Annotated in this window: 49 protein-coding genes and 1 pseudogene (2 of these 50 only partly in view); 14 read left to right on the top strand and 36 right to left on the bottom strand. The window is 70.3% G+C overall.

Features of this window, described 5'->3' with window-relative positions:
* Both ACWD02_RS34855 and ACWD02_RS34850 read left to right on the top strand, forming a co-directional pair.
* Positions 1–671 carry the 3' portion of an LLM class flavin-dependent oxidoreductase gene (locus tag ACWD02_RS34855; RefSeq protein ID WP_451218258.1) on the top strand. The gene continues 166 nt to the left of window position 1, outside the view, so only the last 671 of its 837 coding nucleotides appear in the window; the start codon falls outside the window, past its left edge; it ends in the stop codon at positions 669–671.
* A 191-nt stretch (positions 672–862) separates the two neighbouring features.
* Positions 863–1,342: a nucleoside deaminase gene (locus ACWD02_RS34850; protein WP_451218501.1), complete on the top strand. Its 480-nt coding sequence runs from the start codon at positions 863–865 to the stop codon at positions 1,340–1,342.
* A 135-nt stretch (positions 1,343–1,477) separates the two neighbouring features.
* Here ACWD02_RS34850 and ACWD02_RS34845 read toward each other — a convergent pair whose 3' ends face one another.
* The 8 genes and pseudogenes from ACWD02_RS34845 to ACWD02_RS34810 all read right to left on the bottom strand — a co-directional run bounded on the left by ACWD02_RS34845 (position 1,478) and on the right by ACWD02_RS34810 (position 12,929).
* Positions 1,478–1,930, bottom strand: coding sequence for a cupin domain-containing protein (locus tag ACWD02_RS34845; protein ID WP_451218256.1), 453 nt, complete (start codon positions 1,928–1,930; stop codon positions 1,478–1,480).
* Positions 1,931–2,001: 71 nt separating this feature from the next.
* The gene (locus tag ACWD02_RS34840) at positions 2,002–3,267 is read right to left on the bottom strand and encodes an MFS transporter (protein ID WP_451218254.1); all 1,266 of its coding nucleotides are present in this window, start codon (positions 3,265–3,267) and stop codon (positions 2,002–2,004) included.
* An 8-nt stretch (positions 3,268–3,275) separates the two neighbouring features.
* Positions 3,276–4,553, bottom strand: a complete 1,278-nt coding sequence (locus ACWD02_RS34835; protein WP_451218251.1) for an ATP-grasp domain-containing protein — start codon at positions 4,551–4,553, stop codon at positions 3,276–3,278.
* Positions 4,550–5,923 (bottom strand): ATP-grasp domain-containing protein, encoded by a 1,374-nt coding sequence (locus ACWD02_RS34830; protein ID WP_451218248.1) that lies wholly within the window; start codon positions 5,921–5,923, stop codon positions 4,550–4,552. The genes ACWD02_RS34835 and ACWD02_RS34830 overlap by 4 nt, the downstream gene beginning before the upstream one ends.
* Complete coding sequence (locus ACWD02_RS34825) at positions 5,920–7,143, bottom strand: pyridoxal-phosphate dependent enzyme (protein WP_451218498.1); 1,224 nt, start codon at positions 7,141–7,143, stop codon at positions 5,920–5,922. The genes ACWD02_RS34830 and ACWD02_RS34825 overlap by 4 nt, the downstream gene beginning before the upstream one ends.
* A gap of 114 nt (positions 7,144–7,257) precedes the next feature.
* Positions 7,258–8,142, bottom strand: a pseudogene (locus ACWD02_RS34820) (ATP-grasp domain-containing protein); the annotation flags it as partial.
* 82 nt (positions 8,143–8,224) lie between these two features.
* Complete coding sequence (gene epsC, locus ACWD02_RS34815) at positions 8,225–8,833, bottom strand: serine O-acetyltransferase EpsC (protein WP_451218245.1); 609 nt, start codon at positions 8,831–8,833, stop codon at positions 8,225–8,227.
* A 13-nt stretch (positions 8,834–8,846) separates the two neighbouring features.
* Complete coding sequence (locus tag ACWD02_RS34810; RefSeq protein ID WP_451218242.1) at positions 8,847–12,929, bottom strand: amino acid adenylation domain-containing protein; 4,083 nt, start codon at positions 12,927–12,929, stop codon at positions 8,847–8,849.
* 939 nt (positions 12,930–13,868) lie between these two features.
* On the opposite strand from ACWD02_RS34810, the gene ACWD02_RS34805 reads away from it, so the two are divergent.
* The gene (locus ACWD02_RS34805; RefSeq protein WP_451218239.1) at positions 13,869–14,570 is read left to right on the top strand and encodes a phosphatase PAP2 family protein; all 702 of its coding nucleotides are present in this window, start codon (positions 13,869–13,871) and stop codon (positions 14,568–14,570) included.
* Positions 14,571–14,597: 27 nt separating this feature from the next.
* On the opposite strand, the gene ACWD02_RS34800 is transcribed toward ACWD02_RS34805, so the two are convergent.
* The 21 genes from ACWD02_RS34800 to ACWD02_RS34700 form a co-directional block, all read right to left on the bottom strand.
* Complete coding sequence (locus ACWD02_RS34800; protein WP_451218237.1) at positions 14,598–15,932, bottom strand: glutamate-1-semialdehyde 2,1-aminomutase; 1,335 nt, start codon at positions 15,930–15,932, stop codon at positions 14,598–14,600.
* Between the two features lie 6 nt (positions 15,933–15,938).
* Positions 15,939–16,490 (bottom strand): dTDP-4-dehydrorhamnose 3,5-epimerase family protein, encoded by a 552-nt coding sequence (locus ACWD02_RS34795; RefSeq protein ID WP_451218234.1) that lies wholly within the window; start codon positions 16,488–16,490, stop codon positions 15,939–15,941.
* Positions 16,487–17,713 (bottom strand): polysaccharide pyruvyl transferase family protein, encoded by a 1,227-nt coding sequence (locus ACWD02_RS34790; protein ID WP_451218232.1) that lies wholly within the window; start codon positions 17,711–17,713, stop codon positions 16,487–16,489. The genes ACWD02_RS34795 and ACWD02_RS34790 overlap by 4 nt, the downstream gene beginning before the upstream one ends.
* Positions 17,710–18,657 (bottom strand): glycosyltransferase family 2 protein, encoded by a 948-nt coding sequence (locus ACWD02_RS34785; protein ID WP_451218229.1) that lies wholly within the window; start codon positions 18,655–18,657, stop codon positions 17,710–17,712. Before ACWD02_RS34785 ends, ACWD02_RS34790 begins: the two co-directional genes overlap by 4 nt.
* Positions 18,654–19,937 (bottom strand): hypothetical protein, encoded by a 1,284-nt coding sequence (locus ACWD02_RS34780; protein WP_451218226.1) that lies wholly within the window; start codon positions 19,935–19,937, stop codon positions 18,654–18,656. The genes ACWD02_RS34785 and ACWD02_RS34780 overlap by 4 nt, the downstream gene beginning before the upstream one ends.
* A 5-nt stretch (positions 19,938–19,942) precedes the next feature.
* The gene (locus tag ACWD02_RS34775; RefSeq protein WP_451218223.1) at positions 19,943–21,220 is read right to left on the bottom strand and encodes a DUF4910 domain-containing protein; all 1,278 of its coding nucleotides are present in this window, start codon (positions 21,218–21,220) and stop codon (positions 19,943–19,945) included.
* On the bottom strand, positions 21,217–22,242 hold the full coding sequence (locus ACWD02_RS34770; RefSeq protein ID WP_451218220.1) for an NAD-dependent epimerase/dehydratase family protein: 1,026 nt from the start codon (positions 22,240–22,242) through the stop codon (positions 21,217–21,219). The genes ACWD02_RS34775 and ACWD02_RS34770 overlap by 4 nt, the downstream gene beginning before the upstream one ends.
* Positions 22,243–22,245: 3 nt before the next feature.
* A complete protein-coding gene (locus tag ACWD02_RS34765) occupies positions 22,246–22,908 on the bottom strand; it encodes a PIG-L deacetylase family protein (protein WP_451218217.1) in 663 nt (220 codons plus the stop codon).
* Positions 22,905–23,699 carry a glucose-1-phosphate cytidylyltransferase gene (locus ACWD02_RS34760; RefSeq protein ID WP_451218214.1) on the bottom strand — a complete coding sequence of 265 codons (795 nt, stop codon included), beginning with the start codon at positions 23,697–23,699 and terminating at the stop codon, positions 22,905–22,907. The genes ACWD02_RS34765 and ACWD02_RS34760 overlap by 4 nt, the downstream gene beginning before the upstream one ends.
* Positions 23,696–24,952: a class I SAM-dependent methyltransferase gene (locus tag ACWD02_RS34755; RefSeq protein WP_451218211.1), complete on the bottom strand. Its 1,257-nt coding sequence runs from the start codon at positions 24,950–24,952 to the stop codon at positions 23,696–23,698. The genes ACWD02_RS34760 and ACWD02_RS34755 overlap by 4 nt, the downstream gene beginning before the upstream one ends.
* A complete protein-coding gene (locus tag ACWD02_RS34750; RefSeq protein WP_451218495.1) occupies positions 24,953–26,224 on the bottom strand; it encodes a glycosyltransferase family 4 protein in 1,272 nt (423 codons plus the stop codon).
* A 2-nt stretch (positions 26,225–26,226) separates the two neighbouring features.
* Positions 26,227–27,528 (bottom strand): O-antigen ligase domain-containing protein, encoded by a 1,302-nt coding sequence (locus tag ACWD02_RS34745; protein ID WP_451218208.1) that lies wholly within the window; start codon positions 27,526–27,528, stop codon positions 26,227–26,229.
* Position 27,529: 1 nt separating this feature from the next.
* Positions 27,530–29,068, bottom strand: coding sequence for a right-handed parallel beta-helix repeat-containing protein (locus ACWD02_RS34740; RefSeq protein ID WP_451218205.1), 1,539 nt, complete (start codon positions 29,066–29,068; stop codon positions 27,530–27,532).
* Positions 29,069–29,074: 6 nt separating this feature from the next.
* A complete protein-coding gene (locus ACWD02_RS34735) occupies positions 29,075–31,045 on the bottom strand; it encodes an alginate lyase family protein (RefSeq protein WP_451218202.1) in 1,971 nt (656 codons plus the stop codon).
* On the bottom strand, positions 31,045–33,234 hold the full coding sequence (locus ACWD02_RS34730) for a bi-domain-containing oxidoreductase (RefSeq protein ID WP_451218199.1): 2,190 nt from the start codon (positions 33,232–33,234) through the stop codon (positions 31,045–31,047). Before ACWD02_RS34730 ends, ACWD02_RS34735 begins: the two co-directional genes overlap by 1 nt.
* Positions 33,235–33,266: 32 nt before the next feature.
* Entirely contained in the window at positions 33,267–35,195 is a 1,929-nt protein-coding gene (asnB, locus tag ACWD02_RS34725; RefSeq protein WP_451218196.1) for an asparagine synthase (glutamine-hydrolyzing), read from the bottom strand.
* A gap of 3 nt (positions 35,196–35,198) precedes the next feature.
* Positions 35,199–36,734 carry a Wzz/FepE/Etk N-terminal domain-containing protein gene (locus ACWD02_RS34720; protein WP_451218193.1) on the bottom strand — a complete coding sequence of 512 codons (1,536 nt, stop codon included), beginning with the start codon at positions 36,732–36,734 and terminating at the stop codon, positions 35,199–35,201.
* Positions 36,731–38,101 carry a polysaccharide biosynthesis protein gene (locus tag ACWD02_RS34715; RefSeq protein ID WP_451218190.1) on the bottom strand — a complete coding sequence of 457 codons (1,371 nt, stop codon included), beginning with the start codon at positions 38,099–38,101 and terminating at the stop codon, positions 36,731–36,733. The genes ACWD02_RS34720 and ACWD02_RS34715 overlap by 4 nt, the downstream gene beginning before the upstream one ends.
* Complete coding sequence (locus ACWD02_RS34710; protein ID WP_451218187.1) at positions 38,098–39,375, bottom strand: glycosyltransferase family 4 protein; 1,278 nt, start codon at positions 39,373–39,375, stop codon at positions 38,098–38,100. Before ACWD02_RS34710 ends, ACWD02_RS34715 begins: the two co-directional genes overlap by 4 nt.
* The gene (locus ACWD02_RS34705) at positions 39,365–40,681 is read right to left on the bottom strand and encodes a nucleotide sugar dehydrogenase (protein WP_451218184.1); all 1,317 of its coding nucleotides are present in this window, start codon (positions 40,679–40,681) and stop codon (positions 39,365–39,367) included. The genes ACWD02_RS34710 and ACWD02_RS34705 overlap by 11 nt, the downstream gene beginning before the upstream one ends.
* A 91-nt stretch (positions 40,682–40,772) precedes the next feature.
* On the bottom strand, positions 40,773–42,251 hold the full coding sequence (locus tag ACWD02_RS34700) for a sugar transferase (RefSeq protein ID WP_451218181.1): 1,479 nt from the start codon (positions 42,249–42,251) through the stop codon (positions 40,773–40,775).
* Between the two features lie 975 nt (positions 42,252–43,226).
* Between ACWD02_RS34700 and ACWD02_RS34695 the strand changes: the two genes are divergently transcribed.
* Positions 43,227–44,102 (top strand): alpha/beta fold hydrolase, encoded by an 876-nt coding sequence (locus ACWD02_RS34695; RefSeq protein WP_451218178.1) that lies wholly within the window; start codon positions 43,227–43,229, stop codon positions 44,100–44,102.
* A 48-nt stretch (positions 44,103–44,150) separates the two neighbouring features.
* On the opposite strand, the gene ACWD02_RS34690 is transcribed toward ACWD02_RS34695, so the two are convergent.
* A complete protein-coding gene (locus ACWD02_RS34690; protein WP_451218175.1) occupies positions 44,151–44,876 on the bottom strand; it encodes a nucleotidyltransferase domain-containing protein in 726 nt (241 codons plus the stop codon).
* A 175-nt stretch (positions 44,877–45,051) separates the two neighbouring features.
* Here ACWD02_RS34690 and ACWD02_RS34685 point away from each other — a divergent pair, with 175 nt between their 5' ends.
* Both ACWD02_RS34685 and ACWD02_RS34680 read left to right on the top strand, forming a co-directional pair.
* Positions 45,052–46,257 carry a cytochrome P450 family protein gene (locus tag ACWD02_RS34685; RefSeq protein ID WP_451218172.1) on the top strand — a complete coding sequence of 402 codons (1,206 nt, stop codon included), beginning with the start codon at positions 45,052–45,054 and terminating at the stop codon, positions 46,255–46,257.
* A 93-nt stretch (positions 46,258–46,350) separates the two neighbouring features.
* Positions 46,351–46,548 (top strand): hypothetical protein, encoded by a 198-nt coding sequence (locus ACWD02_RS34680; protein ID WP_451218169.1) that lies wholly within the window; start codon positions 46,351–46,353, stop codon positions 46,546–46,548.
* Positions 46,549–46,602: 54 nt separating this feature from the next.
* Here the strand turns inward: ACWD02_RS34680 and ACWD02_RS34675 are convergent, their stop codons facing one another.
* Entirely contained in the window at positions 46,603–47,376 is a 774-nt protein-coding gene (locus ACWD02_RS34675; protein WP_451218166.1) for a hypothetical protein, read from the bottom strand.
* 415 nt (positions 47,377–47,791) lie between these two features.
* On the opposite strand from ACWD02_RS34675, the gene ACWD02_RS34670 reads away from it, so the two are divergent.
* Positions 47,792–48,526 (top strand): hypothetical protein, encoded by a 735-nt coding sequence (locus ACWD02_RS34670; protein ID WP_451218164.1) that lies wholly within the window; start codon positions 47,792–47,794, stop codon positions 48,524–48,526.
* Positions 48,527–48,529: 3 nt separating this feature from the next.
* On the opposite strand, the gene ACWD02_RS34665 is transcribed toward ACWD02_RS34670, so the two are convergent.
* Positions 48,530–49,156 (bottom strand): GyrI-like domain-containing protein, encoded by a 627-nt coding sequence (locus tag ACWD02_RS34665; protein WP_451218161.1) that lies wholly within the window; start codon positions 49,154–49,156, stop codon positions 48,530–48,532.
* Positions 49,157–49,226: 70 nt separating this feature from the next.
* The gene (locus ACWD02_RS34660; RefSeq protein WP_451218158.1) at positions 49,227–50,180 is read right to left on the bottom strand and encodes a YihY/virulence factor BrkB family protein; all 954 of its coding nucleotides are present in this window, start codon (positions 50,178–50,180) and stop codon (positions 49,227–49,229) included.
* A 327-nt stretch (positions 50,181–50,507) separates the two neighbouring features.
* Here ACWD02_RS34660 and ACWD02_RS34655 point away from each other — a divergent pair, with 327 nt between their 5' ends.
* Positions 50,508–51,122, top strand: coding sequence for a class I SAM-dependent methyltransferase (locus ACWD02_RS34655; protein WP_451218156.1), 615 nt, complete (start codon positions 50,508–50,510; stop codon positions 51,120–51,122).
* A gap of 30 nt (positions 51,123–51,152) precedes the next feature.
* On the opposite strand, the gene ACWD02_RS34650 is transcribed toward ACWD02_RS34655, so the two are convergent.
* The gene (locus ACWD02_RS34650; RefSeq protein ID WP_451218153.1) at positions 51,153–51,569 is read right to left on the bottom strand and encodes an FxLYD domain-containing protein; all 417 of its coding nucleotides are present in this window, start codon (positions 51,567–51,569) and stop codon (positions 51,153–51,155) included.
* A 292-nt stretch (positions 51,570–51,861) separates the two neighbouring features.
* Here ACWD02_RS34650 and ACWD02_RS34645 point away from each other — a divergent pair, with 292 nt between their 5' ends.
* Complete coding sequence (locus tag ACWD02_RS34645) at positions 51,862–52,425, top strand: dihydrofolate reductase family protein (RefSeq protein ID WP_451218150.1); 564 nt, start codon at positions 51,862–51,864, stop codon at positions 52,423–52,425.
* A gap of 88 nt (positions 52,426–52,513) precedes the next feature.
* A complete protein-coding gene (locus ACWD02_RS34640) occupies positions 52,514–52,933 on the top strand; it encodes a hypothetical protein (protein ID WP_451218147.1) in 420 nt (139 codons plus the stop codon).
* Here the strand turns inward: ACWD02_RS34640 and ACWD02_RS34635 are convergent.
* Complete coding sequence (locus ACWD02_RS34635; protein WP_451218144.1) at positions 52,912–53,694, bottom strand: helix-turn-helix domain-containing protein; 783 nt, start codon at positions 53,692–53,694, stop codon at positions 52,912–52,914. The genes ACWD02_RS34640 and ACWD02_RS34635 overlap by 22 nt on opposite strands.
* An 82-nt stretch (positions 53,695–53,776) precedes the next feature.
* Between ACWD02_RS34635 and ACWD02_RS34630 the strand changes: the two genes are divergently transcribed.
* A complete protein-coding gene (locus ACWD02_RS34630) occupies positions 53,777–54,367 on the top strand; it encodes an SMI1/KNR4 family protein (protein WP_451218142.1) in 591 nt (196 codons plus the stop codon).
* A 14-nt stretch (positions 54,368–54,381) separates the two neighbouring features.
* On the opposite strand, the gene ACWD02_RS34625 is transcribed toward ACWD02_RS34630, so the two are convergent.
* Positions 54,382–55,335: a LysR family transcriptional regulator gene (locus tag ACWD02_RS34625; protein WP_451218493.1), complete on the bottom strand. Its 954-nt coding sequence runs from the start codon at positions 55,333–55,335 to the stop codon at positions 54,382–54,384.
* Between the two features lie 104 nt (positions 55,336–55,439).
* Here ACWD02_RS34625 and ACWD02_RS34620 point away from each other — a divergent pair, with 104 nt between their 5' ends.
* The 3 genes from ACWD02_RS34620 to ACWD02_RS34610 all read left to right on the top strand — a co-directional run.
* On the top strand, positions 55,440–56,333 hold the full coding sequence (locus ACWD02_RS34620) for an NAD(P)H-binding protein (RefSeq protein ID WP_451218140.1): 894 nt from the start codon (positions 55,440–55,442) through the stop codon (positions 56,331–56,333).
* A 77-nt stretch (positions 56,334–56,410) separates the two neighbouring features.
* On the top strand, positions 56,411–56,776 hold the full coding sequence (locus tag ACWD02_RS34615; protein WP_451218138.1) for a darcynin family protein: 366 nt from the start codon (positions 56,411–56,413) through the stop codon (positions 56,774–56,776).
* A gap of 149 nt (positions 56,777–56,925) precedes the next feature.
* Positions 56,926–57,671: the 5' portion of an FG-GAP and VCBS repeat-containing protein gene (locus ACWD02_RS34610; protein ID WP_451218135.1), read on the top strand. 730 nt of this gene lie beyond the right edge of the window; 746 of the gene's 1,476 nt are visible here — the first part of the coding sequence; it begins with the start codon at positions 56,926–56,928; its stop codon lies off the right edge, out of view.

The raw sequence follows: 57,671 nt of genomic DNA, 5'->3' as shown, positions 1-57,671 counted from the left end.
AGCCGTTCACCACGCTCGCCTGGATGGCCGGGATCACGGACGGGATCACCCTGGGCACGACCGTCCTCATCACCCCCTACCGGCATCCGCTGCTGGTCGCCCGCATGGCTGCCAACCTGCAGCAACTCAGCGGTGGCCGACTGATCCTGGGTGTCGGGGTCGGCTGGGCCCGAGGGGAGTTCCAGGCCCTCGGTGTGCCCTTCGAACGGCGTGGCGCGCTGACCGACGAACATCTGCACACGCTGCGCACCGCATGGGAGAACGACGCCGACTACCGATGCGGGCAGATTCCGCTGTGGATCGGCGGAAACAGCGACGCGGGCATGCGACGGGCCGTGCGTTTCGGTGCTCCCTGGCATCCGCTGGGGTTCACGATGCCCTGGTTCAGGGAGGCGCTGCCTCGGCTGAAGGGGATTTCCGCCCGACTCGGTCTGCCCGTGCCGGGTCTGGCGCCGCGGATTCGGCTCAACCTCACGGAGCGACCGGTCGACCACCCGGATCGCCGGGCCGGGGAAGGGACCCTCGAGCAGTTTCTGCAGGACGTCGAGGAACTGCGTTTGGCCGGCGCCGAGAACATCCTGCTCGACCCCTACCAAGGCGATCCGAACGAGACCCTGCGGCCCGAGGCGGCCTGGCAGGCGCTGGCCGTCGTGGCCGCACACCGGACGTAGCGGGCATCCCTCCGGCACCTCGGCCGAGACGACGGACGCGGAAGACCGTCGGATGCGGAGGACCGCCGGACGCAGACGACCGTCGGGCACAGAAGACCGACGGACACAGAGACGGAGCAGCAGTGGCACCTCATGACCACGACCTTTCCGGGACCGACACCCCTCCCGCCACCACCGTCACCCGGGCCGATCTGCCCTATCTGCGTCGCTGTATCGAACTGGCGACGGAGGCGCTGGAGGCCGGTGACTGGCCGTTCGGGTCCGTGCTCGTCGACGCGGACGGGAAGATCAGGGCCGAGGACCGCAACCGCGAGTCCACGACCAAGGACCCGACGGCGCACCCGGAGATCGCGCTCGCCCGGTGGGCCGCGGCCCACCTGACCCCCGAGGAGCGGGCCACGGCGACCGTCTACACCTCGGGGGAGCACTGCCCGATGTGCGCGGCCGCCCACGGGTGGGTCGGCCTTGGCCGCATCGTGTACGCGAGCTCGTCCCGGCAGGCCCGGGAGTGGAAGGCCGAGTGGGGTGTGCCCATCACCTCGCCCTTGAGCCCGCTGACCATCCAGGACGTCGTACCCGGCCTGGAGGTGGCCGGTCCGGAGCCCGAACTGGCCGAGCAGGTCCGCGAGTTGCAGTGGCGCTTCCGTACGGGCAAGAACGCGGAGGGCTGAGGACGGGGCAGCCGGCCTGCGGGCCGGCAGTCGCGGGGCCCGGCAGCGTGGTGCGCTGCCGGGCCCCGGCTTGCTCCCGTCGGTCCGCGGATCGGGCCGTGCGGCGTCACAGCATGTGCGTCGCGGCACGTGGCGTCAGACCATGAACTGGTCGTACTTCGCCATGTGTTCCCGCAGCTCCTCCATGCTGGGGTTGCGCCCGTCGGCCGTCAGGCGGCCAAGCCCACGGAAGTAGTCCTCGCGGTCGTAGATCGGGTAGAACATGATCAGCAGGGTGGCGTCCTCGGTGCCCCGGTTCGTGAAGCCGTGCGGCTCCCCCTTGGGGACGTAGGCGAACGCGCCCGGCTCACCGACCACCTTGCGGTCGCCGATGGTGAACTCGATCTCGCCCTTGACCACGTAGAACATCTCGGTGGACTGCTTGTGGATGTGCGGGGACGCGCCCTTGGCCTCCGGAGCCATGTGATGCTCGAAGAAGCCGAACTCCCCGTTGGAGTCGGGCGTGGTGAGCTTGAGATACGTCCTCTTCGTGTCTCGGATGTCGACGTATTCGCCTTCACCGGCGGGGACGTACAGCGGAACAGACATTTTTCCCTCCAGGGATGATGTTCGAGGTGACGAGTGGTGGAACCGCACACCGCAGCGGTGCGCGGGAGTGATCACGTGGCTTCGGCCAGGGCCGGGTCCTGCCGCGGCCGGCGGTTCGCCTGTGCCTGCGCCCAGCGGCCGATGACCGGCGCCGCGAGCCCACAGACGGCGAACAGCGCGGCCAGCACGACCCACCCGGTGGTGCCGGTGGTGATGACCAGGCCGATCAGGAGCGGTGCCGCGATCTGCTGGACGGCCACGCTCAGCCAGAAGACCGACAGATAGACGCCCTCCTGGCCGGGTGCCGCGAGCAGATACGACCCGCCCCAGCCCCCGGCGGACTGGAACAGCTCGCCCGCGGTCAGCGCGACCATGGCGAGCAGCAGCACGCCGACGGCCAGGACGACGGACGGCTTGGGTGCCGCGACGAGCAGCAGGCAGCACGCCGCGAGGGCCAGGCCGGCCCGCACCAGCGCCCGTGCCGAACCGGCGATGGTCTCGGTGCCCCGGCTGGCGCGTACCTGCAGGGTCACGGCGAGCACGGTGTTGACCGCCACCAGGGGCGAGATCACCGCGGCAGGGACGTCGGTGTGCTCGACGATCCACAGGGGGATGCCGATGCTCAGCAGGGTCATGTGCATGGTGAGCACCGCGTTGATCCCGGTGAACGACAGGAACGGCTTGTCGCGCAGCGCGTCGACCGAGAAGCGGCGGCGCAGGCTCTTGGCCGGCGTGCTGAGCAGCGGCAACCGGTGGGCCAGGTGGGCGAGTACGGCGAAGGAGACGGCGTTGAGCAGCAGGATCGCCGCGTAGCCGGCCCGGGTGTCGATCAGCAGGCCGACACCGCCGAGCAGGGCGCCGACGGTGAAGCCGACGTTGCGCAGGGACCGCAGGACCGCGACCACCTTGACCCGGTCGTCGGTGGCCGTCACCTGCCCGACCAGGGCCTGTTCCATCGGTGCCGCCGCCTTGTCGGTCAGGCCGAGCAGGCACACCACCGCAAGGAACTGCCACAGGTTCTGGACGAACGGGTAGAGCACGAAGCAGGCGCAGCGCCACAGGCTCACCCCGATCAGTACCTTCTTCGGGCCGATCCGGTCGGCCACGATGCCGATCGGTACCGCCGTGGCCAGGGCGATGGCGGCGGACAGGGTCAGGCCGAGGCTGAGTTCGCCCACCGACAGACCGACGGAGCGGGTGATGAACGGGACGGAGACGGCCAGGAAGGCGCCGGTGCCGACGGCGTCGATCATCGCCATCACGGACAGGCGTAGGCCGACCGGCCCGCCGGGGACGGACCTCGGCCATCCGCGGACGCGCTGCCAGAGAACAGACATCTGCTTCCTCACTGTGTGGTGATGCGGATGACGGCGTCGGCGGTGAGGACGCGTCGCTGTGTGGTGGCCGCATCCGGCCCGGTCGCGATGACGTGTCCGGCGCGGTCCCAGGAGGACGCCCACGGCCGGACCTTTTGGCCTGCCTCGACGTCGACCTCCACGTCCCGGACACCGGGCAGGACCCGTGCCGCGTCCGTTCCCGTGACCGCCGTGACGGTGCCCGGCTCGGCGGCCAGGAACCGGATCGCCGAGGTCAGGCGCGCGGTGCGGGGGAGGGTGACAGGGCGGCCGGCCAGCAGGTCGATCAGGGCCAGCCTGATCCGTGTTCCGTAGGCAAGGTCGTTCAGGTCGATCAGGTGGTCGCCGGGGCAGCGGCCCGCGCATTCCACCAGCGCAGGACCGGCCTCGGTCAGGATCCATTCGGCGTGCAGGATGCCGGTGCGGTAGCCGGTCGCCGCGACGAGCGCACGCATGGCCGCCTCGAACGCGGTCTGCGTGGCCTGGTCGAGCGGAGCGGGCAGCAGGTGGCCGAGTTCCACCGGGTAGGGCCCCGCGATCACTGTCTTGGCCGTGATGTTGTGGAAGATGATCTCGCCCTGTCGGACCAGCGCCTCGACGCTGTACTCGGGCCCTCGCAGGCGTTCCTCGGCCAGGAAGCGCCACGTCAGGCTCCGGTCGGGCACCTGCTCGTACTCGGCGGCGGAGGAAGTGCGCTCCCACGCCCGCGCCGCGGTGGTCGCGTCGACCGAGTCGAGGAGCTGTACGCCGACGCTGGCCTGCCGATTGGCCGGCTTGACCACCACGGGGCCGTCGCCGGCGAAGTCGCGGATGTCCGCGGGGCCGTGCACCTCGCGCCAGCGCGGACCGCGGACGCCGCCGGCATCGCAGACCTCGCGCAGCCGGACCTTGTCCCGCAGGGCTTGCGCGGCGTGTTCGGTCGCACCCGGAAGGCCGAGCTTCTCGGCCAGCGCCGCCGCCGCGGGCACCGCGTACTCCAGGCCGGGCACGACCGCGGCCACCGGGCGCTCGGCCTCCAGCGCGGCCGCCAGGTCGAGGGCCCCGGACGACTGCTGGTAGCTCGCCGGGATGATGCGGTCCAGACAGCCGAAGCGTGCCGCCGCGTCGCTCAGTTCCCGTTTGCGGATGATGTCGGGTTCTTCGAGGACCACGACGGAGCCCTCGGGCACACTCCCGTCGATGGCGTGCAAGTAGGCCGCGTTGTAGCCGACGAACACCACCTGCGCGTCGGCATCGGGGGTGGTCATGGACACCTTCTGGTCGGTCATGAGGACCTCCTGGCCGTTGATGTGGGGCGCCGCACGGTCGGTGCCTGTGTGCGGTGGAGGGGACTGGTGAGGGACGGCGCACGTACGGGAACCGGTGGCTCTCCCGCTCGGCCGCTGGCTCGTACGGGCGTTCCGTCGATGACGAGCTCGATGGCGGCCAGCACCTCGGCGCACCGGCTGCGGGCTTGCTCGGGCGTGGCACCGGAGACGATGACGTGCCCGTGGCGGCCCTTGGAGTCGCGGACTGCCGTCACGGTGTCGCCGGGGCGCAGCCGCAGCGTCAACTCGTCGACGTACGGCAGCCTTCGGACCTGCTCCAGGCCACGAACCTCCTCGACGCGGCCGGGCGGGAAGAGGAAGAACCGCACGGCTGCCGTCGCCGACGGCTCCGGCACGTCGACCGGTGCGCCCGTGAGGCCCGCGAAGATCGCCTGCTCGATGTCGAGGCCACCGGCCAGTTCGACGAGCCTGGGGATCCGGTCGCCGCCGAGGCGGGCCTGCGACTCGACGATGCGCGGGCCGCGCGGCGTCCAGATCACCTCGGTGTGCGCGGGGCCGAAGCGGTACCCGCACACGGTGAGGAAGCGGAGGGTCAGTTCTTCGATGGCCCGCTCACGGGCCCGGGGCAGCGGTGCCGGATGGACGTGCCCCACCTCCACGAACAGCGGCGGTGCGCCCAGGAGTTTCTCGGTGATGCCAACGACGTGGTGCCTGCCGTCCTGGCTCAAGGTCTCCACGCTGTACTCGGGGCCGCGCAGGTACTCCTCGACGAGGAACGGACCTTCGTAGCCGTACGCGTCGACGAGCTTCGTCCAGGCCGCCCGGTCGTTCGCCTGCTGCCACAGGAACACGCCCCGGCTGCCCGCGAGTGCGACCGGCTTGACGACGGCCGGAGGGCCGATCCGTTCGACGGCGGCCGGTACGTCGTGCCGCGTCGGCGCCGACTCGAAGGCCACCGGGGACAGTTCGTTGAGTGCCAGCAGGTCCCGCATCGCGTGCTTGTCGGCGAGGACTCGGATTGCCGCGGCCGGGTTGACCTCGGCGCGCAGGTCCTCGGCCACCTCGTGGGCGGTGACCATCGTCTCCTCCGCGCCGATGTGGTAGATCACCGAGGCGTGGTGCTGCCGGGCCACCTCGCGGATGGTGTGCCGCAGCAGCACCGGGTCCTGGAAGTCGGTCGTCACGAACAGGTCCGCCAGGGCGTGTACGTCGTCGAGATACTCCGGTGTCTGCAGCCGCGGATCCCAGATCGCGCCGACCCAGAACCCCGCGGCCTGCGCCTTGCGCACGAACTGGCGGTAGGGCATCACCATCAGCAGGCGCGGCCGGTCGTCGGTGGGCGGGCCCGCCGCGGGCCGGGGCGCGGTCATCGTGCACCGCCCGGTGCCGACGCGCTCTCGCGGCCGAGCAGGCTCAGATACCGCTCACCGGTGTCGGGCAGGAGCGTCACGATGCGCCGACCCCGGAACTGCGGGCGGGCGGCCAGGACGCCGGACGCGTGGACGACCGCGCCACCCGAGACACCCGCCAGCAGACCGGCGTGCACTGCGAGCCGCCGGGTGGTGTCCATGGCATCCGCGTCGGACACCGTGATCACCTCGTCGATGAGGCTCTGCTGGGTGGTCGGCGCGATGAAGCCGCCGTTGAAACCCGGGATGCCGTGCGTGCCTGGCCTGCCGCCGGACAGCAGCGGCGAGCCCGCCGGTTCCACCGCCACGATCCGTACCGCCGGGTGACATGCGCGCAGATAACGCCCCGCGCCACTGAGCGTTCCGCCGGTTCCCACGCCGCAGACCAGCACGTCGATCCGCCCGTCGGTGTCGTTCCAGATCTCGGGGCCGGTCGTCTCGTAGTGCGCCCGCGTGTTGTCCGGGTTGTCGTGCTGGCGGCAGTACCACGACCCGGGGGTCTGCCGGTGCAGTTCCGCTGCCTTGTCGACCGCGGCCTGGTAGCCGCCGGTGTGCGGGGTGCGCACCACTTCGGCGCCGAGCGAGCGCAGCATGGCCACGCGTTCGGGGGTCGCGTTGTCCGGCAGCACGATCACGCAGCGGTAGCCGCGGTTCGCCGCCAACGCGGCCAGCGAGATTCCGGTGTTGCCGGAGGTCGCCTCGATCACGGTTCCGGTGCCCGGGACGAGCAGCCCCTGCTTCTCGGCGCCGCGCAGCATCGACAGGGCGGCCCGGTCCTTGCTGCTCGACCACGGGTTGAACAGCTCCAGCTTGGCCAGGACCTCGGTGTCGGCCGGGACGCCGTCCACGATCTGCTCCATCGGCAGCCGCAGCAGCGGTGTACCGCCGATCAGGTCGGTCAGGGAGTCGGCGACCGGCCGCCGGGAGACCGGCTCGGTCCGGATGCCGATCTCCTGGACGGCGGCCTCCGCGGTGCGGGCCGCCAGCTCGGCGGTCTCGGCCACCACGAGGACATGACCGGCGCGATCGCCGTTGCGGCGCAACTCCCGCACCACGGAACCCGGTGTGGGCTTGACGACGACTTCCTCGACGCCGGGCAGCGCGGCGGCGCGCTGCCGTCCGGTGACCGACACCACCCGGCCCGGCTGCGCGGTCAGATAGCGGATGGCGGCGCCGCCCACCGGACGCGTGGGCAGCACCGGGACCGGCAGCGGCTGGCCGAGGTACTGGCGGGCCACCAGCTCCAGGGACTTGATGCCCAGCGCCCGGTCGACCAGAAAGGTGATCTTTCCGCCGGCGGGCCTGGGGTTGATCTCGATGAGCTTGGGTCCCGACTCGGTCAGCTTGACCTCGACATGGGCCATGCCCAGGTCGAATCCGACCGCGCGCAGTGCCTCTACGGCCAGATCCCCGCAGGCCCGCACGAGCGGCTCGGGCAGGCGCGAGGGGAAGGTGTGGGCGAGCTCGACGAAGTAGCCGAGGCCGACGACCGACTTGTCGGTCACCCCGAACACCTCATACCGGTCGCCGTCGGCAAGGACCTCGACGCTGACCTCGGGGCCGCTCAGATACTCCTCGACCATCAGCTCGTGATACCGGGCCTGACCACGGGTGTTCTCCGCACGGGACTGGATCAGGGCGACGTGCTCGGCGGCCTGATCGGCGCTGTCCACCAGGCGTACGTCGGCGCTGCTGGTCTCGTCGGCCGGCTTCACCACGCAGGGAAGGCCGACCTCCGCCGCGGCCTTCGCCGCGTCGGCGGGCGTGCCCACCGTGCGGAACGCCGGTATGGCAACGCCCAGTTCGGCGCAACGGCGGCGCATCAGCGCCTTGTTGCGGGCGGTGGCGACGCCGTCGACACTGACGGTGGGAAGCCCCAGGTGGACGGCGACCTCGGCGGCCACGACCACGTCGTACTCGGCCAGGGTGAGGAAGGCGTCGAAGGGGTGCTCGGCCGCTGCCTGGTGGACATGCGGCAGAAGCTTTTCAAAGACGTTCGTCTCGCATCGGACGATGTCGTCGACGTAGCGGTCGAAGTAGTCGGGACCGCCCGGGACTTCGAGGTAGCGGTCCAGATCGCGGGTGAAGAAGGTGACGCGGCAGTCGAGTTCCTTGATGATCTGCAGGCCCTCGAAGCCGGAACCGGAGAGATTGCTCTCCAGGACTCCGACGTGAATCATGTGTGCCTCCGTTGGCGTTCCGGCGCGCGGCCGGTCGGAATCGAGCGAGATATGGGTGAACTGCGGGCGGGGGAGCGGTCTGTCACCAGCACCCGGCGGTGGCCAGGCTGTGCAGCAACTGCTCCGAGGCCGCGCGCTCCGCGGCCGACAGCGGTACGACGACTCCGGCCGGGGGAGCCGTCACCCGGGCCCGCGGCGGTACATCGCCCAGGACCAGGGAGCCGGCGCCGATCAGCGCGTCGGCGCCGACGGTGACGGGGCCGAGCACGATCGCGTTGGTGCCGAGCACCACCCGGTCACCGACGACCGGGTGGCGTCGGGCGCCGGGCGCGCGCCGCTCGTCCCGCCACCAGCCGATCGCGCCCAGCGTGACCTGGTGGAAGATCGTGACGTCGTCACCGATCTCGGCGGTCTCCCCGATGACGACGGCGGCCCCGTGGTCGATGAACACGCGCCGGCCCAGGCGCGCACCCGGATGGATCTCGATCCCGCCCGTCACGGCCCGGGCCAAGTAGGCCAGGGACCGGGCCAGTTGCCGGTGCCCGCGGGTGTAGAGGACGTGCGCCGCCCGATGGGCCCACAGGGCCGGCAGGGCGGGGTGCAGCAGTGCCTCGGCGGGAGTGTGGATCGACGGGTCCCGGTCCACGATCATGGCGAGGTCCTGCCGCATCCGGGTGAGTGTCCTGCGCATCTGGTCCCCCGCCTCAGTAGTTCGGACTCTTGACGAGATGGCCGGGGTCTTCGACGATCTCCGGGATGTAGACCCGCTCGTTCCACACGTCCTGGGCCACGGGTTCGAGGGCGATGGAGACGACTCCCTCGTCGACTTCGAAAGCGGTCCTGACCGCGCTGGTGATCGCCTCCACCAGGGCCGATATCTGGGCCTCCTCGAGGTTGTTGGGGAAATGCTTGATGTTGACGTGGGGCACTTGGATGACCTTCCTGGTGAGTCGCGCGGATTGAACGGCGGCGACGAGTTCGTCCACCCCGCCGGCCCGCAGCAGTGCGTAGTGGTCGGCCCGCAGCCGACTGACCCTGGGCGGCGTGCTCGCCGCCGCGGGGTCGCGTTCGATGAAGGAGTCCTGATCGCCCGCGGCCCGCAGGACCGTGACCGGTGCCGAGACCCGGTGCCCGGCCACGTCATGGGGGGCGTACTCGAACAGGAACGTCGTGCGCACCACGTCGACGATCCGGCGCACCAGTTCGCGCTCCAGATGCTCGAACCGGTCGCAGACACAGGCGATGAAGGATTCCTCGTCGTGCGTCGAGGCCAGGCAGTGGGCGACGGCCGCCGGTTCGAGGTTCGCGGCGAACACGGAGTAGAGGATCGAGACGAAGACGGGGTCGGTGAACCCCACCGTCGGCTCGGCGGGTGCCCCCGCACGGGCTTCCACGGGTGGCTTGCCGGGCGCGAGGAGGATCACCTCGTCGACCCGCTCCCCGGCCTGCTCCAGCTGCCGGGCCACCGCGAAGGCCACCCGCGCGCCGAAGGAGTAGCCCCACAGGGTGTAGGGGCCGGTCGGCTGCGCCTGCCGGATCAGCTCGATGTCCTTGGCGACCATCTCCTCGAACGTCGGATACGCGCTCTCGCCCGGATTGATGCCGTGCGCCTGGACGCCGAGGAAGGGCCGGTCGAGTCCCAGCCGGCCGGCCAGCAGCCGCAGGCTCATCGGGTAGCCGCCGAGACCGGGCCAGCAGAAGACCGGCCGTCCGCCGTCCGCGCCGCGCAGCCGCACCAGGCGCGAGAGTGTGGTGGCCGGGGTGCGGTCGACCAGCCGGGCCAGACCCGCGATCGTCGGCGCGTCGAACAGCACCTGCAGCGGCAGGGAGCTGCCCAACCCTCGGTTGATCCGGCCGACCAGATTGACCGCGGTCAGCGAATGGCCCCCGACGGCGAAGAAGTTGTCCCGGATCGAGACCCTCTCCTGGCGCAGCACCGCGCACCACAGCGCGGCGATCGCCTCCTCGGTGGGCGTGCGCGGCGGGACGACCGGCGCGTCGGCGTCGTCGACGGCGGCCTTGTCCTGCTCCCGCAGCGCCTGGTGGTCGATCTTGCCGTTGGGGGTGAGCGGGAAGGAGTCAAGGACGGCGACCCGGTTGGGCACCATGTACGCCGGCAGTGATTCGGCGAGGTTGTCCTTGATGATCTCGGCGGGTCCGCGCATGTGGACGGCGTCCTCCTTCATGCCCTCGCTCAGTCGTTGTTCGGCACTGATCCGGCCGCCGACGGCGAAGTAGGAGGCCCTGTCCGGACGGGCCGCATCCGGTCCAGCGGCCAGGAGGTCCGCGATGCGCCGGGCCGACGCGAGGGGGTTGCCGGTCTGCGAGCTGTAGCCGGAGGACATCAGGCCCAGCCCGAGGTCGTTCATCTGCAGGCGCTGCAGCTCCCGGCCGAGGTCGGCGTAGCGCTGCCACGGTGCGGGCGCGCTGCCGATCACGCTGATCCCGAAGCTCGACCGTGCGTAGACCTCCTGGTTGATGGCGATGACGTCCTGCTTGCGGATCAGACCGTCGGACACCCGCACCAGGTCCTTGCCGTCATACCGGTACTGGCCCGCGGCCAGATCGGCGATGCGCCCGGGATGAGCCTGCACATACAGCTCGACCGGGTCGGGCACGGCAGGGGCGGCGGCCGTCTCGACCTCGTACGTACCCAGGTAGAGGTCCTCGTCCGGGCAGCGCAGGACACCCTTGAGCCCAGGCTCGTCCGCGCGCGCGTTCACGCGGAGCCCGTACTGGGGGAGCACGTGGTCGAAGAGGCCCACCATGTGACCTGATTCGAGGCGCAGGACTTCCTGGATGTTGTTCTGGTAGACCGGCTCGATCGCCGACCGGCGCCCGACGAAGTGGATCCGCAGCCTGGGCCTGCCCCCGGGAGCGGGAGCGATCAGCGTGAGGCGGTGGTCCACCGGGTGGTAGTAGTAGTGGCCCGCCTCCAGACCGGCGATGCCGGACAGGTCCAGGTACAGCTGGGTGGCGTACAGGGAGCCGGGTGAGGCGTAGCCGTACTTGGGTAGCAGCCGCTCGGTGCTGGGGAACTGGCCGAAGTGGCGCAGCAGGGAGCCGAGTTCGGGCAGGGTGAGGGAGCCCGGGTCGCGCGGCGATGCCGGCCGGTCCGCCGGGCGGGCGAGCAGGGCCAGGATGTCGTCGCGAGTGACGGGGCCGCCCTCGTAGAACCGGTAGGTCTTGCGGGCGAACACCGTGCGCCGCTGTCGGGCCGTCGGTGTCCGTCCGGGAAGCTCGACGGCGGGCAGACCCTCGTCCTGACGGGTACCCAGGTTGCCCAGTTGTGCCTTGAGTTGGAGCCTGCTCTGTTTGGACTGGTGGTGGGCGCCGTGGTTCCCCTGGTCCATCAGCGCGGCCCGGTCGGGGTCGAGCTCGACGAAAGCCACGAGGTTGGCGCCGGTCCGCGCGTCGTCACGGACCAGTACGACGGCGGACTTGACCCAGTCGTGCTTCTCGACGGACACCTTGATCTCGTCCAGCTCGACCCGGAAGCCGCGCAGCTTCACCTGGCTGTCGGTGCGGCCGAGGAACTGTACGGTGCCGTCGTCGTTCCACCGGGCCAGGTCACCGGTGCGGTAGAGGCGGGTGGAGCGGGAATCGCCGGTGGACGGGTCGGTGAACGAGCCGGTGACGAAGCGTTCGGCGGTCAGTTCCGCGTTGTTCAGGTATCCGCGGGCCAACTGCCGTCCTGCTATGTACAGTTCACCGGACTCGCCGGCGCGCACCGGCCGGCGGGCCGGGTCGAGGATGTGGAAGGTCATGCCGCGCACCGGCCGGCCGATGGAGACGTGGTCCGGGCCGTGCTGGACGGCCTGTCGGTCCACGCGGTGGGACGACGCGTTGATGGTGCACTCGCTCGGGCCGTACAGGTTGACCAGTGCGCAGTCGGGCAGCGCGTCGAGCAACTCGGTGGCCAGGTTCTTGGTGAGCGCCTCACCGCCGCTGAACACCTGGGTGAGCGAGGTGCACAGCGACAGGCGGCCGGTGTCGGCGAGTGCCTGCAACAGGGTCGGGACTCCCTGGAGGGTGGTCACCCCGTTCGCCAGGATCAGGTCGACGAGCCCTCCGGGGTCGGCGTACACCCCCGGTTCGCTCATCACCACGCCTGCGCCGCAGGCGGGCGCGAGGATCTCCCACTGGGCGGCGTCGAAGCTCAGCGGTGTCTTCTGCAGCACCGTCCTGGTGGGGTCAAGGCCCTGCTCGTCGGCCAGCCAGCGCATCTGGTGGGCGATGCTGTGGTGCTCGATCCCGATGCCCTTCGGGTTGCCCGTGCTCCCTGAGGTGTAGATGACGTACGCGAGGTCGTCGTCCCGCACAGGCGCGGTGGCCGGTGACCCGGTCTCTGTCAGCGTCGCCCGGTGGGATGTTGCCTGGGCGAGGGTGACGATCTTCGTGCCCGGCGGTGTCATGGCGGCCAGCCGGGAGACCAGGCTTTCATCCGTCAGGATGACCTTGGTCCGTGAGTCCGTGACCATGTAGCGCACGCGATCGTCCGGGTACTCGGGCGACAGCGGCAGATAGGCCGCGCCCGAGCGAAGGACGCCCCAGACGCTCACCATGAGGTCGACGGATGGCCGCATGTAGATGCCGACCGGTTCGTCCGCCGCCGCACCGAGATGCCGCAGGCGTTCCGCCAAGTGCCCGCTCTGCTCGACGAGTTGCCGAAAAGTCAGTCTCTCCGCGCCGCAGGAGACGGCGGTCTTGTCGGGCTGGGCGACCATGGCCGCGCGCAGCATGTCCGGCAGGGACAATTCTTTGGGCCCCGTGGGGTTCGTCATCATTTGCTGACCTGGAATCCGTTACCTATGGGGGTGCGTCATTGGAAAGGCTTCACCGCGATGCGCGTAAGCCTGGTCGGAAAGCGTCATGCCGAAGTGGCAGCCGGGATCGACCGCCGGCCATTGACCGTCGTGTGAAAGCAGCCCGGTTGAGGCTGGAAACAAAAGAAGGCGCGACGAAGAGCGACTCGGTGCGCGTGTTTCGTCCCACCCGGAAAAGCGCTCCGGCGCGCACGCGGTGCATGCCGGAGGGAAAAGGATCGCGAGAGCGCGCGGATCCTTGTCAGCGCTCAGAAGGCCTCAGCAGCGTTGGACTATGAGCTGAGTCACCTCAGGAAGTTTCTCGAACATACCTTTACACTCTCCCCGTTTTGACCGGCCGGTCTGGGATCAAGCGGTACGGGCCAAAAGGTCCGAACCTGCATTTCTGATCCTGGTCGGTCATCTCTTACTGAGCGCACACACTAATGACTGAGAACACCCCTTGTAAAACATTAACTTTGTTACAGAGCGCGGGAGTTGGCCGGTCAGCACGAGTCCCGAAAGGTCGATCGGCATCCGGTTCGCCGCTCGCCGGGGACTCACGGACGCGCGTGCTGGCGAAACCAGCCGTCCGCTTTACAGATGCCGGATTCCGGCAACCGCCGTCCAGTTGGCCGATAGTGAGGGTTGACCCGGCGCGCGGGGCGTGTGCTCCCACCCCCGAACCGCGTACTGATCGGGGGTAAACCAGGTATCGATTCAGCCCGAACCAGGTATTGCACACCTCACCTCCAGGAACGGCCAATGCCGGTGTGCCGCGGCCGGGTTGTTGGTTAGGGTGACAAAGCAGAGGCTGATCCGCGGTGCGGTCAAGGTCGCTGGGGGAGAGTCGGGGACGACAGAGGGGCTCGCGTTGGATCGCCTGGGCAAAAGAGCGGAACTCTGTACCGGCAGGCGCGTGTGACGGGCCGGCCGACGCCCGCGCTGCGGCCTCCCGCGCTACTGCCTCCCTCGCTGCGCGTGTGGCTCGGGCTCATCGCGTTTCTCGCCGCGTCGGCGGTCGTCGCGCTCGGGGTTGCATACGCGGGGCACAGCGAGCCCGGCAAGGTGGACAGATGGTTCGTCGAGCCGACGGCGGACAGCGTGCGGGCGCCGTGGCGCTACGTCGCTCTGGCCGTCGATTTCCTGGCGGAGCCCATCGGCGCGGCAATGGTGATCATCGCCGCCGTGGCGGGATGCCTGGTGTTACGGCTGCCTCGGGGGGCGGTCCTGGTCGTGTGCGGCGTCGGCCTGACCGTCGTGACGACGACACTGATCAAACCTCTGGTGGGGCGCAGCATCCACGGCGAGGACAACCTGTCCTACCCGAGTGGGCACACCGCCTTCATCACCGCGCTCGCCCTGGTGGTGGCGCTCCTCGCGACCGGCAGGCTCGGCCTGGGCAGGACGGCGGGCGCCCTGCTGATGCTCGCCGCGACAGTGGTCGCCGGAGCCGCCATGGGCTGGGCGCAGGTCGCGCTGAGCGCGCACTACGCGACCGACGTCCTCGGTGGCTGGTGCACCGCGCTGGCGGTGATTCCGCCGACGGCGTGGCTGGTCGACCGGTCGGCGGACTCGCTGGCCGACCGGACGGCCGACGCCGAGCGGCGAGAGCGCCGCTGACGTCACCTCAAGCCGTGGCGAGCCACCTCACGCCAAGCGACGGAACACGGGCTTGACCGGTCGCCCCGCGAGCCAGGGCGTGGGGTCACCGGAGTCAAGTGCCTTGCGGTAGACGGCACATGCCTGGGCCACCACCTCGACGGTGCGATCGATGTCGGCGTCACTGAGCGCGCTGCTCACCACGAACGACGGGGCGAGCACCCCGCCCGCGAGGAGCCGGCGCAGGAACAGGGTGCGGTAGGGCTGCGAGGGCTGCCGGTGCTCGTCAAGGGTGGCGAACACCAGGTTGCTGGCCCGGCCCCGGACGACGACATGGTCGCCGACGCCCATGCCCGCCGCGGCCTCGCGGACCCCGGCGGCCAGCCGCTCGCCGATGTCGTGCAGCCGGGCGGTAATGGCCTCCTCGGCATAGGTGGTCTGCACGGCCATCGCGGCGGCCAGCGCAGGTGTCTCCGCGCCGTGCGTGGTGGACAGCAGGAACACCCGTTCGTCGGAGTGGCGCAGCCCGCCCCGCTCCATCAGCTCGCGGCGCCCGGCCAGGGCGGAGACGGCGAATCCGTTGCCCAGCGCCTTGCCGAACGTGGAGAGGTCGGGGACGACGCCGTACAGCCCCTGGGCGCCCGCCTCGGACCAGCGGAAGCCGGTGATCATCTCGTCGAAGATCAGCACACAGCCGTGCCGGTCGGCGAGCTCGCGAAGGCCCGCCAGGTACCCGGGCGGCGGCTCGGTGTGGCCGGCGGGTTCGAGGATCAGGCAGGCGACCTCGTCCTGGTGGCGGGTGAGCAGTTCCTCCGTGGCCCCCAGGTCCCCGTAGGGGAACGCCACGGTGAGCTCGGTGGTCGCCGCCGGAATGCCGGCGGACATCGGCGTGGTCCCGATGAACCAGTCGTCGACGGAGAAGAACGGATGGTCGCCGCAGATGGCCACCCGCGGGCGCCCGGTGGCGGCGCGGGCCAGGCGCACCGCGGCGGTGGTGGCGTCGGATCCGTTCTTCGTGAACTTCACCATCTCGGCGGTCGGCACGGTGGCCAGGAAGCGTTCCGCGGCGTCGAGTTCCACGATGGAGGGCCGGACGAAGTTGCTGCCCCGGTCGAGTTCGCGCCGCACCGCCTCGACGACACGTGGGTGGGCGTGGCCGAGACTGACCGACCGCAGCCCGGAGCCGTACTCGATGTAGCGGTTGCCGTCGATGTCCCACACATGGGCGCCGTGGCCGTGGCTGATGACCGGGGCGAGGTTCTCGGGGTACTGGTCGTCGCCCTTGGCGTAGGTGTGCGCGCCGCCCGGAATCAGCGCGTGCAGCCGCTCGTTCGCCGTACGCGACCGGGGCAGGTCGAACTCTTCCGCGTTTTCGGTACTCACCCGGCTTCACCCTTCCTTCTGCTTCAGGACCTCGGCGAGGCTCGGCGCCTCCCGGTCCCTCGACGACATCAACGTGGGCGGCAGCGGCCACGGAATGGCGAGCTCCGGGTCGTCGAAGGCGATCGTGACGTCCTCGGCCGGATCGTGCGGGCGGTCGATCCGGTACGAGGTGTCGGCGGTCTCGGTCAGCGCCTGGAAACCGTGCGCGCACCCCGCGGGGATGTAGAGGGTCGCCTGGGTCTCGCCGGACAGCTCGAAGAAGGCCCGGTTGCGGTACGTCGGAGAGTCCGACCGCAGGTCCACGACGACGTCGAAGATCTTCCCGTACGAGCACCGCACCAGCTTGGCCTCGCCGGCGCCGGAACGCAGATGCATGGCGCGCACTACGCCCAGGAGCGAGCGGGAGACGCTGTCCTGGATGAAGGCGTCCGGGTCGAGGCCCACCGAGCGGACCACGTCGGCGTCGAAGGTGCGGCAGAAGAAGCCGCGTTCGTCGGCGTACGGCGTCGGCTCGAACAGGTACGCGCCGTGGATCTCCGGGACGTCGGTCGCTTTCATGTGGCCTTCCGCAGGGTGTGGTCGTGCGTCGGGAACAGGGCCGCGGACAAGGCGGTGAACTGGTCCTCCAGGCGCCGGGCGGCGAGCAGGTTCTGCTCGGTGAGGGCGCGCCGTACCTCGGCCGATTCCCGCTCCAGCGCCCGGAACTGTTCGAGCAGCCGGTCGGCGTCCATCTCGCGGGCCGGGTGGCAGTAAGCGCCGAGGCCCATCCGGGTCATGAGCGCGTCGCTCTTCGCCGAGTAGCTGATGGCGAGGGTCGGTGTGCCGACCTTCAGCGCGCAGATCAGGTTGTGGTACCGGGTCGCCACTACGGTGTCGGCAGCCGTCATCTCCTTCATCAGGTCGTCGAGCGAGGAGGTCTCGGCTTCGGTGACCAGCGGCGAATCCACCGCGTCGAGGATGGCGGCGGCCACCGGCCGGTCGAGCTCGTCGCCGGTGACCAGCCTGACGGTCCTGCCGTCCTCGACCAGCGCGCGCACGAACGCGGTCGTTCCGTCGAGGTAGCGCCGGTGGATTTCTACGGCCCTGGCACGCTCGTCGTTGCTGCCGTGGAAGTCCATGACGCCGACGCAGACCGGGCCCGGGGCCCCCGGGGAGGCGCTCGCGGACGGCGTCGGCAGGGCGAACACGAGGTCTTCGTAGACCTTGTCGCGCGCGGTGTCCACGCCCATCGCCCGCATCGCGTCACGGGACTGGTCGTCCCGGTACGACCGGTAGGCGGCAAGCCGAGCCGACCAGCGCACCAGGGCCCGGGTCGGCCGGTTGCCGATCCTTCCGGCGCCGACGCTGACCAGCGCGACCCGGGTGCCGAAGAGCCGGCCGGTCGCGCAGAGAAGGAACAGCGAGTAGGGGAAGCCCCACGGCCGCAGCGGCAGGGTGGTCTCCAGGACGCCCGTGCCCGGCACCATCACCACGTCGTGCCGGCGCACCCAGGCGGCGGTGCGGACGACGTCGACGAGTTTGCCGAGCCCCTTGGTCGCGACCGCGCCCGCACGGGACGCGGTCCGGTACTCCCCGCGGTTCCAGTTCATGCGCGTCGCGGGGATCCGGTACCGGGTCGTCACGTCCTCGGGTCCGCCGCACAGCGCGTCCACGACCGCCTTCGGGTGCTCGGCGCGGAGGTACCCGAGCACGGCCTCGAGCGACCCGTCGTTGCCGACGTTGCCGGAGCCGAGCAGACCGAACACCCCGACACGTACGGAAGTTTCGCCTCCGGATGTCATGCCTGCCGCCCTTCTCGGCCGGCGACCAAGGCGTCGACGGAGACGGTGATCAGGTCCGGGTCGACGGGGGCGCGGTCCTCGACCCGCTCGCCGGTGCCGGGCCGGGTCCGGCTGGTCATCCATGCGGCCAGGTGTCCGTAGCAGGCGCGCCGGTCGGCCGCGGACAACGGCGCCCGTTGGATCGCCGAGACGAAGCCCCAGACGTACTCGGCAAGCAGTCGGGGCGTCGGGTGCAGCGCACCTGCCCGCCGCGGGTCCAGGTTGACGCACCGGGATCGCTTGGAGGGGTTGGCCCGCTCGGCGCGGGTGGGGTGGTCGCGGCGGAAGTACAGCAGCTCCGGCACCTGGTGGAAGGGCCCGTGCAGGGCGATCTCGGCGACGAAGGTGCGGTCCGCGTGGTGGTAGCTGTCGTGCGGCTTGACCCGGCGCAGCACGTCGGCCCGCAGCACGCCGTAGAAGTCGTCGCCGCCCGGCTCGAACAGCATGCTGCGGAAGCGCTCCGGCGCGCGCGGCGAGTCGGTGGCCAGCGTGTACTCGTAGGGAACCGTCACCTTGCCGTCGCCGTCGATGACCGCCTGGTCGGCGTGGGCGAGGACCACGTCAGGGCGTTCGTCGAGCGCCTCCACGCAGCGCCGCAGCAGGTCCCGTGCGTACAGGTCGTCGTGCGAGGCCCACTTGAACAGTTCGCCGTGGCACTGGGTGAAGACGTAGTTGTGGTTGGGTGCGGCGCCGATGTTGCGCAGCAGCCGGATGTAGCGGATGCGCGAGTCGCGCGCGGCGTACTGGCGGCAGATGTCCTGGGTCTTGTCGGTCGAGGCGTTGTCGGTGATGACCAGCTCGAAGTCCTCGTAGGTCTGGCCGAGCAAGGCGTCGAGCGATTCGGCGAGGTACTCCTCGCCGTTGTAGACGGGCAGGCCGATGCTCAACCGGGGATGGGCGGTCATTTCGTCCTCACTTCGGAAATGGAGTTCTCGCGGCGCTCGCGCAGAGCGGTCCGCAGTTGCTGCCACCACACGGCGGAGCTGCAGGCGGCCGCGGCGGCAACGCCCCAGGCCGAGCCGGCCGTACCGGCCAGGAGCGCACCGCCGAGCCCGCCGCAGACATAGAAGGTCGAGGCGAACAGTTGGCAGCGCAGGCTGCGCCGGGCCGCGGCGAGCGCACGGAGACCGGCCGCCGCGCCGGTGCCGAGGCCGGCGCCCGCGACGCCGAGCGTGACCGGCACGATGATCGCCGAAGCGGAGCTCCAGACGTCACCGAGGACCAGTTCGCCGAGCCGGTCGGGCATCAGGAGCAGCACCGAGCCCCAGAGCAGCGCGCCGACGGCCTGTCCGACGCCGAGGTAGAGGCAGAACCTGCCCAGCCGGTGCGGAGCCTGCCGCAGCATCCGCGCCGCCTCCGCGACGGTGACCAGGGTCAGGCCCATCAGTACGGCCAGGAACGGGCCGAGCAGGAGCTCGGCGCCCCGGATCACCCCCACCGCGCTGACCGCGACGATCACGCCGAGCCCGTAGGCCCGCAGTTGGCTCGCGCCGCTGACGCCGACGTTCTCGATCAGGTATCGGTAGCTGAGGTCGCGGTGCTCGTGGAGCCACTCGCGTCCCTGGGTGAGCCGGGGGCGGATGCCGGACTGGAAACCGCCGTACACCGCGGCCACCGTGGCGGACGCGCCCCAGGCGAGCACGAAGGCGGTCACGGTTCCCACGCGGGCCGCCACCACCATGGCCGGTATGAGCGCGATGCCCCACACGACGTCGTTGACGAACGCCTTGCGGCCGTTGCCGGCGGCGAAGAACGAGTAGCGCCAGGCGTCCTGCAACAGCAGCCCCGGCAGCATGAGGCCGAGGCCCGCGAACGCGGGCCCCACATCGCCGCCGAGAGCAAGGCCGACCGCCAGGCACACCGCGCCGATGACGACACCGACGCCGAGCGCGGTGCCCGACGAACGGGCCACCGCCCCGCGCCAGGACGCGTCCGACACGCCGCTGAAGCGCACCACGAGCGGGTCGGTGGCAAGCCCGCGGGAGACGCTGAGGACCACTCCGTAGGTCACCCAGGCCAGGCTGAACACGCCGAAGGCGGTCAGTCCCAGCGAGCGGGCCACATAGACGCCCACCGCGAAGTTGGACAGGCTGGAGGCCGCCTGGTCGGCAAGGCCCCAGGACAGCCGGCCGAGGATGGCCCGCTTGGCGGTGGGCCGGGCCGTCTTCTCCTCCCCGGTGGTCATCGGCCTCACGCTTTGATCAGTCCGGCGGCGTGCAGGGAGTCGGCCGCGACGACGACGGCGTCGAACGGCAGCCCGGAGCGCTCGGCGACGTCGAGCAGACTGTGCTCGCCGTCGGCGAGGTTGAGCACCCAGAGCATGGCCATCTGGGCCTGCTTGGTGTCACTGCGCCCGCCGAGCGCGTCGTACAGCCCGCGCCGGCCCAACTGCGGTTCTCCGTACGGGCTGAGGTTGAGGTAGGTCCGGTTGCGGTCGAGCACGGCGAACGCCTCGCGGCAGACGGCGAGCGTGTCCGCCATCGCCGCGGGGGAGACGAAGTCCGGGTTGTCCGCCGAGGTGTGGTACTCCGGGTACTCGGAGTACGGGGTCCTGCTGAGCGAGCCCACACCGAGGTTGAACCCGGGGGAGCAGTACTGCCGCTCGTCGTAGCCGTAGGGAGTGAACTCGGTGACACGGTGCGGGCGTTCGGAGGCGGACAGGACGTGTCGCAGCACCCGGTCGATCTCCGCGTCGCCGCGCCTGCTCTGTTTGTACGTCAGTTGGCCCGAGTCACCGGCGCAGGCGAGCACCAGGCCGTGCTTGACCTGCTCCACGCGTTCCTTGTTGCGGGCCAGCCAGGTGATGGCCCCCACGGTGCCGGGCGCGAAGATGAAGCGGTACGTGTAGTACGGCGTGGTCTCCGCGAGGGCCCGCGCCAGGAACGTCGCCACCGCGATGCCGGCCAGGTTGTCGTTGGCCAGCGACGGATGGCAGACATGGCAGGAGACGATCACCTCGTCGGGCACCTGTCCGGGGACCACGTGCTCGGCGTAGGTGAGATGCCCGTCGGCGAGCGTGGAGTCCACGCACACCTCGTACTCGCCGTCCGGCAGCGCGTCCAGGGTCTCCTGGGCCAGGCAGAAACCCCACTCCGGCTTGTAGTAACTGGTGCGGTACGGCACCCAGCTCGGGTGGTCCGGCAGGGTATGCAGATGGTCACGCAGTTCGGTCAGCGGCATGGTCGTCGCGGGCACCGGCACGCTGTAGCCGAGCACGTGCAGGCTGGACGCGGCGAAGTCGATGACCCGGTTTCCGGCGCTGTCGGCGACGTACGCGTCCCGGATGTTCCATTCCTGTGGCACCGTCCAGTCGAGCACCTGCGTCCCGGTCGGCACCTCGTGCACCTGCAGCGGGATGTACTCGCCGACGATGTCCAGGGTGGCGCGCACACCGTCGCCGGTGATGCTCCGGCAGAGCGGGTACAACCGCTCCACCAGAGCGTGCATCTCCTCACCGGCCTCGGTCATCGGCGCCACCGCAGGGTGTCGTCGACGGTGCCTGCCTCGGAGGCCGCGCTCAGCACGGCCAGGCGGGTGAAGCGTCGCTCGAAGTCCTCCCGGGTCAGCCCGAACTTCCGGTAGGCGTCGGCGAGTTCGAGCGCCCCCTGCTTCACCGTCCACTCGCAGTCGAAGCCGGGAATCGCGGCACGGAACCGGGAGAAGTCCACCCGGTAGGAGCGCGGGTCGGCGCCGTTCTCGCCGGTGATGCGCACCTTCGCGCCGGACACCGCCTCGGCGACCTGCTCGGCGATCTCGGCGACCGTGACGTTGTTGACCTCGCTGCCGATGTTGAACGCCCGGTCGTGCACCGCCTCTCGAGGCGGGGCCAGCGCGGCCGTGAAGGCCCGCGCGATGTCGGCGGCGTGCACCAGCGGGCGCCACGGGGTGCCGTCGGAGAGCACGAGCACCTCGCCCGACAGGAGTGCGTGACCCACCAGGTTGTTCAGCACGATGTCGGCGCGCAGCCTGGGGGAGTAGCCGAAGGCGGTGGCGTTGCGCATGAACACCGGGCTGAAGTCGCCGTCGGCCAGCGCGTGCAGGTCGTCCTCCACCCGCACCTTGGACTCCGCGTACGGCGTCACCGGCCGCAGCGGGGCGTCCTCGCCCACCAGGTCGCCGCCGCCCGCGGCGCCGTACACCGAGCAGGTCGACGCGTACAGGAAGCGCCGCACCCCGGCTTCGCGGGCCAGCCGCGCCAGGTGCACGGACGCGTGGTGGTTGATGTCGTAGGTGAGCTGCGGCGCGAGGGATCCGAGCGGGTCGTTGGAGAGCGCGGCCAGGTGGATCACGGCGTCCACCCCGGCCACGTGGTCGGCCGTGACGTCGCGCAGGTCCACCCGGTGGCCCTGCGGGTCCGCGGGCGGCGGGCCGAGCACACAGTCGGCGAACAGACCGGCGTCAAGGCCGACGACTTCGTGTCCGGCGGCCGTGAGTACCGGGGCCATCACGGTGCCCAAGTAGCCCTGGTGTCCGGTGAGCAGTACGCGCAAGGTTCATTCCCCCTGGTCGAAAGTGCCGAGATCGAGCGTGAGTTTGGTGACGGCGAACGCCTCGGCGTACCGCGCGTGACATTCGATGCCCCGGATCCGTGCGAGACCGAGGAAGGCCTCGCGGTCGTACCAGGGGCGGTGCCGCTGTGAGGGGTAGTGCTCCTGAAGGAGCCGCACCTTCTGTTCGGCGATCTCCGGTGACAGCGGCTGGTAGGCGGTGCGACGGCCGAGGTCGCCGTCCCACTTGACGATCTCGTAGGCCAGCACGAGGTGGTCGCGGAACGCGGTGGTCATGAGCTTGGCCAGACCGCGGTGGTCCTGGTGCGCGTCATCGGTGCGCGGGGCGAGGACGAGCTCCGGCTCGGTCCGCTCACGTAGTTCCTCGACGGCGGCCTTGGCCTCGTCCCACTGTGCGGGCAGCCGGCCGTCCGCCAGCTTGAGCACGGTCAGGCGCAGATCGGCGCCCGGGCAGAACGCGGCGAGCGCGGCCTGTTCCTCCTGCTCCCGCTCGCTGCCGCCGCCGGTGAGCACCAGCGCGTCGACGCGGATGCCCGGCCGGGCCTGGCACAGCGCGAGCAGCGTGCCGCCCGCGCCGATGGCGATGTCGTCGCAGTGCGCGCCCACCGCGACGATCCGCTCCAGGCCCCCGGAGCCCAGCCGGATCACGCGCCCACTCCGGCGCTGTCCCGCTCCCACACGGCCCACGGGCGCTCGCCCCGGGCGTAGGCGTCGTCGAGCGCGGCCCGCTCCTTGACGGTGTCGGTCGGCTTCCAGAAGCCCCGGTGCTGGTGCGCCACCAACCGTCCCTGCTTGGCCAGTTGGGCGCAGCCGTCGGCGACCAGATCGCCGTTCTCCGGTATGTGGTCGAAGACCTCCTGGCGGAGCACGAAGTAGCCGCCGTTCTCCCACATCGGCAGTTCGCTCACCGGGGTGATGCCTCCCACCAGGCCGTCCGCGCCCAATTCCACGCAGTGGAACGAGGACTGCGGCGGCACCACCATCATCGACGCGCCCGCGTCACGCTGCGCGAACCGGTCGATCATCTGAGGCAGCGGGGCGTCGGTGAGCACGTCGGCGTAGTTGGCGAGGAACATCTCGTCGCCGTTCAGGTGGTGGCGCACCCGGCGAAGGCGCTCCCCGATCGGGGACTCGATGCCGGTCTGCGCGAACGTGATCGTCCAGTCCGAGATGTCGGTGGAGAGCAGCTCGGTGCGTCCACCCCGCAGCACGAAGTCGTTGGACGTCGTCTCCTCGTAGTTGAGGAAGAAGTTCTTGATGTGGTGGGCGCCGTACCCCAGGCACAGGATGAATTCGGTGTGCCCGAAGTGCGCGTAGTAGCGCATGACATGCCAGATCAGCGGCCGTGGGCCGACCATCGCCATCGGCTTGGGCACGTCGTCGTCGGCGCCGCTGCGCATGCGCATCCCATAACCGCCGCAGAACAGTACGACCTTCATGCTGTGCCCCCCGAGGCGCCCTCGACCATGCTCAGTTCCGGAATGGGAAAGACAAGGCGGCCGCCCCAGTCGTGCACGAAGGACAGCTGCTCGACCAGTTCGGCCCGCAGGTTCCACGGAAGGACGAGGACGTAGTCGGGCTTGTCGGCGGCGATCTGCTCGGGCGGCAGGATCGGGATACGGGTGCCCGGGGTGTACCTGCCGTGCTTGTAGGGGTTGCGGTCGACCGTGTACGCGAGCAGGTCGGGCCGGATGCCGCAGTGGTTGAGCAGGGTGTTGCCCTTGCCCGGGGCGCCGTAGCCGACGACCGTCTTGCCGTCCTCGGCCGCCGTGATGAGGAACTTCAGGAGATCCCGGCGCACCTTGGCCACCCGGGCGGAGAACTCCGTGTACCCGGAGAGGTCCTGCAGTCCGGCGGCCTTCTCCCGGTCGAGTACCTCGGCCACCCGCTGGGACGGCTCGCCGGCCACTTCCGCGGGGCGGGCCCACAGCCGGATGGAGCCGCCGTGCGTGGACAGCAACTCGACGTCCACCAGGGCGAGTCCGCCGCTGGCCAGCGCACGGATCGCGGACGCGACCGTGTAGTACTGGAAGTGCTCGTGGTAGATCGTGTCGTACTGGTTCTCCTCGATCAGGGTCAGCAGGTGCTGCACCTCGATGGAGACCCAGCCGTCGTCGGCGACCAGGGCACGCAGGCCCTGGGTGAAGCCGACCACGTCGGGGATGTGCGCGTACACGTTGTTGGCCACGACCAGGTTTGCCGGGCCGTGTTCGGCGCGGACGGCCGCGCCGGTCTCCGGGCTCAGGAACTCCGTGAGTGTGGGCACACCCGCATCCCGCGCGGCGGCGCCGACGTTCACCGACGGTTCGATGCCCAGGCAGCGGATCCCCCGGTCCACCACGTGCTTCAGCAGGTACCCGTCGTTGCTCGCGACCTCGACCACGAAGGCGTCGGAGCCTTCGGCGCCGAGACCCACCCGCTGTACGGCGTCGGCGACGAACGTGCGCGCGTGCTCCACCCAGGAGGTCGAGAAGGACGAGAAGTACGCGTACTCGCTGAACGTGTCCTCCGGCGTGATCAGCGGAGGAATCTGCGCGAGCCAGCAGTCGGTGCACACCCGCAGGTGCAGCGGGTACGCGGGCTCCGCCTGGTCGAGTTGATCCGCGGCGAGGAAACTCTCGCACGGCGGGGTCGCCCCCAGATCGACGACGCTCCCCAGCGCCGCCGAGCCGCAGAGTCGGCATCGTGTCATCTATTTCCCCCCAGTTCTGCTCGCGCGGGTGCCCCACCGCGAGCCAGTGTTTCCATTCCCTGCGGGCGGCGGGCTCTGCCCGCCGCCGGACCGCACCGCGATCGCGGTGCGGTACCCCTCCACCAGGCGTTCGAGACCGACGGCCGGGCTGAAACCCTGCTCGTAACGGTCTCGCCCCGCCCGGCCCATCTCCTGGTTGCGCCCCGGATCGGCCGTGATCCGCCGCAGACAGGACGCGAGTGAGGCGGGCTCGCCGGGCCGGTGAAGCAGCCCGGTCACCCCGTCCTCGACGAGTTCGACGAAAGCGCCGTGACCGGCGGCGACCATCGGGACCCCCGCCGCCATCGCCTCCACGACCACCAGACCGAACGCCTCCAGCCACGTGGAGGGAGCCACCACGGCCACCGACCGCGCGATGGCCTGCCGGCACTGGGCCGGGTCGTACAGGCCGACGTAGCGCACGTCGTCCCGGCCCGCCGCCCAGGTGGTCACCTCCTCCTGAAGCGGCCCCGTGCCGGCGATGACGAGTGGCACGCCCACACCTCCGGCCTCGGTGATCTCGTCCCACGCGGCCATGAGCAGTCGCACGCCCTTGGCTTCCGCGAGGCGGCCGAGATAGAGCACGTGCTCACCGGCCCCCGATCGGCGGGCGTCCGGGTCCGGCACGAAGTTGTGCTTCACCGCGAGGCGCTCGGCCGGCATGCCGGCCGCCACCAGGACGTCGCGTTGCGCCGCGGAGATACAGAAGAACCGGTCCACACCGGACCACCAGCGCCGCCGGTTGACGACGAGGCTGGCCGCGAGCGGCACGGTGGCGAGCCGCGAGTTGCGGTAGCAGCCGTGCCGGACGGCGGGCAGCGGCGTCCCTCCAACGCACTCGGTGCACGGGCGGCCGTCCCGCTGCAGCGTGCCGGGCGGGCAGATCTGGGTGTAGTTGTGCAGCGTGGCCACGACGGGCACGTCGGCGTCGGCGCAGGCGGCGATGACCGCGGGCGACAGGAGCGGGAAGACGTTGTGCACGTGCACCACGTCAGGGCGTGAGGCGCGCAGCCGGGCGGCGAGTTCCGTGCGGACCGCCGGGTTCCACGGCACGGTCAGCGGCACCGCGGCTTTGCCGAGGAGGGACCGGGCGCCGATGTCGTCGCTGCGCCGCTCGAACATCTCGACCCGGTGGCCGGCCGCGCGCAGCAGCGCCGCCTCCTGGTCGACGACGTTGTTCTCCCCGCTCGGCTGCGCCGAGGAGTAGCGGTTGTGCACCACGAGGACGTGCATGCTCACAGTCGCCTCCGATCCTGGGCCCATCGCGGGATACGTCGTCGGGGGACTGCGGGCTTCACGACGGGTGCGGCCGGCGCCGGGGTCGCGAGGAGCGAGGCGGCCAGGGCCAGATGCAGCAGATACGGCGAGGCGTCACCAAGACCGGCCTCGGTGTACGACGCGATCGCGCAGTAACTGATCAGGAAGATCGCGCAGGCCCTCGCCAGCGACGGCGGGCGCAGCAGCGCGACGCCGCCGAAGATGAGGAGGAACGCCGACACGAGGGTGACGCCCGTCCAGCCCTGCTCGTGGTACACGGCCAGCCAGCTGTTGTCGATCGGCAGTCCGCCGAACGACTTGTCGCCAAGGCCCATGCCGAACAACTTCTCGGACGTCGTCCGGGGCGCGGCGAGGAGGGCGTCCCAGACCTTGGCCCGCCCGGTCAGGCTGGTGAGGTACTCCTGGCTCTGCCCGCGCAGGAACCACGCCCGCAGCAGGGGAGCGAACCCCACCGCGGCCACCGTGGTGACGACCACCGCCCAGGTGAAGAACCGGCGGGCGGCGGCGCTGGTCAGGACGAGCGAACCGATCGCCAGGGCAAGCCCGATGAGCATGCCGAGCGTGGCCGTCCGGGTGTGGGTCAAGGCGAGCAGGGCGAGCGAGGGCACGATGACGACCGCCGCGCTGACCCGGTCGGTCCGGCGCCCCAGGAGGAGCAGCACGGTGAGCCCGATGATCACCGCGGCGTACTGGCCGATCTGCGGTGGCGTGAGCGGCCACAGCGCTCCGACGAGCCGCCCGCCGTAGACGTCGGGCATGGCCGCGCCCGGGGAGATGACCGCGCCGGCGATGACCGACCCGAGTACCGCGAAATAGATGCGGATGTGGTGCCGGACGAACGTCTCGCTGCCGTCCCACCAGCGGCTGAGCAGCCACAGCGTGCCGATGAAGAGAGCGAAGCGGGTACAGCGGAACAGCGCGCCGAACCCGGAGACCAGTTGCAGGCTGGAGATCACGCTCGGCACGAGCAGCAGGGTGAGCAGCAGCAGGAAGGCGCTGGCGTGTATGCGCAACCGCAGATTGAGCGCGAGCGCCAGCGCGAACGCGAGGACCAGCGCGCCCATGGTGACCAACTGGATGAGGGAACGGGGCAGCGGGATGACGGTCTCCGCCCCGGCGGAGCCGAGCGTGTTGAGGATCAGCAGTCCCCAGACGGTCCCGACGAGCTTGGGCGTGGTCGGGTGCGGTTCGATGCCGGGCCGCGCGCCCGCCGTGTCGGTCTCGCCCGGCAGCCCGTCACGCCGCAGGTCCTGGCTCATCTCAATCACCGTCCCGTACGCGTACACGCAGGGTGCTGCTCACGTCCTGCTCGTAGGGCGTGTTCTGCCACTGCCCGAAGTCGAGCACCTGGCTCGGGTCGTGGGCGACGAACTTCCACGGCCCGATGTACTCGTTGTCGCGCCAGCGGTTGCCCTGCTTGTGGGTGATCGCGTCGGCCACCCGGTCGCCCTTGTACGGCGACCACTTCGGGTAGGTGCCGTAGTTGGCGAGGACCGCCATGCGGTCGCACATCGTCGTGCACTTGACGACGGACTTGTTCAGCACGAACCGGTTGGTGTGGATGTCCACCCGCTGGGTCTTCCACCGGCAGTCGGTGTAGAGAGGCTTGGTGGCGATCTTCGGCTGTGCGCAGCGGTCGGTGTTCTTCTCCAGCAACGTGCAGTCGCCGGACGAGGTGTTGGCGGGGCTGTTGCAGAACCGGTCGGCGTTCTCCCACAGGGTGATGCCGGACCAGTTGTCCTCCATCAGGTTCCGGTAGACCTCGATCTTGTCCGTGCGGGCCGGGACCCGTGGTTCGCCGCCGGACTCGGACAGGTAGAGGGTGGCGAAGGGGAACTTGTCGCCGCCGGAGGACTCTCTGCGGCCCTCGACCCAGTTGTTGCGCCGGATGGTGTTCTTCCGGATGACCGCGTTGTAGCTGGTCTCATAGATCAGCGCGGCACCGTCGTTGGCCTCGAGTACGTTGTCCTCGATCCGGAAGTCGTTGTTGTTGGTGTCCGCCCACAATCCGGTTCCGCGGTTGTCGTGCACCCAGTTGCCACGGATGTCGGCGCCGTCGACGGCCCAGAACTTGACGCCCCCGGTGCAGCCGCAGCCCTCCCGCCGCTTCTCCCAGTCGCCGGTGTTGTTGCCCACGATCTCGTTGCCCTCCACCACCAGATCGCGCAGAGGGCCGGTGCCCTTGTAGGCGTTCATGCCGTACTGGCCGTTCTTGCGCAGGCAGTTGGAGCGGACCTCCTGGCGGGCTCCGGCCATCAGCCCGGCACCGGAGTTGTACTGAATCCGAGAGTGCTCGATCACCCATCCGTCGGCCGAGTCGTGATTGACCACGCCCTGGTCGTGCGGCGCGACGAAACCCTGCACGGTCAGGTGGCGCAGGGTGACGTCAGGGGCGTTGCCACCGAACGCGTACTGGTTCTTCTTCCGGCCGTCGAGCACCGCGCCCGGCGCACCGAGGTAACGGTTCCCCTTCTTGGGGATGACCTGGGCGTGGCGGTCCGGTTCGAGCCGGTGCTTGCCCGGCCGAAGCCAGAACGTGGTGCCCGCGGGGCTGCTCTTGGTCTTCGCGGCCAGGTCGTTGAGCACCTTGGGGTCGACCGTCACCGCGCCCGCCGGTGCCTTCGTCGGCCCGGCCGCGGGTTTGTCGCACACCCGGGCCACCGCACCGGAACCGGCCCCGGACGTGGCCGGCGCGGCGCTCTGCTCCGACCGGCCGCCCGGTGAGCTCTCGCAGCCGGCCGTCACCAGCACGGTCAGCGCCGCCACCGGTAACGCCCAGTTCCGCCACTTCATCCCCACCGCCCCCTAGCCCCGGAACCTGAGCACGGTCGTGAACCCCTGTGTGCCGTCGGCGAAGCCGGTGCCGATCAGTGTCGTGGCGGGTTCCTTGCGCCCGAATCCGGCGGAGTACCAGCCAAGCGGCGGGTCGCTCTCGCCGTGATGCGCACGCCATGACAGTTGCTCGGGCAGGTCGAGCACCGCGAAGCGGTCCTCGCCCTCCCGGGTCCAGGTCAGCACCGCCCAGTTCCCCACCAGGTCCGCGGCGATCGCCGGACCGAGGTGGAACGCCAGCCGTACGGCCGCCCGGCGCGGGCCGCGCACTTCGTCGACCACCCGCAGCTCCCGGTCGGCGGCGGTCAGCTCCACCCGGCGGCGATGGATGGAACGCCCGTATCCGTCGTGCTCGGCACTCCAGCGGGTCACCCCCTCCTCGGAGGTGTCCGTGACGTCCGTGGCCAGGACGCGGGTGCGGGCGTGCCGGGTCCAGAGGAACGGGCCACCGGAGACGGACTGGTCACCGCCGTCCACCTGCAGGGTGTTGTGGCCCAGGGTCGAGCGGAAGTACTGCCGCCACTCGGGCTGCCCGTGGTAGCAGAAGGTCCCCGGGTCGGCGAGTACGTCGACCCCGTCGTGCCTGACCTCCACGGACAGCGCGTCCGCGTGGGCGTGCGCGGCGATCGACAGGAACCCGTGCGGGCCACCGTCACAGCGGCACCAGATCTCCTCAGGACCGCGCAGGATGGTCATGCCCGCATCGGCGAAATGGCCGGGCCGGCTCGCAGGGCGGGACACGGCCGGCGAGCTTCCCTCCTTGGCGTACGGCCGGATCAGCGCGGCAAGCAGCGGGGTGCGCACATCGCTGCCGCTCACCGCGGGCCACCAGGGGAGCCGGCCGAACACGGCGTCCCCGGTGGCGAGCAGCGAGGCCCAGCGGTCGGTGCCCGCACCGTCCACGACCAGGCCGTGCCCGTCGTCCGCATCACCCTGGCGCGGCGGCCGCAGGCGGTTGTCCACGATCGCCGCGAGCGCGTCGGTCATCCGCAGCAGCACCAGGCGGACGGTCGCGGGGAGCGGCACGCAGGCGGCGTCCGCCTCGGCCGCCGCGGCCAGGCCCAGTTCGAGGACCAGACCGTGATACTCGGTGGCCAGCTCGCGGTTGAGGCCGGAGTGGTAGGTGTTGGCGCGCAGATGGCGTTCCAGCGACCGCAGCGCATCGGCTCGCCACCGCGCCGAGGAGGGGAACCAGCCGAACGCGCAGGCCGCGGCGAACTGGCCGGCGGCCTCCGCGATGATGTGGTTGTTCGCCGATGACCCCCGACTGGGGAAGGCGGCAAGCCAGCGCTGATGGTGCCAGATCTGGTTCAGCGCCACCGGGTTGTCCTCGAAGAGACCGGCCGCCCCCGGCCACCCGTCGAGCAGCCTGCGGACCCACACCCAGGAGAGCAGCCGGATGCCCAGCTCGATGCCGCTGATCCAGTGCACGCCGCGCAGCGGCGGGTTGGCCGCCCACCACGACCGCAGGTGCTCGGCCACGCGCTCGGCGTACCGCTCGTCCCCGGTGACCGCGTAGGCGGCCGCGAGGACGGTGAGGTACTGATGCCGGGACAGTTCCCAGATCTGCTTGATGTCGCCGACCGCCTCCTCGTTGCGGTACGGCACGTCGAAGGCATAGCCCCACGGAGCCCGGCGCCCGGTCTTCGGGTCGTACCACCAGTCCGGGTCGGCCAAGTCGTCGCGGACCACGCCGAAGAACTCGACGTGCCCGGCCATCAGCCGGTCCGCCTCGGCCACCAGACGTTTCGCGGCGTCCGGCGGCACGGCGGCCATCGCCCCCGTGGGCAGGACCGCGGTGAACCGGGCGCCGGCCACGCGCGGGCAGGTGGGGCGCGCCGAACGCCACCGCCGCCTGCGCACCGTGTCGCTCACCCGGCCGCCGACCTCCCGCGGCCCCATCCGGGAGAGCCGCCGCAGGTACCAGCCCGCGCTCGTGGTCATCACGCCCTCGCCAACATCACCGGCGCGCCACCGGCCAGGCCGGCCGGCACGGCCAGGGTGGCGGCCGTGGTGGCGACGAGGGACTCCAGCGGCACCGGCATCGGCCCGCCGGACCGCACGGCCTTGACGAACGACGCCAACTGGGCTTCCTGCCCCTTGTCCCGGGCCTTGGGCAGCCGCGAACTCACCCACCGCTTGCGTCCGTAGACCGAGGCACGGACGAAGTCGTCGAGCCGCAGCGCCCGCCCGTCGGCGACCAGGTCCAGCGTCTCCTTGGGGAAGCCGGCCGGGCCGGTGGTGACATAGCTGATGGTGGCGGTGGATCCGTCCGGATAGCGCAGCACGACCTGCAGGTCGTCGTTGCCGGACGAGGCGACCGCGTACACCGATTCCGGGTCGGCCCCCAGCAGCCAGCTGGTCGTGTCGATGAAGTGTCCGCCCTCGCCGATGAACCGCGAGCCCTCGGTGCCCTGCTGGAGGTACCAGCTGCCGTGTCCGAGGCGGCCCGCGTTGACCAGGTAGCGGAGGTTCGCCGGGCCGGTCCGGGCGCCGAACCGCTTCTTGGCCTCCTGCAGCAGCGGCGCGAAACGCCGGTTGAAGCCCACCTGCAGCCGGTCGTTGCCGGACTCCTCCACCGCCGCGAGGACGCCGGCCAGCTCGTCCTCGCTCAGGGCCAGCGGCTTCTCCACGAACACGGCCTTGCCGGCCAGCAGTGCCTTGCGGGTCAGTTCGGCGTGCGAGCTGTGCCGGGTGACCACGAACACCGCGTCGATGGACTTGTCCCCGAGCACCGTGTCGAGATCGGTGGTCGCCTGGGTGAAGCCGAACTTCCGCTGCGCGTTGGCCCCGGACAGCGCCGTCGTGGTGACGACGGTCGAAAGGCGTACGCCGTCGCGCTGGGCCAGATGCGGCAGCAGCATCGACGTCGCGTAGTTGCCCGCGCCGACGAATGCGAGGCGCACCGGCGTCGTGGCGGTGCGGCCCGGGGTGGACGTACGGCCTGCGGGCCGCTTCACCGCGGGCACGGCCACCGTCGGGGCCACCGCTTCCGTCGTGGGTTCCGTGTCGCCGGGGTAGCGGAACAGCACGGCCACGGCCTTCAGGTCGCCGTCCTTCAGACTCTGATACGTCTCGACGGCGTCTTCGAAGTCGGCTATGTGGGAGATCAGGGGCTCCACGTCGACGCGGCCGCGGGCGACGAGATCCAGGAAACAGGCCAGGTTGCGGCGCTCGGTCCAGCGCACGTAGCCGATCGGGTAGTCGCGCCCCTCCAGCTCGTACTCCGGGTCGTAGCGCCCGGGGCCGTAGGAGCGCGAGAAGCGGACGTCGAGCTCCTTCTCGTAGTAGGCGTTCCACGGCAGGTCGAGGCGGCACTTGCCGATGTCGACGACCCGGCCACGGTCCCGGCAGAGCCGGGCGGCCAGCTCGACGGGCTGATTGCTGGCGCCGCCGGCTGCCAGGTACACCTGGTCCACGCCGTGCCCGCCGGTCAGCTCGGCGACGGCGGTCTCCACGGCAGCGGAGGACGGATCGCCGCAGGCCGCGGCCCCCACGCGCTCGGCGAGCTCGCAGCGCACCGGATCGGGGTCGACGCCGACGACGCGGACCCCCGATGCGGCAAGAAGCTGCACCACCAGCTGTCCGATGAGACCGAGGCCGATGACCAGGGCCACTTCGCCGAGCTGCGGCTCGCCCTGGCGGACGCCCTGCATCGCGATGGACCCGACGGTGCCGAAGGCCGCGTGCCGCGGCGCCAGGCCTTCGGGCACCGGGGCGTAGAGGTTCTTCGGCACCCAGTTCAGTTCGGCGTGCAGCGCGTGTTCGTTGCCGGCGCAGGCGACGAGGTCACCGACCTTCACGTCGTCGATGCCTGCGCCGACCTGCTCGACCACTCCGCACAGCGAGTAGCCGAGGGGGGTGTAGGAGTCCAGCTTGCCCATCACCTTGCGGTAGGTGGCGGGCACCCCGTTGGTGGCCACGCTCTGCATGACCTTGGCCACCTGGTCCGGCCGGGAGCGGGCCTTGCCCACCATCGACATGCCGGCCTCGGACACCTTCATGAGCTCGGTCCCGGTGGAGATCAGCGAGTAGGCGCTCCGCACCAGCACGCCGCCGGGCTTGCACCCCGGCACCGGCACGTCGAGCAGCGCCAGTTCGCCACTCTTGTAGTTCTGAACGACCTGTTTCACCCGAGCTCCTCTTGTTTCTGCGTTCAACGCCGTCAGGCCGCTTGGCTCTGGCCGGAGCCAGAGGTCGCGCCGCGATACCAGTACTCGAGGGTCAGCACATGCCACAGATGCTTGGAGAAGTCCCGCTGACCCGCGGCGTCCTCGGCGACCATCCGCGCCAGCGCGTCGCGGCGCAGGAGACCGGAGTTGACGAGCACGCCGTCGTGCACCACCTCGCGTACCAGCGGGGCCAGATCCCGGCTCATCCAGGCGCGCAGCGGCGCGCTGAACAGGCCCTTGGGCCGGTACACGATCTCCCGGGGGAGGATGGAAGTGGCCGCCTCCTTGAGGACGGCCTTGCCCTGCCGGCCGACGATCTTGCGATCACCGGGCACGGCGAACGCCGCCTTGACCACCTCCACGTCCACGTACGGCACCCGTACCTCGGTCGAGGCGGCCATGCTGGAGCGGTCGGTGTAGGCGAGGTTCAGGCCCGGCAGGAACATCCGGGCGTCGCCCAGGCACATGCGGTTGACGAAGTCGTCCAGGTCGTTGTCCTGGTAGATGTCCGCGTGCTCGCTCACCACGTCCTCGACCGTCCCGGCCAGGTCCGGATCGACCAGGGCGAGCAACTCGTCCTGGTCGTACATGGTGTAGCTGCGCCGGAAGGCGGTCTCCTCCGGCAGATCGGCGAAGGACAGGAACCGCTTCGCGAAGCGCACCGACCGATAACCCCGACGGGCCGTGGCGACCGGCATCCTGTCCACGGCAGCGGACAGGCCGCGCCGCAGGGGCCGCGGGACGCGCTGGTAGCGCAGCGCGAGCAGGTTGGCCAGGTGTTTGCGGTAGCCGGCGAACAGCTCGTCGGCGCCCATCCCCGAGAGCATCACCTTGACCCCGGCCTCCCGGGCGGCCGAGCAGATCAGGAAGGTGTTGATCGCCGCGGGGTCACCGATGGGCTCGTCCAGGTGGTAGGTCATCTGCGGCAGCAGGTCGAGCACGTTCGGGGCGATCTCGATCTCGTGCAGGTCGACGCCGAACTGCGCGGCCACCTGCCGGGCATAGCGCAGGTCGTCGGGCATCGCCTCGAACTTGGCGTCCTCGGCGCGGAACCCGATCGTGTACGCGGAGATCCCGGGGCGGTCGCGGGCGGCGAGCGCGGTCAGGTAGCTGGAGTCGAGGCCGCCGGAGAGGAAGGTCGCCACGGGTACGTCGGAGAGCAGGTGGCGCCGGGTCGACTCCTCGACGATGGCGGCCAGGTCGGGCTGCTCCCCGCTGCGGGCGCGCTCGCGGCCCTCGGCGGCGACGTCCTTCAGGTGCCAGTAGCGGCCGCGGTCGATCCGGCCGTCGGGCCGGACCCGCAGCCAGCTCCCCGGCGGCAGCTTCTCCGCCTCGCGGAACGCGCAGCGCGAGTCCGGCACCCAGTAGTACAGCAGGGATGCCACCAGCGCCGCATGGTCCACTTCGAGCGATCCGCCGGTCACGGCGGCGAGCGCCTTGAGCTCGGAGGCGAACACCAGACCTCCGTCGCGCCGGAGCAGGAACAGCGGCTTGATGCCGAGCTGGTCACGGGCGAGTACGAGGTCACCGGTGCGCTCGTCGAAGATCCCGAACGCGAACATGCCGCGTAAGCGGGGCAGGCAGTCGGTGCCCCAGCGCCGCCAGGCCTCCAGCAGCACCTCGGTGTCGGAGGTGCCGCGGAAACGCACTCCGGCGGCCGTCAGCTCGGCGCGCAGCTCGGGCGCGTTGTACAGCTCGCCGTTGTACGTGAGGGACAGGCCGTCCGAGACCATCGGCTGGGCGCCGGTCTCGGACAGGTCGATGATGGCCAACCGGCGGTGCCCGAGGTGCACTTCGCCGTCACCGACGGAGTGGCTGTAGCGGCCGGCCCCGTCCGGACCTCGGTGGGCGAGGGTTTCGGTGAGCCGGTCGGCCACGACCTTCCCGCCCGGCCACCGGTATGTGCCTGCGATGCCACACATGTATTACCGCGCCTCCTGGTCGCTGTCCGGAACTCGTACTGCCCACGACGGCCGCTCCGTCAGCTGCTGGTTCGCCGCGTTCTGCCGGGCAAGGCGTTCGTTGTGGCCGCGCAGCGCGGTGTGCCGGCCGTCCCACAGGGTGCCGTCGGTCCGGTCCCGCGGATCGGGGTCGATCAGCACCACGCCGATCACCGGGATGAGGAGGTCCGCGAGCTGCCGTGCCACGGTGTGCAGCCACGCGGTGCTGGCGTGCCCGGCACGCACGACGAGTACGGTCTGTGAACCGAGGTCCTGCAGGCCGGTCCACGCGGTGCCGGGCGCGACCGAGCCGACGCCGAGCCTGCGCATCTGATGCGGTACGTCCGCGACACGGTCACCGCTGACGATGGCCGGGCCGCCCGGCTCCTGACCGCGCGCCGCGCGTTGCAGCGCCGGCAGATCATCGATGACCACCACAGGGCCGTCCGCCGCCAGTGCCTTCGCGAGGTCCAGAGCGATCACGCTCGTGCTGTGCGCACAGCCCAGTTCGAGCAGCGACACCGATTCCCCGGAGTCACGCACGGTGCGGGCCAGCGTCGATACGAGCCGTTCGCGTGCCGCGCGGGTCCGTCGGAGCTGCCACAGTTTGACCGGCCGCCGGTGCACGCGGCGCAGCTCAGCGATGACCGAGGCCCCCAGGTTCGCCGCGATCTCCCGGCGCAGAACCGGACGGTCCGCCACCACTGAAGCGACTGCGGCCACCGCGAGCCCGAGGACGAGCCCGAGAGCCAGCCCGATACCGGCGCTGGTGACGGCGGCCCGGGGCACGGAGTGCCGCACCGCGCGCGGGTCGTCCACGATCTGCGTGCCGGCGATGATCCGGGGGGTGCCCACGCGCGCGTCTTCGGCGCGCTGGTCGAAGTCGGCGATCCGGGAGGTGAGTTCGGCTCGGCGGGCGAAGAGCGACTCCATGCTCGCCGACGACTCCGGGTCGGTCTCGTCGGTCCCTGGTGCCCGGTCCCCGATCGACTCGTTGACCCGGGCGAGTTCCTTCCGCATCCGGTCGCGCTGGTCGCGCAGGGCCTTGGCCTCGGCCTTCGCGGATTCCTGCATCCGCCGCACATGATCTGCGATGAACGCGTCCGCCAGCGCCTTGGCGCGGGCCACCGCTTCCGCGTCGCTGTCACCCGTCACATCGATCTGCAGCAGGTTGTTGGTCACGCCGGTTCCCCGGTAGTCCTGCAGGAAGTCTTCCGGCTTCACCGAGGACTTGAGGGATTTCAGGGCCTTGTCGGCGATCCGCGTGGTCTGCAGCACCTCGACGTCGGTGCGGATCAGCGTTCCGGTGTCGTTCGGCTGATCGTCCTGGTGCGCGACGAGCACCTTGGCCATGGCGGCCGGTGGCGGCGGTCGCAGGACGGCCAGGGCGGCGCCGATGAGCAGTCCGATCAGGGCCAGGGAGCACCAGAGGCGACGGCGTCTGCGCACCGAGACCACCAACGCCTGCAGGTTCAGCAGCGGAGCGGCTGTCGACGACTCCGAGGTCGTGTGCGTCGTCATGCCGGACCTCCCGTCGCCTGGCCGCGGGCGGCGAGGGCCGGAGCGGCCGTCTCCTGAGGGTGTTCGACCGACCGCGTGGGACGGGTCCGGACCGTGCCGGCGACGACGACGCCGACGACCTCGTGCCTGCCGTCCGCACACGCCTCGGCGATGCCGGTGAGCTCACTGGCGGTCCAACTGCCCGCGCTGAGGACGACCAGGGCGCCGGATTCGGTGTCCCGGTCCGGCACCGTCGGCCGGGCCACCGAGACTTCCACCATCCGCAGCTGGGGATCGCTCTTGGCCTCGGCGACGAGCTGCCCGGCGGCCTGACGGCCGATCTCGTCGCCGTCCGGGACGACCACCAACAGCCGTCGCGAGCCGGGCACTTGAATCCGGATGCGGGCGCACACCCGCCGGTAGCGGAGCTGTCTGCCGGCCTCGTCGCCGGTCGCCACCGGGGCCGGTATGTCCCAGCGTGAGTCGACGCCGAGGAAACGGCGTACCCAGGCCCACGGGCCATGGCCTCGCGGCCGGTGCGCGGTCTGTCCACCGGGCACATCGACGGTGCCGATCACCGTCGAGCGCAGCGCCGCGGCGATCTCCGCTTCGGTGCGCAGCCGCCGGTTCGACCGTGCCGCGGTGAGGTGGGCGATGAACGCAACCAGAAGGAACAGCAACGCCCCGCCCACGATGAGCTGCGTCCTGGTCGGCGGTGCCTCGCCGGTCGGCAGGGCCGCCGGACCCATGACGACCATGCCGGCCTTGCCGGTCGCCGGATCGGCCTCCTCCAGCTTCTGCATGGCCTCCTCCAGAGAACTGCGCAGCTTCTCCAGCGAGGTGCGGGCCTGCACGCTCTCCACGGTCTGCCCCGGGTCGGCCGCCTTGGCCAGTTCGGTGATGCGCCGGTTGGTCTCCTCGACCTTCTTTCGCAGCGCCTCGGGCCGTGAGGCCCTTGCCGGGTCGGTGCTGCCGCCCGCGACGCGCGTGGCGAAGGTGACGAATTCCTTGGCGACCTGGTCGGCCAGCTCCTGTGCGTGCTCCGGGGTTTCGGCCGTACCCGAGATTTTGACGATGTTTCCCTCGGCGGCCTTGGCGCTCACCTGGTCGATGAGCTCGCTGCCGTCGCCGCCGGTCCAGTCAAGCGTGTCGGCCACCCGGTCGACCACCGAAGAACTGGTCGCGACGTTCACCTGGGTCACCAGTTCGCGTTCTTCCCAGGCACCGGGCAGCAGTACCGATGCCGACGCCGTGTAGCGCGGCGGGAAGACCACCACGGAGGCGCCGTAACCGACGAGGGCGCCCAGCAGGGCGACGACGGCGAGCAGGCGCCAACGCCCACGGAAGATCCGCCCGACCGTGACCAGACGTATCGTGTCATCGCTCAACGTCGCCGCCTCCTCCCCATCCTGATCGGGGCGCCACCGACACGGGTGCGGGCGGCGCAAGCGGCGGCGTAGGCGGCGAGCAGTGATCTCTGGGAGTTCTGCCAGGAAAGTTCTCCGCCGACGCGCTCCTGGCCGAGCTTGCCCATCCGGGCGCGCTTCTCCGGATCGTCGAGCAACAGCGCGATGTGCTCGGCGAACTGGGCCTCGTCGTTGGCGGGCGCGTAGACGGCGGCGTCGCCGGCGGAGACGCGCGCCTCCTTGAGGTCGAAGGAGACGATCGGCTTGCCCATCGCCATGTACTCCATGACCTTGTTCATGGTCGACACGTCGTTGAGCGGATTACGCGGGTCGGGGGAGAGGCACACGTCCGCGGTGGACAGATAGCGCACCAGCTCGGCATCGGGGATGCGGCCGGTGAACTGCACCTGCTCGGAGAGTCCGAGTCGCCGGGAGAGCTCCACCATCGCGTCGAAAGCGTCACCGGCGCCGACGAACACCGCGTGCCAGTCGGTGCGCCCGAGGTTGTCGCGCAGCTTCGCCAAGGACCGCAAGGCGTAGTCGACGCCGTCCTGTGGGCCCATGACACCCAGGTAGCACAGCAGATGCTGCTTGCCGCGCTTCAACTCCGGTTCGGGCGGGACCGGTTGGAACCGTTCGATCACGGGCGCGCTGCGTACCACGAAGACGTCCTCGGGGCGCTTGCCGCCGCGGCGTATCGCGACCTCGCGGTAGCTCTCGTTCGTGGCGAGGACGATGTCCGCGGCCCGGTAGGTCACCCGCTCCAGGGCGCACACGGCCCGGTAGAGCAGGTCTTCGCCGCGGTCGAACCGGGAGAGGTACAGCTCGGGCACCAGGTCGTGCTGGTCGAAGACGAACCGCGCGCCGAGCCGCTTGAGCCGCAGCGCGGGCAGGAACAGCAGGTCGGGCGGGTTGCAGGCGTGGACCACGTGGACCGGGCCGACCTTGCGGGCGAGGCGGGCCGTGTGCCACAGCGCCGATCCGTACTCCCGCAGATAGCCGGCGGGACCTCCGGTGGCCGCGCGCAACGGGTAGCGGTGGATCCGCACCCCGTCGATCTCCGCCTCCGGCTCGGTGTCCCGCTTCTCTCCCCGTGGGCAGATGACGTGCACTTTCCAGCCCGCGTCGCGCAGCGTAGTGCACTCCTGCCACACCCGCCGGTCGAACGGCACCGACAGGTTCTCCACCAGGATCAGCGCCCGTCGGCCCGTCCCGTCGCCGCCGGTCGTGTCACCAAAAGCTGTGTTACCAAGCAAGGCCTATGTACCCCGGTTCTGTCCGGCGCGCGTCGGCGTCGGGAAGGCGGATGAGATCGACGATCACCGGTCCGTCGCCATGGGGCAGCGCCGAGAGAACGTCCGGGTCCTTGGTTCCGACCAGGCACACTTCCGCGTGCTCGAGCACCTCGTCGACGGAGTCGGCCATCAGTTGGGCGAGGTGCGGCAGCCGGGTCTCGATGTACTCGCGGTTCGCGCCGATGAGCCGGGAGAGGCTCACGTTGGCGTCGTAGATCCGCAAGGAGTAACCCTTGCCGTGAAGTCTCTCCGCCAGCTCGACGAGCGGGCTCTCGCGGAGGTCGTCGGTGCCGGGTTTGAAGGAAAGGCCGAAGAGGCCCACCTTGCGCTTGCCGGTGCGCTCCACCAGCTCCACCGCCCGCTGCAGATGGTCGGAGTTGGAGGGCAGCACGTGGGACAGGATCGGCACCGAGACATCGGCCCGCTGCGCGGCGTGGACCAGGCTGCGCAGGTCCTTGGGCAGGCAGGAGCCGCCGAAGGCGAAACCGGGCCGCAGATAGGCCGGGCTGATGTTGAGTTTCCGGTCGGCCAGGAACACGTCCATCACCTGGTGCGAGTCCACCCCGAGCGCCTGGCACACCGCTCCGAGCTCGTTCGCGAAGCCGATCTTGAGGCCGTGGAAGGCGTTGTCCGCGTACTTGATGGCCTCGGCGGTGGGGACCGGCACCCGGAACACCTCGCCGGGCAAGCCGTCGTAGAGCGCCGCCACCACGTCGCCGCTGGCCGCGTCGAGCTCGCCGATGACGGTCTTGGGCGGATCGAAGAAGTCCCGCACGCTCGTGCCCTCACGCAGGAACTCCGGGTTGACCGCGACCCCGACGTCCACTCCGGCCGTGCCGCCGACGTACTTCTCCAGGATCGGCACCAGCAGATTCAGGCAGGTGCCCGGGAGCATGGTGCTGCGGAAGACGACGGTGTGCCGCCCGCCCCGCTCGGCCAGGGCTGCGCCGATCTGCTCGGTGACCCGCTCCAAGTACGTGGTGCACAGGCTGCCGTTGGGCTCCGACGGCGTACCCACGCAGACCAGCGACACATCGCTGCCCATGATCGCCTCGCGCACGTCAACGGTGGCGCGCAACGCTCCGGTCCGCACGGCATCGGCGACGAGTTCGCCGATCCGCTCCTCGACCACCGGGGCCTTGCCGTCGTTGACCAGGTCGACCTTCACCTGGTTGACGTCCACCCCGATGACCTCGTGACCCATGCCCGCCAGGCACGCGGCCGACACGCAGCCCACATAGCCGAGCCCTAAGACGCTGACCCTCATATTCCGTTCCTCCCCCCAGGCACGGCCTCGCGGCCTGCCTTCCGTGCGCCGGCCGGACCACGGTCCCCGCGCGTCAGTCGCATGAGTCGCATCAGTAGGCCCCTTGTCCCTGGAGCACCGCCCGCAGGGTCTTCCACAAGATCACTGTGTCCAGGGCGAGCGACCAGTCCTCCACATACCGCAGGTCGAGGCGGACCGCCTCCTCCCACGGCAGGTCACTGCGCCCGCTGATCTGCCACAGGCCGGTGAGCCCTGGCTTGACCAGGAGTCGCCGCCGGATGTCCGGGCCGTACGCGGCGGACTCCTCCGGCAGCGGAGGCCGCGGCCCCACCAGCGACATCGAGCCGGTGAGCACGTTGAAGAGCTGCGGGAGCTCGTCGATCGAGTACCGGCGCAGCACCGTTCCCACGCGGGTCACGCGGGGGTCCCGGCGGAGCTTGAACAACAGCCCCGCACCCTCGTTGCGGTCGGCCAGTTCGGCGCGTGCCCCGTCGGCCCCGACGACCATGGTGCGGAACTTGAAGATGGTGAACTCGCGGCCGTCCTTGCCGACTCGGCGCTGGCGGTACAGCGCCCCGCCCCGGCTGTCCATCAGCACGAGCAGCCCGACGAGCACCATCAGCGGCGCGAACAGCAACAGCAGGACCGCCGCGCCCATCCGGTCCACGATCCCTTTGACCACCCGGCGGCCACCGGTGAAGGTCGGCATGCTGACCCGGAGCAGCGGTATCCCGAGTACCGCGTCGACATGCAGCCGGGGTCCTGCCACTTCCATCAGTACGGGGGCCACGACCATCTCGGCATCGCTGCCCTCGAGGTTCCAGGCCAGTCGTTGCAGACCGTCCGGTGACCAGTGCGGATCCGGTGTGACGGCGACGACGCGGTAGCCGTCGCGACGGACGTGACCGGCCACGTCCGAGAGGCGGCCGACGACCGGCACGCCGTCCAGATGGCCACCGTCGAGTCCATAGCCGTCCGGCGTGCACACCGCCTCGACTCGCCAGCCCAGATGCGGGAACTTGCGGGTCCGGGCGATCAGGTCGCGGACGGTGGCCGGGCTCCCGGCAGCGAGCACCGGGCGCAGGCACCGCCCTTCTTTTCGGTGTGCGTGCAGCCAAAGGCGCAGCAGATATCGCTCGGTCATGATGACGAGCGCGATGGCCGGGATCGCGACGAATATCCAGAGCTTGATGTTGCGCGAGGTGAGGGCTATCCCACCGAGCGCCAGTACGACGGCCGCCGTGAACAGTGAACGTCCGAGCCGGCGGAACTCCTCCGCGCCCTGGCCCAGTACGGCCGGAGCCCATGACCTGCTCGCCGCGAGTGCTCCCAGCACAAGGAGCTCCGTGCCGAAGGCGAGGATGCGCCACTTCTCGTGCCAGTTGGCGGCGTCGCGGACCCCGAAGAAGCCCCCGATGGCCGCCACCACGAAGGCGGTGACCACGGCGTCGCTGGTGATCACGGCGCGGCGGTAACGCTGTTCCCAGTCAATCGGTGGCCGGCTGATTGCCCCGTTCCCCGGACGCCCGTGCGCCGGTGGAAACGGGCTGACTAATTCCCCCTGTTGCACAGACCCCCCCAGGTCTCCAGTGGGCTCGACGTGTTCGCTCCACACGGTTCCTCCCCCCGGGAGGCCCCCGCCCCCCGCACTGTGTCCTCCCCTCGGGAGGCCCCCGCCCCCCGCGCCACGCCACGCTGTTCCTCCCCCCGGGAGGCCTCGCCCCCAGCGAATGACATCCCGGCTACTGCAGCGTTACTTGAGCACCCCACCCAAGTGGCAGCGGACTTGCTGCGCTGCCGGACTCTCGACGCACGCAAAAGCCCGTCGAAGCCCTGGGTGTTCCCCACACCCCGGGCTTCTTCCGGGCACCACGAATTGATCACCCCCAAGCCTGGCGCCGATGTACGCAAACTGCTGGTCGTCCGTGGCGCCGGACTTATAGATCATCTTTTGTCGCCTCGTGTCCGCATGTGAAGCACGGTCAATCTAGACCATTGGCGCCGGTCTGAAGAGGGGATGTGTGTAATTTGTGGTCAACCTTTGAAGCTTGTTCAACTTCGCGGTGATCACCCGGGGTGCTTTGGTACGGCACGGACTCCCCGTGACCTGCGCGAACGGGGTTTTTGAGGCCTGTTGGAACCGTCAACTCCACTGCGTGCGGGGGCTGTTGGCTCAAGACCGTCGCCGTCGGAGCCCCGTCTTCCGCAGTGATCGCGTAACGGGGTCGGGATCTTGTGGGTGGAAAGACCGTGAGTAGTGCCCCTGGGGCTCGAGCGGTCGTCTGGAGGCCGGACGGCACCGGGCGGGATTCACGGTGGGGCGGCCGAATTCGTGGGGTGAGTAGTGCGGCCGGGTGAAGCCGCAACGGCTCATCGAATTAAGCCTCGACCTCAGGTTTAGGGTGAGGCCGGGACCTCGGGCGCTCTCGGCGCGACCTGTTCCGGGCCCCCGACACATGGCCGATTCCGGCCGGGGCAACAGAAGGATTGGCCCCGTGCCGACGGTGAATACGCGGTACGGGCTTCGCCGCTCCAAGGAGGCCGCGTGTTCGAAGGATTCGAGACAACGCAGATCGATGTCGGTGAGGCGTCCGTCTTCGTCCGCTCCGGTGGCCACGGCCCGCCGGTGCTGCTGCTGCACGGGCACCCCCGTACGTCGGCGACGTGGCACCAGGTCGCCCCGCTGCTTGTACGAGCCGGGCACACGGTGGTGTGTCCCGACCTGAGGGGGTATGGGCGCTCCAGAGGGCCGGCCTTCACGGCGGATCATGTCGGCTACTCCAAGCGCGCCGTCGCCGAGGACGTGCTCGCCGTGATGCGCCGCCTGGGACATCGCCGCTTCTCGCTCGTCGGACACGACCGCGGGGGCAGCGTGGCTCTGCGCCTCGCACTCGACCACCCCGAGAGTGTCTCGCGGGTGGTGTTCGCGGACTGCCTGCCGCTGACGGAACATCTGTCGCGCATCACCGCCGAGTTCGCCACGCAGTGGTGGCACTGGTTCTTCTTCGCGCAGCCGGACATTCCCGAGCGCGTCATCACCGCTGACCCCGACAGCTGGTACCGCGGGGACCCCGAGACGATGGGGGAGGAGAACCACAAGGAGTGGCGGGAGGCCACACGCAATCCCGATGTGGTGCGAGCGATGCTTGAGGACTACCGCGCCGGCCTCACCATCGACCGGCGGCACGAGGAAGCCGACCGTGCTGCCGGCAGGCGCGTCACCTGCCCGACGCTGATCCTGTGGTCGCTCCGGGACGACCTGGAGGACCTCTACGGAGACCCCCGTGCGATCTGGCGCCGATGGGCCACCGACGTTCGGGGGCACGGCATCGAGTCCGGCCACCACGTCGCGGAACAGGCCCCCGAAGCCTTGGCCGCCGCGCTGACGGACTTCCTTCGGCCAACCCCGGGTGCCGAGTAGCGGCCGCTCCCCGGGCGCGCCGCCGGCCCGCGGTGGCGCCGAGGGCGTTCAGGGGCGCCAGGGCTGGGAGTAACCCTCCTGCAGTGGCCCGCCGCACAGGTCGAGAGCCTGCTTCACCGCAGTGGCCAACGGATGGGGATCGGCGTGCTCGGCCACTGCCAGATGGCCGTCCAGCAGGGCTTCGCCCAGCGCCGGGTCGGCACTGAGCAGCCGCCGGGGGAGCCATTTGCCTATTCCTGTCCAGGCGCCGTGATGGGCGGTGACCAGGTCCGCCGCCAGACGCAGCGCCTGGTCGGCGAGGGAAAGCTGTTCATGGCGGTTGCGCGGTGGTGTGTCGAGCAGGTCGTCCAGGAAACAGGTGAGCGCGTAGCGGCCGTGTTGCCGCTCGGCCGTGGTGAGCGCAGGGGGGCCGGAGGCCAGCACGTCGTGGGCCAGTCGGCGCGTACGGGCCACGTGCCCGTGCGGGTCGGTCAGCGGTAGCCCTTGGTCATAGACGAACAGGACGGTGCCGCGGCGCCGGGCCCGGTCCCAGGCGAAGAACTCCGGTATTTCGGCGAGGGTGTTGAGGAACAACTCGACGGTGCGGCCCTCGTGCCGTATCACCTCCCGCCGGCTGATGTCCGAGTCCGGAAGGAGCACGGCCACGTCCAGGTCGCTGGCCGCCGTCGCGCACCCCTGGGCGGCGGAGCCTCCGAGCAGGGCGCCCAGGGCGTCGGGAAAGAGTTCGGCGACCATGCGGCGAGCTTGGGCGCGCGCGGCTTCTTGACCATCCATGGGTGCTCATGGTGCCAGGTGGCGAACGTGCGGTTCAGGGCGCCGGCCGTGGCTGCCCGCAGCACCTGTTCGGAGTGCCGATGATCCCGAATCGGGGAGCCCTCCCCACTTCATGTTACGGTCACCAGTGCCAGATAAGCGGGGAGTAATCCCCACTTCCTTTCGGGAGCCGTCGATGCGCACGCAACGCCCCACCCTCCGACTCGCCGACCTCACCGAGGACTTCACGGCCGACCCCTACTCCGCCTTCACCGCACTGCGCTCCCGCGGGCCCGTCCACCACGTGCGGTTCCCCACCGGGGACGAGTCGTGGCTGGTGGTCGGGCACGAGGAAGTGCGCGCCGCGTTCGCGGACTCCCGCTTCCGTAACGACGTACGGCACTCCGCCGACTTCGTGGACGACGGGCTGTACGCCGTGGGCCGCAACATGCTGCAGGCCGACCCGCCCGATCACACCCGCCTGCGGACGCTGGTGGCCCGCGAGTTCACCGCCCGCCGCGTCCAGGCGCTGCGGCCCCGCGTCCAGGAGGCCGCCGATGCGCTCCTGGACGCCGTGGACGCCGACGGCCGGGCCGACCTCGTGGCCGCATACGCCTATCCGCTGCCGCTCACCATCATCTGCGAGCTGCTCGGCGTGCCGGACGCGGACCGGGCCGCCTTCCGCGCGTGGTCCACCAAGGTCGTCGCCCTCGACGACCCGGAGCAATCCGCCCTCGCCTCGCAGGAGATGGCGGTGTACCTCGCGGGGCTGGCGGAGGAGAAGCGGCGCCTGCCGGACGCGGCGGAGAGCGATCTGCTGCACGCGCTGGTCCGTACCCACGACGGGGACGGAGCCGACCGGCTCACGCCGGAGGAACTGCTCGGCATGGCCTTCCTGCTGCTGGTCGCAGGGCACGAGACCACCGTCAATCTCATCGCCAACGCCGTCCACCTGCTGCTCCGGCATCCCGAGCAGCTCGCAGCCCTCCGCGCCGACCCCGGGCTGCTCACCGGGGCGGTGGAGGAGACGCTCCGCTTCGAGTCGCCCGCGCCGGCGGGCACCTATCGCTACACGGCCGAACCCGTCACCCTCGGAGGGGTCCTTCTACCGGCGGGTGCGCGTGTCGTGCTGTCCATCGCCGCCGCGAACCGCGACCCCGCGCGCTTCCTGGACCCCGAACGGTTCGACATCCGCCGCGATCCGTCCGTGACGCGCGCCCACCTCGCCTTCGGGCACGGGCTGCACCACTGTCTGGGCGCACCGCTGGCCCGCCTGGAGGCCACCCTGGCCCTGCGCGCCCTCCTTGACCGCTTCCCCCGCCTGGCCTTCGACGGCGACGGCACCCCGCAGTGGAGGACCAGTCTCATGCGGAGCCTGCGAGAGGTGCCGGTGCGCTGGTAACCACCGGAGGCTGCACGACAGCAGTGACGCCGTTTTCCCCTGAGTTGCCCGGGTGTGCGCATCCTGGCGGCCCTCGTGATCGTTCAAGTGGGCATGAAGAACACGAAGCGCGTTGTTGTCGCCCTGTCCGCTGCCGCTGCTGCTGTCGCCGTGGCCACACCCGCCCTTGCCGACGAGAGCCCCCGTCAGGGCAGCATCAACCTTCCCGACGATCCCCGCCAGGTTGTCGACGGAGTACGTACGGGTCTCGAGGTGGCGTCCATGGGCCTGGAAGCGGCCCAGGCCCGCTGAGCAGTTGAGCCACCGAGGGGCCCGCCCGTCGCAGGGCGGGCCCCTCGGTGGTTCTTATCGCACGACGACGTTGTCGGCAGCCGAAGTCGACGGTCCGGTGGTGGTGTTGCCGTAGTACGCCCAGCGCCACGCGCCCGTCTTGGACGCCTTCACGGTCGTCTTGAGAGCGCCCGAGCCGTTGGCGTGCACCTTCTTCACCGTGGTGTAGGAGGTGGCTCCGCTGGGCTTGAACTGCAGGCTCACCAGGCGGCTCCCGTAGGAGGCGTACTTCTTCGTCTCCCAGTTGGCCCGCGTCACCTTGCCGGTCACGGTGATGGTCTTGCCCTTGGCCACCGGCTCCGGCGCGGCGTTCACACTCAGGCGGGAGTTGCGCTTGACGTAGGCGGTCAGGCCCTTGTCGTCCGTGTCACCGCCGCCGCCCTTGAAGGACACCTCGGCCGCGACCTTCCAGGCTCCGGCCTCGCTGTTGCGCATGTCCCACACGCTGGGGTCAAAGAACATCGTCTCGTTGATGTCACAGACGCCCACGCCCGCCTCGTGGCAGTCGCTCGTTTCGATGGCGTGCCACAGTCGCTCCCCCGCATTCCCCGTACTGCCGCGGTACAAGAACACCGCCGGCCACTTCCACTTCTTGGTGGTCGTCATCCGGAAGGAGGTGGGCGCCGCGACCTCCTTGGACACTCCGATCACGATCGGCTTGCCGCCGTTCACCTGGACGCGGGTGAAGGACACCCCGCCCTCGGCCGCCCCGGCCGGCACCGCGGCCACGCCCGTGAACACCGCCGCCGCGCCACCGGCCACGACAGCTCTCCAGACTTTCTTGCCCACCTGATCTCCGATCTCTGTACCGAAAGGCGCCGGAGAGCCCTCCTCCGGCGCCTTTCAGACAGCCGGGGTTCATACGAGGTTGTGCACCCGTTGATCACGAACGGGCAACAGAGGATCTTCGCCTCTTGCGTCTGGGGGCCGGTAAGGTGGCGCTCTTCGGGCGGCTCGGCCCCCGGAGTCCCAGAGGCGATCGTCGATGAATCTGCGCCGTATACCTGCTCGTTCCAGTGCCGCGATACGTCACGTGTGGCGACTTCCCGCTGCTGATGCCGTCCGGGGTTTCCGGGCCCTGTGGTGGAGCGTCGGGCCTGCCGGGGAGCTCGCGGTCCTGCTGGTGCACCGACGCCACCTCGATCGCAGCCGATACCCCCGGGGTTGGGTGGGGCTACGGCCGTCGCTCCCGTTCAGCGGTGAGTTGCGCATCATCACGGGGTCGGGGGAGCGGCGGATCCCGGTGCAGGACATCGCGATCCGGCCCAGCCACCTGGCCCTCCTCCCGGACTCCCGATTCCTGCTGGTGAGCGGTCGTACGTTCCTGAACGAGGACAAGAACCTCTGGAAGCCCAACGCCGTGGTCTTCTCCCCGTCCAGCACACCGGAAGCGGAATTCTGCCTCGGAGATGACATCCCCGCCCTGATCACCGACGCCCGCGGAGGTATCTGGACGGCCTACGGAGACGAGGGCATCTACGGCGGTCACCCGGAGTCCGGGGCGGGCCTGGCAGGTTGGGATGCCGAGGGGCTGTCGACCTGGACCCCAGCAGGGCGGCTGCCCGACCACCCGCTGGAAGGCTGCACCGCCGCGACCGAGAACGAACGGGTGTGGCTCGTCTGGTACTCAGGCAGCAGCAGAGGCGGCACCTTCCTGACCCGGATCACCCCCTCAACGGGCGACGTGGTCAGCTACCCCAGCCCCGTCCGTGCCCCGGACGGATTCGCGGTCCGCGGCAACCGGGCGGTCCTCACCCGCCGCGACCACAACAAGCGGTCCGTGGAACTCACCCGCGCCGAGCGCAACGGCGACACCTGGACCGTCACCGGCCGGAATCGCATGCGGGTGCCGGGCCGGGTCGTGCTGCGCTGCGGTCAAGGCCGCGACGGCTCTCTCTGGCTCCGCGCGGGCGACACCTGGCTGCGCATAGAGGCGTGAGCATCAGCCGGAGCAAGCTTTCACCGGCTGCCGCAGAATCGTCCTGAGTCTGGCGGGGCTGGTCTTGCGCGGATCGCTGAGGTAGATCTCGTGGTGCAGCCCCCTCTCGCGAAGTTTGTGGGCGGGCAGGTACTCCTGGTGCAGCCTGGCCAGGATCGGGGTTTCGTCGTCGTACGAGCCGATGTGCAGGACCTGGGCGCTGGTGCCCTCGCGCAAGGTCTCCGACCGGACGTCCGCGATGGCCGGGAGGTTCTTCTTGGCGAGGGCGGTGCGCCTGGCGTCCTCGATCATGTCGTCGGTGATCCAGTCGGGGATGTTGATGAGCAGCCTCCAGCGCCAGTTGTCCTTGCGCCTGGCCAGGAAGTCGTCCATGTCGTCCGCCCACCACAGCCCTTCGAGCGGGCCCACGACGAAGTCCTTGCCGAGGTTGGCTTTGCTCGCGAACTTGACGGTGTAGGCGACCGGGTAGAGCGCCTCGACCGCGCGGCGGTACGCGGGGCTGGTGTTCGGGTCACCGTGCCCGTCGATGGCGAGGAAGCGCAGCTCGGGGATGTCGAGGACTTCCCAGTCGGTGTTCTTGGGCGCATAGCACGCCTTGAGCTCACGCTTGACGTCGTATTTCGCGGTCATGCCGGGGCGCCTTCCTGGTGAGGGACGGTCCAGACAAGCACAAACCCACGAGAACGAAGAAGTACGCGGTTCAGACTCCCGGGTCCGCTTCGACGGGGCCTGGTTGCAGCGCACGTGCCGCCTCGAGTTGCGCGGCGAAGGCCAGGCCAAGGAACAGGGCGATCGAGGTCAGGTAGGCCCAGAGCAGCAAGGACATGAAGGCGCTGAGCGGACCGTAGATGGTGTCGAAGGAGCCGCTCAGGGAGAGGTACAGGCTCAGCAGACCGGTCAGAGCCGTCCACAGGAGAAGGTAGACCACCGCGCCGAACGCCAGCCACGTATAACCGGGTTGGCGCCGCCGCGGCGCGAGCCTGAAGATGATGCTTGCCGCCACGAGCGCGAGTATGAAGCCCACCGGCCATCGCGCAACGCCGAACACGGTGGTCACCCAGGACCCGGCACCGAAGACCGACACCGCCGCGGCCGCCAGGTCACGGCCCGCCACCATGACGACGAAGCCCAGGCCCAGAGGCAGCCCCGCGGTCACGGCCATGACCAAGCCGCGCAGGTACTTGCGGTGAAAGGGCCGGTCACGCTCGTTGCCGTAGATCCGGTTGGCGCCGCGTTCGATCTGGCACATCGCCGTCGTGACGTTGGACAGGGAGAACACGAGCCCGAACCAGAGAGCGACCTGCGTTCCACCGTCAGCGGTACGGCGGCTGCGGGCCAGCGCCTCGTCGACGACATCGGCGCTCGGTCCCTGCGCCATGCGATGGATGACCACCTCGGCGAACCGGCCGATGCCCTGCGTGTGCAGCACGCTCGACAGGCCGACGAAGACGATCGCCAGCGGGACGAGCGCGAGGACCGTCTGCAGCGCCAGGGCCCGGGAGTGGCTGAACCCGTCGGCGTAGCGGAACCGCACGAAGGCATCGTGCAGCAGCCGCCAGCCCCCGTAGTGGCGCAGCGCCACGAAGGCCTCGTCGCCGGAGAGCTCATCGCCCTCCATGTCCCGCGTCTGAGGAACCGTCGTCGCCGTGCCCATTGCCCCGCCCCGTTCGTCCGGTGTACGTCGTCGGCAGGAGATTCCTGCGCACCAGTGCCCGGTGCCCAGGCGCCGACGCCGTAATCCGGCCTCACCGCGATCCGCGAGCATGGTCGCGCGTGCACCGGGACCAGCCCAGAGGGTACTTGCCCTGGCGGCCGCCGGTGGCGCCGAAACCCATGTGACAGCGCCGGAAGCCCTTGGCGCGACGGCACCTCGCCACGACCGACCGAGCTTCGGAGTTCTTCCACCCCTTCCCCGACAGCCGGGAAGCGCGAAGCGCGTCCCCAAGCTGCTCACCTGGCCCATGCGTCTACCCTGTTCGTCATGAGCCGTTGGGAAGAGCTGACTGGTGGGACGTCCGGAGAGGACTATGCCGCCCGGTTCGCGGCCCTGGCCGGCAGCGGCAAGGACATGCACGGTGAGGCAGGGCTGTGTGCCGCGCTGGTGCCCGCCGGAGCGCGGGTGCTGGATGCCGGGTGCGGTACCGGCCGGGTCATGATCCGGTTGGCGGAGCTCGGGTACGACTGTGTCGGGGTCGATCTGGACGCCTCCATGCTGGCCGTGGCGCGCAGGCAGGCGCCGGAACTGCCCTGGATCCAGGCCGACCTGGCCACGTTCGACCCGGCCGAGCTTCAGGTGGGGGCGGGCTTCGATCTCGTGGTCGCCGCCGGCAACATCTTCCCGCTCCTTGCCACCGGGACCGAAGCAGCTGTGGTCGGCCGCCTGGCCGCCACTCTTCGCCCGGGTGGCCTCTTGGTCGCCGGGTTCGGCCTGGACGAGGCGCACCTGCCGGTACCGCCCACCATCACCCTGTCCGAGTACGACGCCTACTGCGCCGCGGCCCACCTCACCCTCGTGAACCGCTTCGCGACATGGGACGCCCACCCCTACGAGGGCGGCGGCTATGCCGTCAGTGTCCATCGGCTGCAGCGCGCCTGATGCTCTGCGGAGGCGCCACCGGCGGCCTTCCTACGGCGACGCGTAGCGCGTGACATCGGTGACCTTGCACGTCACCGTTCCTGTTGCTTCTCGTGTGCCGGTGGCCGTCTCGTTCGCCACCCGATCCGGGGCCAAGTTGTTGGTCGCGGCGAGGCCCTCGGAGATGCGCTCGCCCTTCGCGTCGAGGAACTCCACGTCGACCGCGTAGTTGGATGTTTTCGAACTGTGGTTGGTGATGCGAAGCTCAGCTGTCGGCCACCGCACGGAGTCCAGGACCGAGCACTTCGTGATCTCGACGTCAGCTCGGGGGCCGGTCAGGGTCGGCGAGGTCTGCTCCTGTTGCGGGGACTCCTTGGGGCCTGGGTCCTCGTCGCTCTTGCCGCCCGCCATGAGGGCGATCGCGGTCACCACCACGACGAGCACGACCACGCCGAGCACCCCGTACATCAAAGCGCGTCCACATCCACCTCTCCGGGGCGGCGGCCGTTGCCCCCACTGCGATCGGCCGGCTGACGCACCCCAGCCCCGCGGAGGTGGCGGCGGGTTCTGCGTGGGCATTGGGACCCCAGGTGACGCGTGGAGCTGATGTCTCAATCATCCCGCCGTGTTCCCGCCGACGCATGTCGGTACCCGTGCGCCGTGATGGGTCCGCAGGCGTGCCCGGCGGTCGTAGTGTCGAACCGTGAGGCGGCCCGTGAGCCGACTCGCGCGTCGAACCCTTCAACGAGGAGGACACGTGATGCGCAGCGTTACCTGTTCCATGGGTGTCTCGCTCGACGGTTACATCGCCGGGCCGGATGGTGACCTCGGCTGGGGGGAACCGGACGAGGAGGTCTTCAGCTTCGTCATCGAAGAGATCCGAGGTGTCGGCGTCCATCTCATGGGGCGGCGGCTGTACGAGACGATGCTGTACTGGGAGACCGCCGACCAGGATCCCGAACTGGACGACGCCTCGCTCGAGTGGGCCGCGCTCTGGAAGCCGCTCCCCAAGGTGGTGTTCTCCACGACGCTGGCCGAGGTGCGGGGCAACGCCCGCCTGGCCTCGGGCGGCCTGGCGGAGGAGATCGGGCGGCTGCGCGCCGAACCGGGCGAGGGCACCATCGCGATCGGCGGCGCGACCCTCGCCGCCGAGGCGGCCGCGGCGGATCTGATCGACGAGTACCGGGTCAGGGTCTCCCCGGTGCTGATCGGCGGTGGCATTCCGTTCTTCCCGCAGCACGAGCGCCGGGTGGATCTCGACCTCATCGAGTCCCGCACCTTCAAGTCGCAGGTCGTCTTCCTCCGCTACCGCGTGGTGCGCTAGGCCGGGCCATTCCCGGCAGGGAATTGTCGGCCGGCGCCGGGCATCGCAGGATCTGGTCCGAAGTGACCTGTCCTGCAAGGAGTTTCAGATGACCGAGATCGACCCGCAGTACCTGGCCGACCGTTACATGACGCAGTGGACACTGTCCGATGCCGCCGAACGGCGCGCGGCCATCGAGCAGCTGTGGGCCCAGGACGGCACACACATCCTGCACCCGCCGGCGGAGATCAGGGAGATCGCCGCAGAACTCGGCTTCGCGCACACCACGTTGCGGGCTCAGGGGCACGACGCCATCGAGGCCCGCGTGGCGCGAAGCCACGAGCGGTTCGTCGAGAAGAAGGGATTCATCTTCCGCTCCCGCACCGACGCGGTACGCCTCGACGGTGTGGTCAAGTTCCGCTGGGAGACGGTGTCCGCCGAGAACGGCGTGGTGGGTGGTGGCCTGGAGATCCTCGCGCTCGACGACGAGGGGCGGATCAAGACCGACTACATGTTCCCCGGGGCCTGATCCGCGGCAGCGCAGACGCGCAATGGTCCGGCGGCCGCCGAGAGTGCCTCGGCTGTCGCCGCGTCAGCCGGCAGGAACGCCTCCAGCTTCAGCTCGGCCAGCGTGACGTCGACGGCGGTGGCGAAGGTGGTCACGGTCGTCATCAGACGCAGCTCGCCGTACGAGGACCGCAGACGGAGCGGGACGGCGAAACCGAGTGGCCCGTCGGACGGGGCCAGTTGGGGAACGTACCCGCTGAGCTCGGCGCGCAACTCTTCCAGGTGGCCGAGGCGGGCCAGGATGTGGCGGGCCCATTCGGCGAGGTTGCGGATGCGGGGAGCCAGTCCTTCGGGGTGCAGTGCAAGGCGGTAGACGTTCTTGCCGGGGCCGGCCAGCTCGGGCGAGATCCCCTCGGTGATCAGGTCGAACGCGCTGTTCGCGGCGACCAGGTCACCGCCGCGGTCCACGACAAGGGCCGGGTAGGGCAGATGCCCGCGGAGGATGTGATCGATCGCTGTGCGCACGGGTGCCAGGGCCGGGTCGTCGAGGGCGCTTTCGGGGTAGACGGGCGCGTACCCCGCGGCCAGCAGCAGCTCGTTGCGTTCCCGCAGGGGCAGTTGCAGCGACTCGGCCAGGCGCACGACCATGTTGCGGCCGGGGGCTGACCTGCCCGACTCGATGAAGCTGAGGTGCCGCTGTGTGGTGCCCGCCCGAAGCGCCAGGTCGAGCTGGCTGAGATGGCGGCGGATGCGACGTTCGCGAAGTACCTGAGGGAAGTCCACGGACCCGTTGTAGCCGTGGTGGTGGGTCCTGGACCATTCCCCAGAGGGAATAGTCGCCTCGCGGCGCTTCTAAGATCGCTCCATGAATGAACCGCCTCTTTCCGAGGCCGAGATGGTCGAGGCCGAGCGCGAGCTGGGTGTGCTCTTCCCCGAGGAGTACCGGACCTACCTTCGTGAAGTCAGCGCGGGCGGAGCACTGGCGAGGCTGATGCGGACCGACCGCGGCTGGTGGTGGGCCGGGAACGACGAAGAGCGGCGCGCTCTCCTGGCCGTGCCGTTTCCGCATCCCGACTCCTACGTTCAGGCCGACGACGCGCTGATGGATCGCGAGCCGCGGGCCGAGGACTTCGGGACCGAGAGCGCGTACCGGAGCGCTTGGCGCCGCTGGGATGACGAGGTGGGCAGATTCGAGGACTGGAAGACGGCGGGTGCCGTCGTCCTACAGGAACACGGCTGTGGGTTCGCCACGCTGCTGGTGTTGACCGGTCCGCTGGCAGGCACGGTGTGGTGGGACGGGCGGGCGACGTGCGAAAGGATCGTCCCGCTCTCCCTCGATCACGTCGGCGGTGCCGGGCCGATCCGTTTCGGGCAGTGGCTGCGGCATGGCTCGTGGGCCCTGCTGCCGTCGGACTGGGGGCCGCCGCTTCCCTCGACGCCGGTGATCGATCTCTGAAGTGAGCGAAGCCGTCAGGCAGTTGGGCTTTCCGGTGCCTGAAGTGTCCGGCGTACGGCGTCGCGGAGCCAGCGGTGGGACCCGTCGGCGGCCTGGCGGGGGTGCCACGCCATGCCGATGGTCAGGGGCGGCAGGGGCAGGGGGATGTCGAGGAGGTGCAGGCCAAGAGTGGATGCGTCGGCGGTGAGGGGTGAACGGGCCGCGCCGGGGAGTGCCGCGGGGACCAGGCAGACGACGTCGCTGCGGGCGGCAAGGGCCATCGCGGCCAGGTGACTGGGAAGGACGACAGTGACCCGCCGGTGGAGGTCGTGTTCGGCCAGGGCGGCGTCGAGGGGGCCCGTGAAGCGGCCGCGGCTGCTGACCGCGACATGGTCGGCGGCGGCGAGCCGGGCTGGGGTCAGGGGGTGTTCGGTCAGGGGGTGGCCGGGCCGGACGGCCGCCATCATCCGCAGGGTCAGCAGTTCTTCGACCTGGGTCTCGGGATCGACGTGGTCGATGGAGCCGACCTCCAGGTCGATCCGGCCGTCACGGAGGGCCGGCCCCGCCTCCAACTCCTCGTCCCTGAACCGCAAGGAGACCCCGGGCGCCTCTTGCCGGGTCAGTCGCAGCAGGCCGAAGGCGAGTGCCGCAGCGACCAGATCGGCGGCCTGGAGAGTGAAGGTGCCGCGCAGGGTGGCGGGGTCGACGGCGGTGCCGGGGGTGAGCAGAGCGCCCAGGCTGCGTACGACCGCGGCGGCCTCGTCGCGCAGGGCCTGGGCGCGCGGTGTGGGGACCATGCTCTGCCCTGCCCGGACCAGCAGCGGATCCTGGAGGACGCGGCGCAGGCGGGCCAGGGTGCGGCTCATGGCTGCCGGGGAGGTGTGCAGGCGGGCGGCGGCACGCGTGACGCTCTGCTCGCTCAACAAGGCGTCGAGGGCGACGGCGAGATTGGCGTCGATGACCGGATCAGAGCTGTTCACCAGGGTAATTCCATTTCAGGCAATGATTGCGTGCCGAGGTTCCCATTGTGGCATCACCTCGGTTCTCCGCAGGATGAGGGACGTACCGATCCGGCACGACCCACGAGGTTTTCATGATCGTCATCACTGCTCCCACGGGGCACATCGGCCGCCACCTGCTGCCCCTGCTCATCCGGGCCGCCCCCTCGCACGGCGAGGCACTGCGGGTGATCGCACGCGATCCGGCCCGGCTCCCTGACGAGGTACGCGAGCACGTCGAGGTGGTCGTCGGCTCGCACGGCGACGCCGAGGTCGTCGACCGGGCCTTCGAGGGCGCGGACGCCGTCTTCTGGCTCGTACCCCCGGACTCCTCACTGCCTCCGGCGGACGCCTACAGCGGCTTCACCCGCCCCGCGGCGAAGGCGTTCGCCGCCCGCGGTGTCGGGCACGTCGTCGGGGTCTCCGCGCTCGGCCGCGGCACTCCGCTCGCCGACCGCGCCGGGCTCGTCACCGCCTCCCTCGCCATGGACGACCTCATCGCGACATCAGGCGCCGCCTACCGTGCCCTGGCCAACCCCTCCTTCTTCGAGAACCTCCTGGAGGAGGCCGACTCGATCCGCGAGAAGGGCGTCTTCACCGATGCCGCCGACGCCGACCGCAAGGCCCCCTTCGTCGCCGTCGCCGACATCGCCGCCGTCGCGGCGCGCCTGCTGCTGGACCGCTCCTGGACCGGCACGAACGACGTTCCGGTGCTCGGGCCCCAGGACCTTTCCCCCAACGACCTGGCACGCATCATGACCGAGCAGCTGGGCCACCCCGTCCGCTACGAGCGTCAGCCGGTTCAGGACCTGCGCACCACCCTCGTCGGCCACGGGCTCGACGAAGCGTTCGTGCAAGGCATCGTCGACATGAAGCAGGCCAAGGACGACGGCCTCGACGCGGGTGTCACCCGTACCGCGGACACCGCATCACCCACCACCTTCGAGCAGTGGTGCGCCCAGACCCTCAAGCCGGCCGTCCTGTCCTGACCCAGGCCCCTGCCGCACCACCGAGCCAAATGACGCCCACCAGACCGCAACCCTCCGCCAGTTGGGAAGGACCCCTCATGCCCACCAAGGAAGCCGAAGCAACGGTGACCGCCTTCATCCTCGTCAAGACCGCACCTGAATGGCTCGCCATGACCGTCCAGGAACGGGTGCACGCCTTCACCACCGAGGTCGTCCCCGTGATCGAGGCCAGGACCACCGGCGTCCGCTCACGCTTCTACGACACCGAGTTCTACTCGGCCCGCGTCACCGACGTCTGGGTCTGGGAAGCGGACAGTCACCACGCTTACCAGCTCCTCATCGACGCATTGCGCGAAACTCCTTTCTGGGACCGTTACTTCGAGGTCGTGGACCTGCTCGTCGGCAGCGAGAACGGCTACGCCCGCACCTACGGGCTCGATCCCGTGGCCACCCTCACCACCTGAGGGCTCCGCGGCCCGCGCCGCGTGCACCGCCGCCCTCCGTCCGTTCAGGTGCCGTTCTCCGCACAACCATCCGGCGTTTTTGCGAGTCTCGAAGGTGAATCACATCCGCGTGCACGTGTCTCGACGTCGCTCGCGCTCGAGGAGGAACCGTGGGCATTCGCCGACCTGCCATATCGACCGCCGTTGCCGCCGCCCTGATCGGATCGCTCGGCGTGCCGATCGTCGCGGGCAGCGCCTCTGCGGAGGACGGCGCCGCGACGGTGCGCGAGGACTTCGACGGTGACGGCTACCAGGACGTCGCCGTCGCCGCTCCCGGTGCGACGGTCGGCGGCCACGCCCGGGGCGGCCACATCACGGTCAGCTACGGTTCCGCGCGAGGCCTCGACCCCGCCCGTACCACGGTCATCACCCAGGACACCGCCGGTGTGCCCGGCGCCTCAGGCGACAACCACGTCTTCGGCTACGCGATGGTCTCCCGGGACCTGGACGGCGACGGCCTGACCGACCTGGCGGTGGTCGCCCGCGACTACCGGCCGCAGGACAACGTCAACGGCTCGGTGATCGTGTTGTGGGGCCGGGAGACCGGCGTCTCCGGTCAGGGCGCCGTCCGCATCGGTGCACCGGCGGACGCCCAGGTCGGCGACGACCTCACCGCGGGCGACCTCGACGGCGACGGGCACGCGGACCTGTTCATGGGCAACGGCACGGACTACGACTACCACGACGTGCTCTACGGCCCCTTCAGCCGGAGCGGCGCCCCGGCCCGCGATCAGCAGGTGAAGGTCTACAGCACCGACAACTCCATCAACTCGACAGCGACGGGCGACTTCAACGGCGACGGCATCGAGGACCTCGCGACGTTCTACGTCTACGAGAACCACGCCGAGGGCGGCAA

The sequence above is a fragment of the Streptomyces sp. NPDC002853 genome, from assembly GCF_053591915.1.
This window is presented reverse-complemented; position numbering and strand designations above follow the sequence as displayed.

Coding starts and splice junctions, on each gene's coding strand:
- ACWD02_RS34835 (WP_451218251.1), bottom strand. CDS start 4,553: ATGACCGACCAGAAGGTGTCCATGACCACCCCCGATGCCGACGCGCAG.
- ACWD02_RS34750 (WP_451218495.1), bottom strand. CDS start 26,224: ATGCACGTCCTCGTGGTGCACAACCGCTACTCCTCGGCGCAGCCGAGC.
- ACWD02_RS34645 (WP_451218150.1), top strand. CDS start 51,862: ATGCGCAGCGTTACCTGTTCCATGGGTGTCTCGCTCGACGGTTACATC.
- ACWD02_RS34760 (WP_451218214.1), bottom strand. CDS start 23,699: ATGAAGGTCGTACTGTTCTGCGGCGGTTATGGGATGCGCATGCGCAGC.
- ACWD02_RS34795 (WP_451218234.1), bottom strand. CDS start 16,490: ATGAAAGCGACCGACGTCCCGGAGATCCACGGCGCGTACCTGTTCGAG.
- ACWD02_RS34630 (WP_451218142.1), top strand. CDS start 53,777: ATGAATGAACCGCCTCTTTCCGAGGCCGAGATGGTCGAGGCCGAGCGC.
- ACWD02_RS34755 (WP_451218211.1), bottom strand. CDS start 24,952: ATGACACGATGCCGACTCTGCGGCTCGGCGGCGCTGGGGAGCGTCGTC.
- ACWD02_RS34785 (WP_451218229.1), bottom strand. CDS start 18,657: ATGACCGCCCATCCCCGGTTGAGCATCGGCCTGCCCGTCTACAACGGC.
- ACWD02_RS34650 (WP_451218153.1), bottom strand. CDS start 51,569: ATGTACGGGGTGCTCGGCGTGGTCGTGCTCGTCGTGGTGGTGACCGCG.
- ACWD02_RS34680 (WP_451218169.1), top strand. CDS start 46,351: ATGAAGAACACGAAGCGCGTTGTTGTCGCCCTGTCCGCTGCCGCTGCT.
- ACWD02_RS34685 (WP_451218172.1), top strand. CDS start 45,052: ATGCGCACGCAACGCCCCACCCTCCGACTCGCCGACCTCACCGAGGAC.
- ACWD02_RS34665 (WP_451218161.1), bottom strand. CDS start 49,156: ATGACCGCGAAATACGACGTCAAGCGTGAGCTCAAGGCGTGCTATGCG.
- asnB (WP_451218196.1), bottom strand. CDS start 35,195: ATGTGTGGCATCGCAGGCACATACCGGTGGCCGGGCGGGAAGGTCGTG.
- ACWD02_RS34615 (WP_451218138.1), top strand. CDS start 56,411: ATGCCCACCAAGGAAGCCGAAGCAACGGTGACCGCCTTCATCCTCGTC.
- ACWD02_RS34620 (WP_451218140.1), top strand. CDS start 55,440: ATGATCGTCATCACTGCTCCCACGGGGCACATCGGCCGCCACCTGCTG.
- ACWD02_RS34735 (WP_451218202.1), bottom strand. CDS start 31,045: ATGACCACGAGCGCGGGCTGGTACCTGCGGCGGCTCTCCCGGATGGGG.
- ACWD02_RS34810 (WP_451218242.1), bottom strand. CDS start 12,929: ATGATGACGAACCCCACGGGGCCCAAAGAATTGTCCCTGCCGGACATG.
- ACWD02_RS34840 (WP_451218254.1), bottom strand. CDS start 3,267: ATGTCTGTTCTCTGGCAGCGCGTCCGCGGATGGCCGAGGTCCGTCCCC.
- ACWD02_RS34690 (WP_451218175.1), bottom strand. CDS start 44,876: ATGGATGGTCAAGAAGCCGCGCGCGCCCAAGCTCGCCGCATGGTCGCC.
- ACWD02_RS34640 (WP_451218147.1), top strand. CDS start 52,514: ATGACCGAGATCGACCCGCAGTACCTGGCCGACCGTTACATGACGCAG.
- ACWD02_RS34845 (WP_451218256.1), bottom strand. CDS start 1,930: ATGTCTGTTCCGCTGTACGTCCCCGCCGGTGAAGGCGAATACGTCGAC.
- ACWD02_RS34705 (WP_451218184.1), bottom strand. CDS start 40,681: ATGAGGGTCAGCGTCTTAGGGCTCGGCTATGTGGGCTGCGTGTCGGCC.
- ACWD02_RS34720 (WP_451218193.1), bottom strand. CDS start 36,734: ATGACGACGCACACGACCTCGGAGTCGTCGACAGCCGCTCCGCTGCTG.
- ACWD02_RS34655 (WP_451218156.1), top strand. CDS start 50,508: ATGAGCCGTTGGGAAGAGCTGACTGGTGGGACGTCCGGAGAGGACTAT.
- ACWD02_RS34780 (WP_451218226.1), bottom strand. CDS start 19,937: ATGACCACCGGGGAGGAGAAGACGGCCCGGCCCACCGCCAAGCGGGCC.
- ACWD02_RS34775 (WP_451218223.1), bottom strand. CDS start 21,220: ATGACCGAGGCCGGTGAGGAGATGCACGCTCTGGTGGAGCGGTTGTAC.
- ACWD02_RS34790 (WP_451218232.1), bottom strand. CDS start 17,713: ATGACATCCGGAGGCGAAACTTCCGTACGTGTCGGGGTGTTCGGTCTG.
- epsC (WP_451218245.1), bottom strand. CDS start 8,833: ATGCGCAGGACACTCACCCGGATGCGGCAGGACCTCGCCATGATCGTG.
- ACWD02_RS34745 (WP_451218208.1), bottom strand. CDS start 27,528: ATGAGCCAGGACCTGCGGCGTGACGGGCTGCCGGGCGAGACCGACACG.
- ACWD02_RS34660 (WP_451218158.1), bottom strand. CDS start 50,180: ATGGGCACGGCGACGACGGTTCCTCAGACGCGGGACATGGAGGGCGAT.
- ACWD02_RS34830 (WP_451218248.1), bottom strand. CDS start 5,923: ATGACCGCGCCCCGGCCCGCGGCGGGCCCGCCCACCGACGACCGGCCG.